Origin of the sequence: Veillonella intestinalis, from assembly GCF_943193155.1 — a bacterium.
In the GTDB taxonomy this organism is placed as follows: domain Bacteria; phylum Bacillota; class Negativicutes; order Veillonellales; family Veillonellaceae; genus Veillonella_A; species Veillonella_A intestinalis.
Window position 1 is genome coordinate 1 of record NZ_CALPDB010000007.1, and the last position, 57,671, is coordinate 57,671.

Here is a 57,671-nt window from a genome sequence, read left to right on the forward strand (position 1 = left end):
TCAGAGTACAAGCTCTGACAGATTCAGTGGCGATAGCTACGAGGGTCCACCTGTTCCCATCTCGAACACAGTAGTTAAGCTCGTAAACGCCGAAAGTACTTGGCTGGAAGCGGCCTGGGAGGATAGGTAGTCGCTGATTAATAAAAGCAAAGGGTCATACCGAAAGGTATGGCCCTTTTGCTTTTACTGATGAGCTACTGAGTAACTCATCAGGTTAGTTTCCAGCCAACATAGTAGGAGTATCTCTAAGTGTTAAAGCACAATAGAAGCAGTCCTGGTATGCAGAGAGCATAATTTATAGGAGCAAAGTGACGCATAAATTATTGCGAATCGCATAGTTCGGGGCGTAAGATTTCTCTTCGAGAAATCCACAGCATCCGAACGGACGTATTTAATATGTACTAAGTGTGACGCACAAATGGGTGTGAATCTTTTAGTTCGCAGCGTAAAATTCTTCGAAGAAGAATTCACAGCTGTCGAACAGATAGGAAAGAATACCGTGTTTTAGAATCTGCTTCCTATCCTCCCAGAAGCTGGGAAAAGTAGTGAACCAGCTTTGAAGGACTGTAAGAACTCCCCAATGTGCTTGATAATATGATATAATTGATACCATCATAAAATATACTTTGAGTAGAGAGAAACGAGGTTTATATGAGCATTAATATTACAATTCGTCGTGGGGAACGACAAGATATTGCAGCCTTATTAGACATATATAATTATGAGGTACTCCATGGTGTAGCAACGCTGGATATACGTCCTAGAACCATTGAAGAGTGGACTGAGTGGTATGAGGCACATAATATCAAAAACCACCCTTTACTTGTAGCTACTGTTGAAAATACGGTAGCTGGATATGCAACTTTATCAGAATATCGGAGTAAAGAAGCTTACTCAAGTACCGTTGAATTGTCTATTTATGTGGGGCCTGATTTTCGGGGAAAGGGAATAGCAAGTCGTTTAATGGCAGATATATTACAACTTGCTAAAGAGGATCCAACGGTGCATTTGGTTGTATCAGTGATTACAGCTGGTAATGAGGCTAGTGTAGCTTTACATAATAAATTTAATTTCACTTTTTGTGGTACTATTCGTGAGGTTGGAGTCAAACAAGGGCGTTATTTAGATATTGAAAATTACATGTTACTAGTTTAAACTAAAATATAAGTATAGTTTAGTGTTAATTGATGGAGGATTACTGATGAAAACATATTCGTTTCATTATGGAGAGCAGATGATTGATTGTACTTTGGATGAAAAGCGTGTTATTGGGGAATTACATATGGCTGAAACGCCAGTTATTGTTGATCCAGAATCTGCTATTCGTGATGCATTAGAAAATCCCATTGATTCTAAACCACTAAAAGAATTAGTAAAACCTAATGAAACAGTTGCTATTATTGCAAATGATACAACGCGAATTGCTAATACGCATGTATTTATGCCCATTATACTAGATTATCTTAATGAGGCAGGTATCCCAGATGAAAATATTAAAATTGTATTTGCTTTAGGGACGCATCGTGATATGACTGAAGCTGAAATGATTAGCGAAGTGGGCATGGAAGCGGCTGGTCGTGTAACAATGATTAACTCTTCCGCTAAAAAAGCTGATGATTTTAAATATGTAGGCACCACTTCTTTTGGCACGGAAGTATATTTAAATCGTCATGTAGTGGATGCAGACCATATTATTTGTACAGGTTCCGTAGTTCATCATTTCTTTGCCGGTTTTGGTGGTGGCCGAAAAGCTATTTTACCAGGGGTAGCATCTTATGAAACAATTCGTCAAAACCACAGTTTGATGCTTGATGAAAACGCGACTATTGGACATTTAGAAGGCAACCCAATTTATGATGATCAAATTGAAGGTGTGGCTATGTGTCCACCAACATTTTTGTTAAATGTTGTATTGAATGGGGAAAAAGAATTCACTGGGGTGTTTGCTGGTCACTATATTACGGCCCACAAAGCAGCTTGTGATTTTGTAAATGCTCAAAACGGGGTAGAAATTGAACGTCAAGCACCTATTGTAATTGCCTCTACAGGGGGTTACCCAAAAGATATTAATATTTATCAATCCCAAAAAACGATGGATAATGCTGTGCGCGCTGTAGCGCCAGGTGGTGTAGTTATTTTATTAGCTGAATGCCGTGAGGGCTCTGGGTCGGCTATTTTTGATGAAACAGTTAATACTTTTGATTCGATTCAAGCTATTGAAGATTCTGTTCGTCAAGATTTTCAAATTGGACGTCATAAGGCCTATGCAGTAACACGTTTGATGAAAAAAGTAGATTTTTATTTACTTTCTAGTTTAGATGATGCATACGCCAAAAAGGCCTTTTTTACACCTGTACATTCTTTGGAAGAAGCCCTTCAGTTGGCTGATGCTAAATTGGGCAGCGATGCTGAAATTTTACTTATGCCTCATGGTTCTTATACAGTTCCAATTGTTAAAAAATAAAATACATTGACATAGGAAAAAGAGAAGTCTTATACAATAGAAATAGCCCCTTAGAGCTAATATAGTTCTAAGGGGCGTTTTTATTTTAGTGTTTAAAGAAAATTAGCACTTGCATTTTTAAATAATTCGATGTATACTGATATAAGTAAATGCATGTGCATGCATTTTGTGAAATATAAAATAAATATAAGTCAGAAATTTAGACTGATAATGATAGAGTCATTTATTAATTAAATCGCCTAAAGGGGGGTGGACATATGGCTTATATACTTAATTGGCTAGCTGATTTACGACGGATTAAAGAAATTTCAGAAACCTTGGAGAAAGAATTAACAGCTCGTTCGTCATTAAATTTAAATGGCTATTATGTGCTTTATTTTTTAGCGCATAGTGAAGAAAAAAAATTGCGTTTAAACTTATTACAAGAGCAAATGGGATTAAGCCAAAGTGCTATGTCTCGTATGATCGTTCGCATGGAAGGGATGAATTGTGGTTCTATTCAACGCGTTAGTTGTGAGTGTGATAAGCGCGGAGTATATATTGCTATTACAGAATGTGGTTTGAAACGATTAGCGGAAGCAGAACCGATTGTGGAAGACGTATTAAAGAGATTTTATGCGTAAGATTGGTAATTCCGATCTAAGCAATGATGAGACGTGATTATTGCTTAGGTCGTTTACATATATTAAATTATTAGTAAAATATATGCATGAGCATTCATTTATAAAAATGTATGAACATGCATGGATATAGTGATTGATAAAGTAGAATTGATGGTGAATCAGTCAGTTTGTGGGAATGATTTGTAATTTAGTTAACTCACAGCTGTTGGTAATAAATAAAGGAGAGTTAATAATGAAACAATTAACAGAGCAAGTACGTTTACGAAATGGTGTGGTATTAAAGAATCGGTTAGCGATTCCGCCAATGACAACACGTATGAGTTATTATGATGATACGGTAACTGGTGATGAAATAGCTTATTATGGAATGCGTACAGGCGATGTAGGATTATTTGTTACAGGCGTAGCACATATTCAACCAAATGGGCGAGGCTGGACTGGTGAATTGGGTGTATATGATGACAAGTTTATTTCCGGTTTAAGTCGCTTGGCAGCTACGATGAAACAGAATGGCACCAAAGCAGTGCTTCAAATTTTTCATGCAGGGCGCATGAGCGATAGCAAAACTTTAGAAGGCGAGCAGCCAGTAGCGCCAAGTGCTATTGCTTCAGCTCGTGAAGGCTCTGAAGTACCACGTGAGTTGACAAATGAGGAAATTGAAGAAATTATTGAAAACTTTAAAGCAGCTACTGTACGCGCTATTAAAGCGGGGTTTGATGGTGTAGAATTGCATGGCGCTAATCATTATTTATTACATCAATTTTTCTCACCGCATTCTAATCGCCGTAACGATCAATGGGGCGGTTCATTAGAAAAACGTTATACCTTTATTGAGCGCGTCGTAGATGGCGTTTTGAGTGTAGTTAAAGAGATGAATGTACCTGACTTTATTGTGGGCTATCGTTTTTCACCACGAGAAGAAACGGATCCAGGTTTTAATTTAGAAGAAACTTTATGGCTAGTAGATAAATTGGCCGATAAAGAATTAGATTACTTACATATTTCGTTAACTCGTTATGATCGAGCTACTAATCTTGAAAAATATGCTGATAAATCTATGTTGCAGTATGTGTATGAAACGATTAATGGCCGTTTGCCATTAGTATCTGTGGGGGATATTCATAACCGTGCTGATTTAGAAGCAGCGCTACAATATTCTGATATTGCAGCGGTTGGTATTGGTGTATTAATTGATCCTAAATGGTTTGCTAAAATACTAGCTGGTCGAGATAATGAAATTCGCCATACCTTGAATTTACAAGACAAAGACTTATTGATGATCTCCAATGGGACATATACGTTTATTGAAATGAAAGCGCCTCATTTGTTAGTAAAATAAGTCTTTGGTGAGCCTTTTTCAGAGTATATAGTTGTTAAGTGGCTGCTGTATAGGAGGGGCAAATTCTCTATTTCATTTTGAAAGGGGGGATGACCTAGTAAATTAAAACTTGAAATATATAAAACTTCATAGTATACTATTTTATAAATTTAACTCATGGGAGTTAAATACTAATCAAGTGTTTTGATTAGTGTGTAGAATGGTAGAAGTTGCATTAGGCAACGCGTAGAGAGGAGTTTTTATATGTTTAAGCGTAGTATGGTAAGTGTAATGGTGGGCCTTTTGGGCTTAGCATTGTTAGTAGGTGGTTGCGGCACTGGTGGTGCTAGCCAAGATGGAAAACTTCGTATTGGTATTTTACAACAAGTGGAACATCCTGCTTTAGATGCTTCAACAGAAGGTTTTAAAGCTGGCTTGGCAGAACGTGGTTATACATCTGACAAGGTTGAACTGGACTTCCAAAATGCTCAAGGTGAGCATTCTAATATGGAAAGTATTACGAGTCGCTTTGTTTCCGATAAGGATAATCTTATTTATGTAGTGGGTACGGCAGCCTCCCAAATTGTAGCGAATGCAACTAAAGAGATTCCTATTGTAGGCGCCGCTATTTATGATTACAAAGGTACTGGTTTAGTTCATTCCGTGGAAAAGCCAGGAACTAATGTAACCGGTACTACAAATTTTAACCCTGTGCCGAAACAGCTCGATTTAATTTTAAAAGTATTACCAGGCACTAAGGAAGTAGGCGTTATTTATTCGTCTAGTGAAGTTAATGCACAGATCCAAGTGGCAGCTTTTAAAGAATATGCAGCCACTAAAGGTATTAAAGTAGCGGAAGAAACCATTACTAGTGTTAATGATATTCCACAGGTAGCTACGAACTTAATTAATAAAGGTGTAAAGGTTATTTATACGCCAACAGATAATTTAATTGCTTCAGCTATGCCTAATTTAGTAGCTGTAGCGGAAGCCGCTAAGGTGCCAGTTTTTGTATCCGATGGCATGTTAATTGAAAAAGGCGGCTTTATGGGATATACTGTTGATTTTTACCAATTAGGTGTTCAAGCAGGCCATATGGCAGCTGATATTTTAGATGGGAAATCTAAACCCGCCGATATGCCTGTTCAAATGCAAGCGACTATGAAACTTGCCACGAACCCTGAGATGGCTAAAAAATTGGGGATTACAATTCCTGATGATTTGCCTCAAGAAGCTAAATAGTTAGCTCTGTTTTACTTAATATTGCACATATGACACCGTAAGGACGATAGAAGGTTAAGATTCCATGAAAATCTAACTTTTGAGCGAACTTACGGTGTTTTTGTATGGCAAAAAGATGATAAAACCTATCATATGGGGTATAATAAATAATAGGAGTTTTCGATATAGTAAATATTGTATTGTAAGATACTGCTTATAAAGATATATAGTATAAAGGAGTTTAATATGATTGATTTTGTAGCGATAGATTTTGAAACCGCTAATAAATATGCTAATAGTGCTTGCTCATTAGCAGTAGTAACAGTAGAAGATGGACAGATTACTAAACGAGGCTATAGCTTGATTAAGCCACCATTTATGCAATTTGATGAAGAATGTATTGCTATTCATCAGATTCAACCGCAAGAAGTGATGGATAAACCTACCTTTGATGCCCTCTGGCCCGCTATTTATGAAAATCATTTAAAAGGTAAATTAGTGATTGCTCATAATGCTAAGTTTGATATTGGTGTACTGCGAGCTACATTAGACCATTATAATATTGAATGGCCTGAATTAGACTTTACATGTACTGTAAAAATTTCAAAACGAGTTTGGCCTGACTTGCAGAATCATAAATTAAATACAATGGCTGCTTACTTAGGTTATGAATTTAAACATCATTATGCCTTAGATGATGCTGAAATTTGTGCACAAGTAGCCATTGCAGCGGCTAAAAAGCGTGGTGTTCATTCTATGGAACAATTGTTAGCTAATATAGGCTTAGCGAAGGAGTCTTTTATTACGGATGATCGCCGTGAAAAAGTAAAAGAAGAAGCAGCTGGCGAACAGATGTCATTCTTCTAAAGGTACTAAGTTTTTTAGGATAGTTATAAAAGATAATAGGAAAACAGGTAATTAGGTACTAGGTAATTAGGTACTAGGTAATTAGGTACTAGGTAATTAGGTACTAGGTAATTAGGTACTAGGTAATTAGGTACTAGGTACTATTTACTATTTACTATCTATTATCTACTAGGTACTAGACATTAGGTAATAGGTAAATAGGACAAGCCTTCTGGTTTAAGGAGCTACTGATGGATAAAAAACAATCACAACAGACATATACGGGACGTGATATATTAGCTCACGTAGATCATACATTACTAGCCCCTACAGCGACGTGGGCACAGATTCAGACCTTGGTAGAGCAAGCATTGGCATTTAAGACGGCCTCCGTGTGTATTCCTCCAGCTTATGTGAAACGTGTAAGAGAGACTTATGGAACGGGTATTACAATTTGTACGGTAATAGGTTTTCCCTTAGGTTATATGACAACAGAGGCAAAAGTGGCAGAAACAAAAGAGGCCCTAGCCAACGGGGCTGATGAAATCGATATGGTAGTTAATCTTGGCACTGTCAAAAATGGCCAGTATGCAGCTGTGGTAGAAGAAATTAAGGCTCTTAAAGACGTATGTGGTGAATCGATTTTAAAGGTTATTATTGAAACTTGCTATTTGACGGAGTGCGAGAAGATTGTTCTTTGCCAGGCTGTGACAGATGGCGGTGCCGATTACATTAAAACATCCACTGGTTTTGGTACAGCTGGAGCGACCTTAGAAGATGTGCTCTTATTTAAGCAATATATAGGACCAAACGTGAAAATAAAAGCAGCAGGTGGCATTCGCTCTATAGAAGATATGCTAGCCTACTTAGCAGCTGGTTGTGAACGTATTGGTGCTAGTGCAGCCGTTGGTTTATTGGAGACACGGCTAGATGAGACTTTATCCTTAAAAAGTATAACTGATCTGTAGAAGTATATTGCATTTGCTGTTACTTATACAAATTAATGGCTGATAGTGTCCTAAATAACTCAAGAAATGAGAGGTAAGCCTATGCATATGAATGAGCTGATTTTAAAAAAACGTAATGGTGGCACTCATAGTGAAGCGGAATTTACATATATGGTAACTGAGCTTGTTAAAGGCACAATTCCTGACTATCAGATGAGTGCTTGGCTTATGGCTGTATATTTTCAAGGCTTAACAGCTGAGGAAACAGCGGATTTAACAATGGCTATGGCTCAATCGGGCGAACAAATTGATTTGTCGAGTATACCAGGAGTTACAGTAGATAAGCATAGTACAGGCGGTGTAGGAGATAAAACAACCTTTATAATAGCCTCCATTGTAGCCGCTTGTGGTGTGCCGGTGGCGAAGATGTCAGGTCGTGGTCTGGGACATACAGGAGGCACCATTGATAAATTAGAAGCAATACCCGATGTGAAGGTAGAACTTTCTAAGGAGGAGTTTTTTCAGATTGTACGCACCGTAGGCGTAGCCGTTACAGGGCAGTCGGGAAACTTAGCGCCAGCTGACAAATTGCTATATGCTTTGCGTGATGTGACTGGCACAGTGGATAGCATTCCTCTTATCGCTTCTTCGGTGATGAGTAAAAAAATAGCAGCAGGCAGTGAAGCCATTTTGCTAGATGTTAAAGTGGGCAGTGGTGCCTTTATGAAAACCTATGAAGACGCCCTAGAATTAGCTGAAATGATGGTAGCCATTGGTACTCATAACCAACGTAAAACAGTGGCCTTAATTACTGATATGGATCGACCTTTGGGTCAAGCTATTGGCAATGCTGTAGAGATTGCCGAAGTTGTGGCTACTTTGCAGGGGCATGGTCCAGCCGATTTGGTCAGTGAATCACTCGAATTAGCAGCTAATATGTTGTATTTAGGGGGCAAGGGGGATTATGAAGCTTGTCATACATTGGCGAGTGATACTTTAAAAAGTGGGCAAGCATTTACTAAGTTTTGTGAAATGGTTGAGGCTCAAGGTGGCGATAGCTCTGTGCTAATGGAGCCAATGTTTAAGGAGGCCGCTTATAAGGAGGCCATATTGGCTCCCGTTTCAGGTTATATTATGCATATGGATGCTGAAACTTGTGGACGGGCTGCGTTACTATTAGGAGCTGGACGTTATACTAAAGCGGATATTCTTGATTATAAAGCAGGTATTTGGATGTTGAAAAAAACAGGCGATAAGGTTGTGGTAGGAGAGCCTATTGCCTATGTGCAGAGCAATACAGCAAGCACCTTAGCAGAGGCTAAAGAGCGATATATTTCAGCCTTAGAATTTGGTACTACGAAGCCAGTTACAAAACCTTTGGTGTGGGCTCGTGTCAGTGAAGAAGGGACGGAATCATATATATGAAAGAATCAGTTATATTAGCGAATTCTTCAGTAGATATAGGCGCTGTTCTATTAAAGGCGGCTCATGAGGCAAAACAGAATTCTTATAGTCCCTACTCAAAGTTTGCTGTTGGCGCTGCTGTACTTTGTAAGGATGGGACTATATTTACCGGGTGCAATATAGAAAATGCATCATTTGGACTTACTAATTGTGCGGAACGAGTAGCGATACAGACTGCTGTGGCAGCGGGGTATAAGGAATTTCAAGGGATTGCTATTGTCGGTGATTCAAAGGGACCGTGTATGCCTTGTGGAGCCTGTCGCCAAGTTTTAGTGGAGTTTAAAATACCTCTAATTTATTGCGAAACAGAGACAGGTGATAGCATTAGCTACACCTTAGAGGACATATTGCCTCATAGTTTTGGCCCTGGGGATTTATAATATTTATAATAAAAGCGAGTTAGTCGTATACACCAGTGTGGTGATTTTACGGCTAACTCGCTTTGTGTTTACAAGGAAAATAAACTTACTAGAATATTTAGTGAAGTAGTATTCCCTAGTATAGTTATTGTATTGTAAGGATTACAAGATTATATGATCCTTAGAAGGCTGGTAAAATAGCCCCTTTGTATTTGTCATCAATGAATTTCTTGATTTCTTCGGATTGAAGCGCTTTCATCAATTTTTGGATTTCAGGACGGCTTTCATCGCCTTTACGAACTGTTATGATGTTAGCATATGGGGAATCTTTATCTTCTAAGAATAAAGCATCTTTAACAGGATTTAAGCCAGCTTCTAGGGCAAAGTTAGTATTGATAACTGCTAAGGCTACATCGTCTAAGCTACGAGGCAATTGTGCGGCTTCTAATTCTACAAATTCAAGATTTTTTGGATTGCTTACAATATCTGTTTTAGTGGCATAAATATTGTTAGGATCTTTTAATTTAATTAAACCTGTTTTTTCAAGTAAAAGAAGGGCACGACCACTATTACTTGGATCATTAGGAATTGCAATTTTAGAACCATTTGGTAATACGGAATCTAAGTTTTTATCTGTAATCGTTTTGGAGTAAATCCCCATTGGTTCGATATGAACTTTACCAGCGGAAACAAGGTCCATTTTGTGTTCGCTGGCAAATTTATCCATATATGGGACATGCTGGAAGAAGTTGGCATCTAATTCTTTATCATTTAAGGCTAAGTTAGGTTTTACATAGTCTGTAAATTCGATGATTTTTAAATCAATGCCTTCTTTTTCTAATAATGGTTTAGCTTGCTCTAAGATTTCACCATGGGGTACTGGAGATGCACCTACCGTAATTGTTACTTTGTTAGATGAACCAGTTGAGCTGCCTGTGTCACTACCACAACCAGCAAGTAATAAGGCGCTACCAAGAATAGCTGTGGCAGCTAGGGATAAAAGTTTTTTCATACTATACCTCCTCAGGTTATACAGTAATTAAGAAACATCAGATGAGTTAATAAAAAAAGATGGCCTCGGACACCGAGCCATCACTGCTTGCGCGTTGTATCTCTCGGTATATACCGCAGGAATTAGCACCATCGAATGGTTGCCGGATTTCATAGGGCCAGTCCCTCCATCACTCTCGATAACGTTTCATATATAATTCTTTGGTAAGTATATCATGAGAGGACAAATTTGTAAAGCAAAAAGAAAACCGACTCTGTGGGGCAGAGTCGGTTCGTATTGGTTCATAGTTTGCTAGTGACAATAGATATGTTAAAATGCTGGCAAAATGGAACCTTGATATTTATCTTCGATGAATTTTTTAGTGTCTGCCGATTGAAGGGCTTTTACTAATTTTTGAATTTCAGGACGATTTTCATCACCAGGACGTACGGCAATTAAGTTAGCGTATGGTGAGTTCTTATCGTCTAGGAATAAGGCATCTTTAAGGGGATTTAATTGGGCCCCTAACGCATAGTTGGCATTAATAACAGCAATATCTACATCGTCTAGACTACGTGGTGTTTGTGCCGCTTCTAATTCAACAATGTCTAAGTTTTTAGGATTAGAAGCTATGTCAATTTTGGTGGAGTAAATATTGCTAGGATCTTTTAGTGTGATAAGTCCAGCTTGTTGTAATAATAGCAAGGCACGACCCGTATTAGTAGGATCATTAGGAATGGCTACTTTAGCGCCATTAGGAATTGACTTTTGTAAATCTTTGTCTTTTATTTTGTTGGAATAAAGACCCATTGGTTCAATATGAACGGCACCAGCAGATGCAAATTTCATATTGTGTTCTTCTTCAAACTTTTTCATATATGGGATATGCTGGTAGAAGTTGGCATCTAGTTCTTTATCATTTAAGGCTAAATTAGGTTTGATGTAATCGCTAAACTCAATAATTTTAAGTTCAACTCCTTCTTTAGCTAATTTGTCTTTTACCTGTTCTAAGATTTCTGCATGTGGTACCGGTGAAGCTCCCACAGTTAAGGTTACTTTTTTGTCAGAACCTGCGGCGGCATTGCCTTGATCATTGCCACAGCCAGCGAGTAATAGAGCGCTACCTAATACAAATGTAGCGGCTACGGATAAAAACTTCTTCATAAATGAAGCCCTCCTTTTTCTCAAATAAAAATATGTATGAAATTTATTATTAATTTTGCATCCCCAATACAAAATTAATATAGCGATAGGGTAATAAAAAAACGATGCCCTCGGGTATTCCGAGTCATCGTTACTACTTTTTATCTCTCGGTATACGCCGCAGGAATTAGCACCATCGAATGGTTGCCGGATTTCATAGGGCCAGTCCCTCCATCACTCTTGATAATATCGCTATTGAATTTCTTTGCTGATTATAGCATGAAGAAAAGACAGTTGTAAAGTAGGAAAATATATAAATTTATGAATTTAGTAGGAATTAAGTTGTTGGTAGTGTTTATTAAGTCTTAGCATATATTTTAGTGTTTATATGAAATTTTATTTTTGAAAGTTTATTTATAAGATTAGAATATAGAACGAAAAAATGCGTTTAATTTTATTTGAAATTCATAATATAAAATTATAATTAATTATAAAAATGATGAAGCGACTGCTTTTTTGCAGTCGCTTTTTTCATTTTTATGATTTTTGAATTAGGTTAATTATTTTAATAAATCAACTTAATGTTGGCTTTTGATACCATTTTTAGGTTGATTAGAACCATTATTAGAACAATAAATATCTGAAAATATGTCATACTAAAAATGAGAACTTTGCTATAGCAGATATATTAAGAAAGGTTGGATTGATGTGGTTGATGTATCGGTTGTAATGAAGCAGATTGGGGTGAAAATCGAATATTTTCGAAAAATAAAAGGGTTGAGTAGATCAGAATTGGCTGAAGCGATTAATATGAGTGTTAATAGTATAGGAAGAATAGAGCGTGGTAATTATAATAAATCCATATCTGTTCATACTATTATTGCGATAGCAGAGGGCCTTGATATAGAGTTCACTAAAGTTTTAGAATTTAGCGATCAAGAAAAAGCAAGGTGGGAGGTGTCAGATTTTAAAAATTTTATAAAATAAGCTAGTTTGTAGTTATTTGGAGGGATTTTCTTGTTTGAAGGAAACAAAATTATATTAATTCTGGCATCTATTGTGGTAGGAGCTTTATTAAATTTAATGCGAGATAAAAAAATATCTCTTAAATTAATTGCTTATAGTTTTGGCAGCTTTTTATGTATTTTTGAATTTATTACAATTTTTACAGATATTTATGATAAAAATTTAATTCCAGAAATTGGCTTAATTGTAGGATTATTAATATTGGGATATATAAAATTTATAGACAAAGAAAAATATTCTTTTATTCATCGATTATTTCAATGGTCTTATTTATCTTTATTTAACTCGTGGTTTTTTAAAATATTATTAAACAATTTAGCCTCTGGCTCTATAACAATAATCATAATTACTATTATTAATTTAATAGTAATTGTATATACTGTACCAATTATAATTAATTCAATTAATTGGAATCGTGGATATTTAATTATTAAATTTAACGAAGTAATGGATGATTTTATTAATGCAGGAATATGTTTATTGAGTAGAATTGATCAAATTATTATACGAATATTACTGCATATATATTTTCTCGGCCTCCCAATATTAGCGCTAAATAATATTGAAAAATTAATTATAAAAAATGGGATAACTGAAACTATTTTAGTACTTTTAAGTATCCCTATTATTTATATAGTTTTATTAGCTAGATATAAAAGAATAAATGAGCGTAAAGTTTTTTAAATATGCTTTTAAATTATAAAATTTAATATTAGTCTTATTTATGGTAGAAAAGGAGTTTTTTATATGGCCACATTATTTAGTAATTTTATTAATATTATTGCTTTGATTATTGGGGGTGGCTAACATTTAAAGTATATTGCTCTTTGGCAAAAAAATATAATATAGTATCATTTTCAGGATTTATAGGGCATATGTGGGGGCATTTAGATTTATTGATTTCCTCAATATTAATTGCTGGATTAATAATGGGTATACCGTTGTATATTGGAGAAAGTTTATTAAAGTGGATAGGAATTTTATAATTTTTGATAGGGAGGGCTAATTATGAACTTATTAACTTATTTTAGACAAAAACAATCTACAAAATTATTTCTTTTTATATTACTTTCTATTTTATTGTTAGTTGGTGGGTGCGGTTATGATGATAATGTAAAAGTCGTACGAAATGGAAACTTTTATGATTATCCTAATATACCTATTGGTGAAGCTTTTGATGATTTTTTTGAAGATAGCAAATGGGAATCTTTTACTAGTGATGATAATCGTATTATTGTAGATTTTAAGGGAAAATGTCTCTATAACGATAAAAAGGCTAATGTTCATATGCAATTTACGTTATATAATAATCAGTCATTTGAAGTTACATACAGTAGTATAAATGATGTTCCAATTAATATTTTAATGCATGGAGGTTTAATTTATAAAGTGATGGACTCTTATGAGAAATAAGTGCATTGTATATTTATATAAAATCTATAGGAGGATAGTATGGAAAAGTTTTGTTCTAATTGTGGAAAATTATTGGATAAAGATGCCAAATTTTGTGGCGCTTGTGGTAAAAGCTTAAAAAGAAATAGTGTAGATGTAGTAATGAACACGATAGACTCTAATGTTGAGAAGTTAGAAAAAAATAGTGCAGAAGTAATAAAAAATAAAGTTATTCCTACACTTGATAAGGTGGGCGCGAAAATACATGAGGACTTTTGGGAGCCAAAATTAAATTCAGAAGAACAAGTATTTATTGAAGATAAAGGCTTTATTGATTCTTTTTTTAAAAAAGATGGGAGATTAAATAGAAAACCTTATATTTTTCGTTTAGTAACAATTCATTTATCTAGATTTGTTTTTATGCTTACACTATGGTATTTACTCTCCGATGATTATGGAAATGTGTCAAGCCCTATTGAATGGTTACTGATTGCGCTGGCTATGTGTTTTGTATATTCTAATTACTGTATAAATGTTAGGAGGCAACAAGATTTAGCAACCTTTGATGAGGATGTAGAAGCGAATAGTGAGGATAATGATAAAGATGATAAATTTTTTCTTTCTAAAGCTATTGTTTTTTTAGAATTTATGGCATTACTAAGTGTCTTTAATGATGGACATACATTACGTGGTACTACAAAATTATATAAAGACCTTGAACCACTTTTTATCATAGGTGCGTATTTTTTCCTATTATATTTATCGACAAAGAGAGGAACTAAAGGAAGAAATCAATATGGACCCGATCCATTAGAACACAAATAATTCTATTGCTTTATATTTTATGATAGAAAGAGGTTCTTTAAATGAAATATATTTGTACACAGTGTAATGCTGAAAATTCAGGTGATAATAAATTCTGTTACAATTGTGGTGCTAGGCTTCAAGAAACAGTTAATTTAGATGATAGTAGTTTAGTAGAGTCTAATGATAATACGCAAGAGGAAATAACAAATAATAATGTCCCCCAATTGGATAATAAAAAAAGAATAATAAAATATATATTAGGGGGATTATTAGTAATATTAGTCGGTTTTTTGGGTGTTCATTTTTTAGGATTTGGAGATACTGCCTATATCACTACTGTACAAACTATGCAATTAACAAAGTCTGAAACTTTAGGAGATAGAGTAACAAGTGTCTTACTTATAGAAGGGGGGAAAAATGCAAGGGTGGAAAATATAAAATGGACTGTTGTTAGGGAGAATAAGAAAGGTAAGATAGTAGAGGCACGCCTAAATAAAACATTGTGGGTTGAGATACAAACATATCAAAGAAAAGATATGATTTATGTAGATCCCGGCGATATAGTATTGCATAATAAAACTTACAATAATAGTAGGATTCTATTCTAAGTATCACTAAAATATTAAAAGATAGGATATACAAATGAAAAAACGTTGTTTATTATTAGGTATAATGATGTTCTTTACAATAGTTCCTAGTTATGCAAGTGATGGAATTACGGCTAATGCATTAATAGGTAAATGGATTGCTATTAAAGACAGTACTACAATGACCATTACCAGTAATGCTATTAATAAAGCACCGTATTATTTACGGGATATAGAAAGGGAAGGTGAATTAACTAAAATTTCTATAATTATAAATGGAAAAAATATTTTAACATTTATATTTGCAAATAATAATCCTAATTTATTTAAATTAATACGTAGCGATTCAACTGAAGGAGAGTATTATTCAAGATAATGGAGATTTAGTAGAGATGGCTGGGCATTCGTTAAAAAAATTAAAAATATTACTGTTGTTATTAGTCACATTAACACTTTCTATTGCTTTATTTGGGTGTGGAAATAATGAAAACTCTTCACAAAATAATCAAGTTATTACAAATACCTCAGAAAATGATAAAGTAAAAAATACAGAAGATTCTGCAGATAAAAATAACCCTTTTAGAGAATTTAAAGATACTAATAATTCACTTAGTCAATATTTTTATTGGACTAATCATGTAGGCATTAATGCTTTTAATGAACAAAGAATAAAAATTTTAGAAGTTTTAAGAAACTCCAACAAGAGTGATGCAAAGATGATCCCTCTTACAAAAGGGAGTAATGGACTTGTTGAAACTGCACCAGGAGGTAATATTGATTATTTGTATTTTGGTCCCATAGAAAATAAACGGCCTAATGGAGAAGGGCTTTTATGGAAATCTACAGGTATTTTAAATACTTCTCAAAAAAATATTTCGAGAGGAGAGTTAGTGTTTATTGGAACATTCATTAAAGGTAAATTGTCAAGCGAATATGTTCTTGCATTTTATCAGGGAAAACTATACTATGAAGGCTCCATAACTAATATAACGCAAATTTCTTCAATACCAAAAGAACATGACGAACCTAATAGTATTAACGAAGGCTTTTACTATATATCACCACAACAATTTTTTTATGCAAAAATATTAGAAGGTTTATCTTTAGAGAACTCGATATCTCTTAATAATCAATATTATTTGATTAATGATTTTGATCCATTTAATCAATATACCGAACAGAGTTTTTTCCAGTCGTTCTTTAGAGGTTATTACTTATCTGATATTGCATTATATGAGAATATAAGTACTGCTTACTATGTTGACGATGGAAAAATTAAACTTAAAGTAGCTCCTAAATTTGATATTGAAAACTTAATGTTAAATAAGATTTCAGACAGACGTATTCTTAAATATGGTGATAATGGAAATTTAGAATACGATATTATTGGTGATATTAGTGGAATCGGTGTTGTTCATGAAGATTTACTAACTGGGAAAAAACCTCATTATAGGCTCAATGGGAAATCGGGAACTATCTATTATCCGAATGGCAAAATTAAATATCAAGGTGAGTTTGATTTTCGATTAGCTCCTCATGGATTCGGAACTTTATACAAAGAAGACGGCACAAAAGATTATACAGGGCAATGGGAGCATGGAAAATATAATCCTTAATAAAAACAAAATATAATAATTGTTAAGGCTAAAATAGGAGGGTATTATGGAATCTATTAGAGGTATATTAATGGTTATTGCGATAATTTGGTTAACATATCGCATATATAGAATTTTAGCTAGTAAATATCAAATTGTATCATTCTCTGGTTTTATAGGGCATATGTGGGGTCATTTGGATTTACTAATATGGTCATTTATAGGCGCATGTGCGGTTGTAGGACTTGTTTTAAATGGTATTGATTCTATATTTGGAACTAACTTGTTAAAATAAAAATTGTTAACTTTTTTTACCACCTAAGGGCTAAGCCCTTAGGTGGTTTTTGTTGTGCTAAAGCTCTTATTTTGATGATATAAGCAAGTTTATTCTTATAATATGTAATGAAAATAAGTATAAGGATTGTATGCTTAACTAGTAATACTAAAGAAGAGTTACTGACTTAACTACTTTATAAGAGTGGTTACAAAATAGTCATGATTAAAAGTATTAGGATTTGGAATAAAAAAAGAACTGTCTAGTAAACTAGACAGTTCTTAATTGTGGCGGAGAGAGAGGGATTTGAACCCTCGGTACGGTATCACCGCACACATGATTTCCAATCATGCTCCTTAAGCCGCTCGGACACCTCTCCATATGGCGCTACTTCATGTAACGTACTTTACTATTATAGAAGAAAGTAAAAATCTTGTCAATCCATAAAAAATAAAAATTTAAATCAGTCAGATGGGGCAAATTTGAATCTTTATAGTCGCATTAGTACACGTCTCATTGTAAAGGTAGGGGATAGTTATTCGATTACCTACGGTGTATGCAATTTGAGAGGGGGAGTATCTTAACAGTATTTGTGTAATTCTTCGCGATAATGTGCTAGTTTAATTTCGTCAGGCGAATAGGTAAATAGCTCGCTAATGGCTATGTCAAAAACCTCAGCTACTTTTAATAGAATATCTAAGGTAACACCTTCTATGCGATAGCCTCGTTCAAGGCGAGAAATGTAACTCGTGCTAATGCCTGTTTTTTCAGAGAGCTCTTTTTGGTACCAACCTTTTTCTTTGCGTAAATGGGCAATTTTACAGCCTAAACAGGTATAAAAAGCTTGCCCTTTTAAGGGTGTATCTACTGAGGCAGTAGGGCAGAGTGGATTTAAGAAGGCTGCTAATGCTAAGGCTGATTTGCTATTTGGTTTAAGTCTAAACGTTTTTACATGACTGGTGTTTTGTTTTTGTAAAGTTATTTCACTTGGTTTTATTGAATGGGTATTTGTTAATTTTGAAATTATGGTTGACACCACATACGCCTCCTCGTTGTGGTAATAGGGATAGATTAAATAAACAACTATATATTACTCCTAATCACATGTATTGTCTAATGTTTTGTGTCAATAAACATGTTGTTAATATGATTAATTAACAAAAAACGCTCATTTTTTCCCTAGCTAAAAGAAAAAATGAGCGTTATATCGTATTAGATTAAGGTATTAGATTAGCGTATTATGGTTTACATACTTTACAAGGTACATAGCCATTATTAATAGCTTCTTGGCGACTATCAAGATATACACGATTGTAGTCACTAATTTTTTGCGCCCCGCGGCAGTCATCGTAGTGGAATTTACTCGTTCGTGCATTCCCCGAATACGCAAACGTTGGTAAAGCCATGGTGAGTAATAAGGTGGCTACCGTAACAGATTTAATAAATATATTCATACCAGTCACAACCTTTCTTTGGTACTACATAAAACTATCATTTACCGCCTAGCGGATAAATGTAAGCAAGGTTTTGAGTTATTATTGTCTCAGTTCGGCTTTTTGTGTATGATATATGTTTATATATTGGTTAGTCTAAATGATACATATTGGGTTTTCGATCTCTAAAGACATTGATTTTGCGGCGAATATCGTCTGTAACACTTAAATCAATCGTGCCAATAGCAACTTCTTCAGAATCGCCTAGATGCAATAGTTCATCGCCCCATGGATCAAGTAATAAAGAATTTCCGGCACATTTTATTTTACCAATATAGCCACAAGTATTGACTGCGCAGAGAAACATTTGGTTTTCAATAGCTCGTGCTGTGTTTAAGATTTCCCAGTGGCGCTGGCGCATAGTAGGCCATTGAGCGGGCACAAAGAACAAGTCGACTCCTTGTAAAGTTGTAGTGCGGATGATTTCAGGAAAACGAATATCATAGCATGTTACACTGGAGCAAGGTATTTCATCTAAGTAGAAGCGGTGAGTTTGTTCGCCCCCTTGAAAAAACTTATCTTCTTTGGCAGGTGTAAAGCTATGAATTTTATCATATTGTGAAATAATAGTGCCTTCGCGATTTACAATATACGAAGTATTATATACTTTATTATCCCGTAAGGTAGCCACCGAGCCACCCACAATATTTACCTCATGTTTTTTAGCTAATTGACTAAGTAAAGTCTGGGTGCGCTCCCCATTTTTATCAGCCTCTTGTGGCAAGTGGTCGGTGGGGTAAAAGCCAGTATTCCAGGTTTCAGGTAAAACTAGAATATCGGGGCTTTCTTTAACGGCCGTTTCCACTAATTCTTCCACATGATAGTAGTTGCGATCTACATCCCCAACGGTTACATCCATTTGTAATAGGGCAATTTTTTTTTTCATTACATACTCCATTCAAAACGACAAGATGGTCGTAAACAAGAAGTTATATACTATATGAATTATAATATAAGTATAGGGGGAGATTTAAAAGGCTGTCAATAGGCATGGGCTGTTTGTTTGTGATATAATATACCTTGTATAATTGTTTTTAAATACAATAAAATAAGTAGGAGGCAATTTATGAAACGTTTCATAGTAGTCTTTGCCTTGCTTGGGAGTTTATTGATGCTCTTAGCAGGTTGTATGTCTGAAACGAAAGACACAACGGCTAGTGCTGCACAAGCACAACCACAGAAAGTAACTAAAACAGTAGCGACGGCAGTACCAAAGGGTATTCCTGTGCTTATGTATCACAAAGTAGGGCCAGAAGAAGATAATGATGCGGTCATTCGTGAGGATTTGTTCAGAGCCCAAATGAAGCTCTTACACGATAAAGGTTTTAATCCTATTACGATGGAACAATTAAATGATTATGTTCGTCATGGTAAGGCGGTGCCAGTTAAACCAGTAGTCTTAACCTTTGATGATGGCTATGAGGATACGTATAGCATTGTCTATCCCGTGTTAAAAGAATATGGCTTTGCAGGCACTGTATTTGTTAATCCAGGCGATGTAGGTACGCGTTTAACTTGGGAACAGATTAAAGAAATGCACGATAATGGCATAACTATTGCTAGTCATGGGTATGACCATGTGCGGATGAATGAATTATCTGATAGTGAGCAATTAGCTAATATTGTAAAAGCACAAATGGCGTTAAAAGAAAAATTAGGCATTGATAATCAATGGTTCTGTTATCCTTATGGTCGTGAAAATGAATATTCTCAAAAAGCAGCTACGGATAATGGTATTTTATTGGCTGTAACCATGAATCCAGGTTGGGTCCATGAAGGCGATAATCCGTATGCTTTGCAACGTATTTGGATTGGTAATGCTGTAGATCTCGCTCATTTTGAAGAACGGATAACAACGGAAGAGTATGCTGATTTATAAGGACAGATAGGAGTTAAGGATGAAACGATTTTTTAGTAAAGGGTGGGTAAAATTTATTCTCGTCATGTTTATTTTTACCATGCTTACCTCGCCCATTGTAGTGCTATTTGGCCCTTTTGATAATCTGAAACGTACCGTTGTGGGCGCTATTATGCGCTCGCGCCATCCTCATTACATTACATGGCTGTTTAATCAGGATGAAATCAATATGATTCTAGGCACGGTAAGTACAGTGCGAAGCCAAGATTTATTTAAGTTTAAAGCTCGTGAAGATACAACGCTTAAAATGCGTAAAATTGAGTCAACTCGTTATGTTGGTTATGTACTAGAAATTCCTGACCCTCGTCGTGTAAAGGTGGCAACGGCTAGAAACATTCAAGAAAAAGGGGAAACCGTAAGTAATATTGCTAAGGATAATGATGCGGTAGCCGCTATTAATGCAGGTGGTTTCCACGATCCTAATGGTACTGGTACTGGTCGTTTGCCGTATGGTTTCATCATGCAAGAAGGGGACTATGTGATTGGTAAAGATGTAGGACCTGATGAAGCGGTAGACTTTGTTGGTTTTACAAAAGATGGCAACTTGATTGCTGGCACATACAATAAAACAGAATTGGCTGAAATGAAAGCGGCTGAAGGTATTACCTTTGGACCACCACTTATTGTAGATGGTAAGAAAATGATTACTGATGGTGATGGTGGCTGGGGTATTGGGCCTCGTACGGCTATTGGTCAGAAAAAAGATGGTACTGTTATTTTTGTCGTTATTGATGGTCGTCAACCTGGTTATTCCACGGGGGCAACGCTTCGTGATGTGCAAGATGTACTATTTGAAGAAGGCTGCTATATTGCTGCGAATTTAGATGGTGGTTCTAGTACGACTTTATATTACAATGGTAAAGTTGTTAATAAACCAGCTGACTTGTTAGGTGAGCGGATGATTCCAACCGCCTTTGTTGTGAAATAGGAGGACCCATGGCATCGTTTGGTAAAGTTTTAAGCGCCTTTGTCTTGGGGCTAGCATTACAAGGCGGAATTTATTATTATTTAGATCAAATTTATTTTGCGCCTACTACTGAGTTTGAAGTGACGGCCAGTGATGGGCAAGAAAAAGACGGTAATTTTCCTGATGTAGGGGAAGGCAATAAATACTATTCACAAGGGCATAAATATATGGCCGTTGTAACGCAAGACTCTGTAAAAGTATATACATCTGGTGAGAAAACACCGATAGATATTGATTTAAAGGGGCGTCAAGTTAGTTATTTTGAGTGGTTGCCGGATCGTGACTTAGCGATTATGGGGTTACATGGTGGTGTTGAAGATAATGTAGTATTGGCTCGTTTTGACCCTGAAAGCCCTGAGCATGAAGTGGATACAACCATGCAAGATTTACCAGCAGATAGTAAAATTGTAGATGCAGCGTTTTCAACGGCGACTAATGTAGTGTATATGAAAATTAAGGTTGCTGAAAATGCATACCGAATTTATCGGACCGATGCGAACTATGACACCCGCCGAGTATACATGCAGGCTTCGAATATAGGCCGAATCGCTGTTTTCTATGATGAGGATATCTTCTTCTACGATAATGTTCGCACTGGCGATGTATTTATGTTTGACGGCACTGAAGGTGGTTGGCGGGTTATTAATCCGGCAGGGCGTTATCGTTTAGTTGGCGTTGATAAAGATAAAGATATTTATATTGCTAAAGTTGATGAAGATGACAAAGTCTTATCTGTATTACAAGGCCGATTAGGCGTTGGCTTTGAAACGGTGGATACTTTTAGTGAGCCACAAGAGTTAAAAGATATTACAGTAGCGTCTATCGAAAAAATGATAAGTGATAAACGTTCTAGTGATAATAAAAAACAATAAATAAGCATAAACAGACTTTTGATTTCAATTATGAGGTTTATGCATAGGTAAGTGAAAAGGTCTGCTGTAGCAGGCCTTTTCTTGACTATATGAACTATGAGGAGGTAATTATGGCTAAGTTTAAAATTAAAAAAGGCTTAAGTGATGCGGAGATGTTTAAAAATGTGGTGGAAGAGGAAACCTTTGAAACAGCGATGTTAAAAGGTGAGGCTGAGAGTAAGCGTCCTGCACCGCTACGAAAGTCCTCTAGTAACAGTCAAGAAGCCTTTTACCGTGAGTTCCTAACTGAGAAGGTAGAGACTCAGATTGGTAAACTTTTACTGGATATTAAGATGGAATATTTTAAAGATGGTGTAGGCGATTTTTCTATACAAGTGAAAAAAGATGGCCGAAATATTATAATCGAAACGGCACCTAAAAAAATTAAATAAGATTAAGAAATATATATTTATGAGTAATCCGTATTGTAAATATGTTGACAAAGAAACTCTTTAGTAGTCTAATAGATATGTGAGATGAATACTAGTTCTATTAAGGGATTAGATAGAAAGTATTCGTTATAAGCGTAATTTGAAGGTGAAATGAATTGTAAGCATCTATAAAATGTGGAAGGTTTTATAGGATGGCAGGTTACAATTTATTTCGAAAGTGAAGGAGAAGGAGTTATGAAAGCGAAAAAAGTAAGAATCATGGAAACCGTCCTCCGCGATGGTCATCAGTCCGTTTTGGCAACACGTATGCGTACTAGCCAAATGTTGCCAGTATTGGAAAAATTGGACTCTGTTGGTTATGAAGCGTTAGAATGTTGGGGCGGTGCTACCTTTGATAGCTGTCTTCGTTTCTTAGACGAAGATCCATGGCAACGTCTTCGCACGTTAAAAGCTCATCTTAAAAACACTCCATTACAGATGTTGTTACGTGGCCAAAACTTATTAGGTTACAAACATTATGCTGATGATGTAGTAGAAGCATTTGTTAAAAAAGCAAAAGAAAACGGTATTGATCGTATCCGTATTTTTGATGCGTTGAACGATCCTCGTAACATGGAAGCTGCTATTAAAGCAGGTAACAAATGTGGCGTTCATGTACAAGGTACAATGGTTTATACTATTAGCCCTGTACATACAAATGAAATGTTCGTAAAAGTGGCTGAAGAATTAAAGGATATGGGCATGAATTCCTTGTGCATTAAGGATATGTCCGGTTTATTAGCGCCATATGATGCAGTATCCTTGATTCAAGACCTTAAAAAACGTCTTGGCGATGACATGATGATTGACTTACATAGCCATTTCACTTGTGGTCTTGCTAGTGCTACTTACTTAAAAGCTGTAGAAGCTGGTGTTGATGTAATCGATACAGCTCTTAGCCCATTCGGTCATGCAACTTCTCAACCTGCAACTGAAAGTATTGTTGAAATGTTCCGTGGTACTGAATATGATACTGGTTTAGATTTAGCATCTCTTCGTGAATTAGCTGAATACTTCCGTGGCGTTCGTAAAGAAATCGCTGATGAATTTGGTATTACGCCAGCTCATGAAGTATTGCCAGAAGTTCGTCATTACCAAATCCCTGGTGGTATGTTGTCTAATACTCAGAATCAACTTCGTGAAATGGGTATGGCAGACAAATTCTTTGATGTAATGAACGAAATGCCTAAAGTACGTGCTGACCTTGGTTACCCTCCATTGGTAACACCTACTAGCCAAATCGTTGGTACTATGGCTATGATGAACGTTAACTTCATGGCTAATGGTATGGAACGTTACCAAATGACTCCTAGCGAAGTTAAAGACTTAGTTCGTGGTAAATATGGTCGTTTACCTGCACCAATTAGCGAAGATATTCGCAAGAAAATTATTGGTGATGAAGAACCTATTACATGCCGTCCAGCAGACCTTATCAAACCTGAATTGGAATTATATCGTCAGAAATTGTCCGAATTAGGTTACCAAGGTTTCACTGATGAAGACGTATTATCCTATGCTATGTTCCCAGAAGTAGCATTACAGTTCTTCGAAAAACACAGCAAACAAGTTATTCTTAAAGAAATCGATCTTCCACGCGAATAATTTGTTATATGTTTAGTCAGTTTTGACTTAAGATATTAATAAAATCAAAGCGTATTATTGGTTCAAAAACCGGCGTTCTTACGAACAATGGTTTTCTCCACCAATAATACGCTTTTTTAGCTAAAGGTAGCATCAAAACTGACTAAGCAAATAAGGGAGGAGGGGGGAGGTGTTCTTACGAACAATGGTTTACTCTGTCGACAACTCTCTTTTTTTTCTAGGCATATCAGACTGACTGAATATAACGGGGGGAGAGAAGAGTTGTAATATATTTCCTCTATTTTATAGTAGGTTAATGTTAGATAGTGTGTTACAATAAGCAATACATAGAGGAGGGATTTTATGAAGCAGTTTATTGTTGATGCCTTTACGGATACTGTATTTCTCGTTCATTTGCACCTAAGCTCAATGTTCCTGAAGATCCAGTTTGTGGCTCTGGTCATTGTCACATAGTACCGTATTGGGCTGAAAAGTTACAAAAAGATTCGGTAGTAGCGTATCAGGCATCTAAACGGGGTGGTACTTTATATTGTTCTATGCAAGGTACTAGAGTAATATTAGCAGGAAAAGCTGCTTTATATGCCATTGCAGAGTTGAAATGTTTATAAGTTGAGAGAGGACCTATGTCATTTGAGAGAGTAAAAACATATTTTGAAAATATTGGTTTGGGGGACCGTGTTAAACTGTTGGAGCATTCAAGTGCTACCGTAGAAGAAGCAGCCATTGCTGTGGGCTGTGAAGCCAAGCAAATTGCTAAAACCATGTCTTTTTTAGTAGAGGAAGAACCTATATTAGTTGTGGTAGCAGGGGATGTAAAAGTAGATAATAAAAAATTTAAAGCAACTTTTCAGAAAAAGGCAAAAATGATTGCTTTTGATGAAGTTGAAGCTTATATTGGACATGCTCCAGGTGGCGTATGCCCATTTGAAGTCAAACCCAATGTTAAAACTTATTTAGATATATCGTTACAGCGTTTTGATATTGTATACCCTGCAGCAGGTAATGACCATAGTGCTGTAAAACTATCTGTGCCAGAATTAGAAACCTATTCTCAATCATTAGGCTGGGTAGATATTGGTAAAGGCGTATAAAATACAGTTAGTTTTTATAGTGTAGAAATAAAAATGGAGTATTGGCGTAGAAAACCATTGTTCGTAAGAACTCTGTGTTTTTGAGCCAATACTCCATTTTGTTGCAGGTAAAAGATTAACTTATTTTACAACCCTAATCATGAATATAGGAATTTCTTCGTACTGCAAATTAGGATCTTTTTGAACTTCGTGACGTACATCTTGAATGACACTAACTTGTTGAACGCCGAGTTCTTTGAATACAGTCATATCCCAAGCGGGCCTAGTTTCTTGACTAATGGCTAAGCTATTTTTAATAGCTGTGCATTCGTCTAACAAAGCGGTATCAATTTGGGCGTGCACTCTGCCTTCATTACGAGTGAACTGTGTTTGTCCGTAGTCGGAATCAAAATTAAGAATCACACCATGAGGTTTTAATACGCGTAGCCATTCTTTATAAGCTGTTTTAGGATCTGGGAGGGTCCAGGTTAAATTGCGACTTAAAACAGCATCAAAGGTTTCATCTTCATATTGTAAATTAGTAGCGTCCATTTTTTCAAAGGTCGCTGTACTATGAAAGTTTTTTGCATTATTTTGAGCATTATGTACCATTTGTTGGGACATATCAATACCAGTAACTCTATGTCCATGGTGACAGAGTAAGAAGGTAAAGAAGCCTGTACCAGTACCTACGTCTAAGATACGTAAAGGGCGAGTTAAAGGGATATGTTCCGCTAATAAATGATGCCAAGCCAGTGCATTGGGACTTTTTAATTCGCGAAGCCGCAATTCATTGAACGCATCGCTACGTGTATCCCAATAAGATTCAATTCGTTTAGATATATTCATAATAGATTCCCCAAGTGTAAGTGAATACGGTATTGTTACTTTAGTAGTATAGATAAATTTTAAGGAGTTTGTAAGCGGGGGTGGGGGTTATTTTTAAATATCTATCCCCCAGGGTGGCTTTTCAAGAACCTAAGAGATAGGTACACTAAAATAAGTAATGTTTCAGTGAGGAGGTGTCGTTATGAGCGTTAATACACATAAGCGGTTTAGTTCGATTGGTCGCTGGCCAATATGGCGAGGTGTATTTGTGGTATGGTTAGTAGCGACACTAACATTTTTGTTGATGCATGCTACACAAGATGATGTGGTAGATATGGTATTTTCACAACAGCAAAGTTTAAGTGCAGCTATGCAGGCTGAAAAAAGAGCGGCCTTAGGTTTAGATGACTCATTGGTAACACAATATGTTCGCTGGTGGGGGCAACTATTTCAAGGTGATTTAGGAAATTCATTAGTAACTGGTGAAGAGGTTAGCAATATTATGAGCAGAAAATTATCTGCTACGTTGGTATTAATGGTTAGCGCTATAGGGAGTACTCTGCTAATAGCTGTACCAGTAGGTTTATGGCTTGCCTGTAAAGCAGGTTCTTGGCAGGATCGTTTCATACGAGGGATTACCGTATTGGGAAATACAATGCCTAATTTTTTTACGGCTCTATTATTATTATATGTAGTAGCATTGCAATGGGATCTATTACCAGTCGTTTCACGAAAAATGGATTGGCAAAGTATTCTGTTGCCTACACTGACTCTATTTTGGTCTATGAGTGCTAAATATATACAACAAACTCGTGCCTTAGCTTTAGAGGAACTTCAGAAACCATATATTCTTGGCTTGCGTAGTCGTGGGCTTAGTTGGTTTATGATTATGAGCCGTTATGTGAGTTTAGCTATTGCTCCGCCTCTTTTAACATTGGTTGCTTTGAGTTGTGGCTCCTTATTAGGAGGCGTAACGATTGTAGAATCTATTTTTATGTGGGACGGCATTGGTAAAATGGCGTTTGATGCTATTACTTCTCGTGACTACCCTGTATTACAAGCTTATGTATTATGGGTATCTTTGTTTTATGTTCTCTTAAACTATGGAGTAGAGCGTTGGCAACAGTATTGGCAAAAACAAGTGCTAGGAGGCCAGCAGTATGAGGAATAATCTAAATAGAGCATCTATGGAGGGTAATCGTTTAGTTTTAAAACAGTATGTTTTTAGCCATTGGTGGTCGTTTCTTTGGCCTGGTCTTATTATTTTTTTAGTGCTTAGTGTAGGCCCATATATTTGCTCTTTTAATCCATATGAACAAAATTTGGACATAGCTTTACAGGGACCTAATAGTTTGCATTGGTTGGGAACGGATCAATATGGCCGAGATGTGTTAGCGCGAGTGTTAGTCGGTGGTCGTTTAACAGTGGGGCTCACCGTATGTATTACTATTATAATTTGTTTAGGAGGAACCCTGTTAGGTCTGTGGAGTGCATGGAAGCAGACTTGGCTGAGTCGCCTAATTGTTAGCTTGACGGATGTAGCTGTATCTTTGCCGGCTTTAGTATTTGCCATTGCCTTAGCCGCGGTACTAGGCGGGGGGATGGAATATGCGGCGTTAGCTTTAATCTGTGTAGGCTGGCCGAAATATGCACGATTAGCCTGTAGTTTGACGTTACAAATTAAAAAGGCTCCTTATATGCAATTAGCTCGCTTACAAGGGCAAAGTGAAGTTGGTATAGTGAGATATCACATTATACCTAATATTATGGTAACCATTATTGTGACGGCTGTGCTGGATTTGGGTGTAGTGCTTATGGAACTGGCGGGACTTTCTTTTTTAGGGCTAGGGGCAGCACCACCACTAGCAGAGTGGGGCAGTCTGTTAAGCTTAAATCGAAGCTTGCTACAGACGGCTCCTTGGCTCATGTGGGCCCCAGGCATAGCAATTATCCTAACTGTAGGGGCGTTTCATTATATGGGCGAACAGTTACGGCATCAGATAATGTACGATAAGCGTTAAGGTAACCTACTTTAAAATAGGAATGCAGGTTAGAGAGTTTTAACCGGTGAGATACTATTCTACGAAGTGTAGTTGTGTGAAAGAGAGTCTGTATATGGTAAAAGAAGTGGAAAGAGTAAAATCACAGTTTTCATTAGGTCGTTTAGTAGGGTTGATTAGTTTATTTATTGTTTTTTTAGGGCTAGTTGGCTGTGGTACAGAGGAACCGAAATATAGTAAAGTGCTTCATTATGGTACAACGGCATATGGCCCTGCTATGGAGAATGCAGGATTGAATCCTCATGTGGCCTATCAGGGATGGAGTGCAGTGCGGTATGGTGTAGGTGAAACGTTGGTACGTTTTACTGAAACGATGGAAGTTGCTCCTTGGTTAGCAGATTCTTGGCAAAGTATAGATGATCATACAGTGCGTTTACATATTCGCGAAGGGGTAACCTTTTCAAATGGGAAACCGCTTACACCAGAAGCTGTAAAACAGAATTTAGAAGCGTTAGTTCGTGATCATGATAGGGCGCCGAAGGATTTGAAAATTGAATCTATAACAGCTGATGATGCGTATATAACGATTCACTCGGTGAATCCTGTAGCTGTATTATTGACCTTTTTAGCGGATCCCTATAGTGCGATTGTTGATTTGAGTGATGGGACACCTGAGGGAATCGTAGTGGGGACGGGTCCTTTTAAAGCTACTAAAGTAAGCGAAAGTGGTATAAGTTTAGTCCGTAACGATCACTACTGGGGTGGCATGCCTAAATTAGAAGGCGTAGAAGTGATACGCATTACCGATGGTGATACGTTGACTATGGCGCTACAAAAGGGTGATATTGAAGCGGCTCAGGGCTTACCCTATAGTTCTTTAAATCTTTTTGCTGATGCCGCGCAATATACCATTAGTTCAGCTGCTACTTCGCGGGTGTATCAGATAGGATTTAATTTTAACAGCTCAGCTATGCAAGATGTACGAGTTCGTCAAGCGATTGCTAGTGCGATTAATAAAGAACAATTTGCCGCTGTATTGTTGAAAGGCAAGGGTATACCGGCCGTAGGACCTTTTCCGAATAATACAAAACTAGGACAAATGCAGGTAGTGGCGCCTATTTACGATGAAAATAAAGCAAAGGTTTTATTAGCAGAAGCAGGGTATAAGGATACTGATGGTGATGGTTATGTGGATAAAGGGGGCGTACCCTTGACGGTACGTTGGTTGACATATACCTCCCGTCAGGAATTACCTCTATTAGCTGAGTCGGCTCAGGCAACGTTAAAACAAATTGGTATTAAGGTGGACGTTAATGCTACAGATGCGTATAGAAGTGTGTTGCAACAAGGGAAGTTTGATGTATTTGCTAAAGCTTTTGTAACAGCACCTACTGGTGATGGTACCTATTATTTTAAGACTAATATTATGTCTGGGGCGGTTGATAATGTGGGACACTATGAAAGTCCTCAAATTGTAGCATTTATGGAACAATTAGACGGCACTGTAAATCCAGAAGCACGACAAAGATTGTTTGAGCAAATGACACAGCAAGTGTTAACTGACAATGCTTTTATTTATGTGGCCCATTTAAAAATGAATTTAGTAATGGCGCATAATGTGATTAATTTTAAAGCGTATCCGACAGATTATTATGAAATTACTAAGGATATAGATCTTAAATGATAAGAGGAGATGAAGCGAGTGAGCACTGAGTCGCCTTGGTTATTAGATTTACAAGACCTTACTGTCACATATAAGCAACAAGTAGTTTTGGCTAATTTGAATTTACAGTTGCGTGCTGGTGAGACAGTAGCGATTGTAGGGCCTTCGGGAAGTGGTAAAACTACCTTATTGCGAACCCTATTAGGTTTACTACCTCGAGATAGTCAGGTGAGTTTTTCGACGGCTTTATTTGACGGGCAACCTTGGCCAGCGTCTGAACAAGATTGGCATATACTTCGGGGAGAGGCTATTGCTTTTGTTCCGCAAGATGCGCAAGCCTCGTTAAGTCCAATAAAAACAATTGAAACTCAGTGCCGTGATGTGGCGAAGGCTCTTTCCATATCTTGGAATGAGGCACAGCAACGGATTGAGCGATTATTAATTCAGTTAGACTTACCAAGCAGTTTGTTAGCGAAGCGACCTAGTGCTTTATCTGGTGGGATGGCACAGCGTGTGGTTATGCTATTGGCGTTATTGTCACAGCCAAAACTTATAGTCGCTGATGAGCCTACTGCGAATTTAGATATGATGCGGCAACAACAAATGGTGGCATTATTGAATGAAGTACAGGCTCTTACAGGAGTGGCGATTATATTTGTTACTCATCAAATGGAATTAGCAAAGCAGATTGGCCATACTTTGTATGAAATGAAAGAGGGACAGCTTAAGCGTGTGCTTTTAGGGGAGTCAAAAAAAGATTTCACTTGGCAGGAACAAAATTCTGGGCAGGAATTAGATAAAAGGCCTTTATTTGCTAAAAGTAACAGTGAAAAGGTTCATCCTTTATTAGCTGTAGACTCTGTAAGTGTGGTGCATGGCACCAATGAGCGGGCATTACAGGATATATCGTTAAGTTTATATCCTGGTGAATGGGCTGCCATAATAGGTCTGAGCGGAGCGGGCAAGAGCACTTTATTTAACACTTTGTTAGGCGAACAACCTATACAGCAAGGAACGATTACATATGAGGGAAAACCCTTGCATTCACTTTCAAAACGGGACTTAGGTCAAATTGTACAGCCTATTTTACAGAATCCGCAAAGCTCATTTAATCCACGACAAACTATTGGCTGGAGTGTAGGTGAAGCTTTGCGCAGGCGAGGGCAAACTATAGATGTAGCAGCTTTATTAGAAGAAGTACAATTACCGGCTAGCTATGGCGCGCGGTATCCTCATGAATTAAGTGGTGGAGAATGTCAGCGCGCGGCCATAGCTAGAGCTTTAAGTAGTAAGCCACAAGTACTATTTTGTGATGAAATGACCTCGGCTTTAGATGAGACGGTACAGGCTGACATTATTGAGTTATTGTGTCAGATTAGAGACCAACAGAAGTTAGCAGGTCTTGTAGTGACTCATGATTTATGGGTAGCGGCAGCTTTGTGTGACAAGGTATATGTGCTAGAAGAAGGCCATATTGTCGAAAGTACAACGATTGCCCAATTATTAGTAAGTCCACAATCTGATACGGCTAAAGAGCTGGTGAAGGCATACAAGATGTTAGGGCATACATAGCAATCATACAATATTAGTTTATAGACATTAAGTTATGAAATATTAAGTCATAAAATATTAAGCGATAAAATATTAAGCCATAAAATGTCATGCTTGCCACATATGTTATAATAAATACATAAAAGCTTGTTTGTATTTATAAGGTGGTGAAAGGATGAGTCAAGAATCACATGAGTTGTTGCATGAGTTAGGGATTGCTCATAATCATGACCATGGTCATACCCATTCTCATACGCAAACTAAGGCGGTTCTGAATCGCCTATCACGAATTATTGGACATTTAGAATCAGTAAAACGTATGGTAGAGAATGAGCGAGATTGCAGTGAAGTATTGGTGCAATTAGCGGCGGTAGGTTCGGCTGTAAAAAGTGTGAGTCGTGTTGTTATGAAAGATCATATTGAACACTGCATAGTTGATGCGGTAAAGAATAATGATACGGAAACGTTAAAGAAATTGAATGAAGCTATTGACCGATTTATTAAATAGCTAGCCTTATAATAGGTAACATAAACATAGCATTTAGACAGAAAAAAGCCCCTTGGCGAATAGCTTATTGAAAGTATACAGTTTCAATAAGTTACCGCAAGGGGCACTTTGTTTATATTAAATATGTAATTTTAAAAAGTATTATTTAATGTGTTTACTGCCACGTTCTGTCATTGGAACATTATCGTGACAAAGAGGGCATTCTTCTGGTTGGTAAGTTGGTACCGTCAAATTTAATAAAGCTTGAACTTTATCGTTTGGAATACCAAAATCAGCTTTGCCACCACTGCGGTTGACAAGTAAGCCAACGCCTACGATTTCACCTTGAGAAGCATTAACTACATCCACTACTTCGCGAACTGAGCCACCAGTAGTTACAATGTCTTCTACAATAAGTACACGTGTGCCTGGTTCGATGCGGAAACCACGGCGAAGAGTCATAACACCTTTTTCGCGCTCTGTAAAAATAGCTCGCGTACCGAGAGCTTTCCCTACTTCATGAGCTAATAGAATGCCACCAGTCATAGGACCAATTACAAGTTCTACATTTTGATCTTTGAAACGTTCTGCTAATTCTTGGCAAAGGCGTTCCGTGTATTTTGGATGTTGTAATACATTAAATTTTTCTACATACATAGGGCTATGAAGACCAGAGGTAAGTAGAAAATGGCCTTCTAAAATAGCTTTCGTGTCGATTAATAATTGTTTTACTTCTTGTTCTGTCATCATGCGTTGATAGCCTCCATTTCTTCAACAATTAAACGAACCGCTTCTTGCGGATTGTCAGCTTTAGTAATAGGTCGTCCGATTACCAATTTAGAAGCGCCGTCTTGGAGGGCACTTTTTGGAGTGGCAATTCGTTTTTGGTCATTCGCTGCGGCAAAGGTAGGACGAATACCTGGGGTTACAATCAGAAAATCTTCCCCACAAGCTTCGCGAATAGCCTTTGCTTCCAAGGGTGAGGCTACTACACCATCCATGCCGGATGCTTTAGCTAATTTGGCGAGACGGAGTACTTGGTCTCGAATTGGCAATTGACCACCGATGGCTGTCCAAGCCTCATCATCAAAACTGGTGAGTACGGTAACAGCTAATAGTTTTGGTCGTTCCACTTGAAGTGATTCGGCAGCTTCCGTTGCGGCTTTGGCTGCGGCTGCCATCATAACGGGACCACCTTGAGCATGTAGGGTGATTAGTTTAGCACCTAAATGTGTAAGCGATGTTACGCCTTGGGCTACGGTGTTGGGAATATCGTGTAACTTTAGGTCAAGAAATACGGATTTTCCTTGTTCTTGAAGATACGTTACCGTCTGTGCACCTGCTGCATAAAATAACTCCATACCAACTTTGTAATAGGAAACACTATCGCCTAATGTAGTTACTAGCTCTGTAACTTGCTCCATTGTTGCTACGTCTAAGGCAACTATTAGTCTGTCATCTGCCATGGTGAGCCTCCTTAATCGTATCCATATATAGATATATTCAAATAATTTTTACATAAAAAATAGGTAAAGTCAATTAAAACTTATACTGCTAGCGATAAAATAGATTTGTAGTTTGTAGACAAGCGATTGTATTCTTTAATCTATTTTATTATACCGTGGAATGCTTAGTATTGGCTATGAAATAGGCTATTTTTATTTGTCTCCTATTAAGGGTAGGGCGCTTAGTTAGGGTGACTTGAAATTTTGATGAAATATAGGTATCATAAATATATAGAGATTTCTTGATATAAAATTGAAAATTAATTTTATCAAGAGCCTATCTATTGATACGATTGTTAGTGAAGAATGGAGTGAATGTAATGGCAGTTGGTAATCGAGTGTATTTGCAACGACCTATGGTGAGCGAGGAATTATTGAATGAGTTTAAAGGGATTCCTGCCGCTAATGTAGCAGATTGTATGGGGCGTTTGAGTGCACTTCATCCACGTGTTTCCTTGAAGTCTGCCCCTAAACAACCTGTTACAGTAGGGCGTGCATTAACTGTGAAAACTCGTGGTGGCGATAATTTGATGATTCATAAAGCATTAAATATAGCTGAACCTGGCGATGTGATTATGGTATCTAATGATGGTGGTTCTGAATACCGTGCATTGATGGGTGAAATCATGTTTGGGTATGCTACATATAAACAATTAGCCGGTGTAGTTATTGATGGCCCTATTCGTGATAGTGATGCTGTGGCTACGATGGCATTGCCTGTATATGCTAATGGTACGAATCCTGCAGGGCCATATAAAAATGGTACTGGCGAAATCAATACACCTATTGCTTGTGGCGGTATTTCCGTAAATCCTGGTGATATCATTGTGATGGACCAAGATGGTGTTATTGTTGTACCATGGCAAGATGCAGCTGAAATAATTGAGAGTGCTAAGAAATTACAAGCTGAAGATGCTGAAAAAGTACATGAAGCATTAATTGGCGAAGCCGATCGTCAATGGATTGAAGACCAGTTGAAAGAACAAGGGACTGAGATAATTGATGGACAATATTAAATAATCAAGTCGATAGAATATTAGTGGTATATACATAGATAAGCGTGCCTGTAGTTATTTGTCCTGGCGATGCAAGCATCAAGGGACTTCATAACTACAGGCACGCTTTCTATTTTTTACACAAATAAATTTCTATCAACTTGATTATTTAGTGTTTAGGAGGGTGGGTAGAGGGACTTCATAACTATGTAATCTTTTTATTTAAGCACAGTACACATTAGTGAAAATGTAACTATTTAATATTGTAAAGATAGGGGCAGCGTGGGACTTCATAACTACAGGCACGCTTTTTATTTTTTACACAAATAAATTTCTATCAACTTAATTATTTAATGTTTAGAAGAGCGAGTAGAGGGTAAAGGGACTTCATAACTATACAATCTTTTTATTTAAGCACAGTACACATTAGTGAAAATGTAATTATTTACACTAAATTTTGTGGTGTACCGGCTTCCCATTGTTTTATGTTTTCAATAACAATGTCGGCTCTTGTTTCAAGGGCTTCTTTGCTAGCAAAGGCGACATGAGGTGTTAAGACAGTATTTTTTGCATGACAGAGTGGATGGTCAGCTGGAATTGGTGGTTCCATTTCAAAAACATCGATACCAGCACCAGCTAAACGGCCTTCGTTTAAAGCAGCGGCTAAAGCTTCGCTATCTACTACTGGACCACGAGCTGTGTTAATAAGAACTGCAGATGACTTCATGAGTTTGATTGTTTCTGCATCCACTAAGCCTTTGGTGTCTTCTGTAAGTGGTGTATGTAAAGATACGAAGTCAGCTTGACGGAACAACTCTTCTTTGGAAACAAAGGTAACACCTTTAGCTATTAAATCAGGTTTTTCACTGCGATTATATGCAATAACACGACAGCCAAAGGCAAGGGCAATTTCGGCTACACGTTTACCAATAGCACCAGTGCCAACAACGCCAAATGTTTTACCGAATAATTCAAAACCAACAAGTCCTGTTTTGGTGCCTTCATGACGACTTTGGTGGTCACATGGAACGATGTTGCGACATACAGAGATGGCTAGGCCAAAGGCTAATTCAGCAACTGCATTGGTGGAGTAGCCCGCTGCATTACATACAGTAATATTACGTTCACGACAAGTAGCCAAATCAACATGATCCACACCTGTAAAGGCAATCGAAATCATTTTTAAATTTGGACATTGGCGAATAATATCACCAGATAATTTTTGATTGGCTAAGATTAGGACATCAGCTTCTTTTACACGGTCCAATAATTTAGCCTGATCTAATTCTTGAGTTTCAGGATAGAAAAACTCATGACCCGCTGCTTTAAGTGGTGCTGATACGGCTTCAATTTTTTCTGCTGATACGCCTAATGGCTCCATTACGATAATTTTCATGGTGTCACCTCGTTAATTTAGATTCAAAGATAGATTATACATTGTCTTTATTATACGCCAAATATCGAAGGTGTTCAATGAAGTTGATACCAGACTTAAGAATTTATTATTGCAAAGTTTATACAGGTTCTTGGCTTAGAAATTCTCTTTTGGTGGAAGAGAATCTATTTATATCAATGCCTTGTCTAGGCTTAGGGCTAGGGAATTTATATAAAGGCTATATTGCTATTTTATAAAAAAAGAGTAAAATATAAGAAGATTTTACATACTGTTTAAGCAATTATTACAGATTTTAAGTTAGTATAATGTATTTAAAGTTATGAGGGATATTGTGAGAAAAGTTAATATTGTTACATTTTTGTTTCTGTTAGCAGCAATACCGCTTGCTATATGCTTACCTAAGTGGGCTTTTTGGGAAAATCATTGGGTAGAAAATATGCAGGCTGTAGTTTTACTAGGTGCTTGTCTGTTTAATTTTGTTTGGGCTATAAAGAGTGAAGACTCAATCAGTTATTTGAAATCAATATATATAAGTGAGGCTATTTTATTTTTAGTTGCCTTTGGCCGTGAAATTAGTTGGGGCCGTATATTTTATCCAGTCGGTATGGGATCGGAAGGACCTGAATTTTTAAGTATCAAAGAAGTGTGGTTTGGGCCTTATTTACCTTGGGTATTAGGTCTTGCCGGACTTATATTACTTTATAATTTATGGCGAAGTCGTACTTTGATACGATCTATATTTAGTCAGTATAAGAGCGATCATACGATTCGTCTGTATTTAGTTCTTTTTATATTGGGATTAGTTTTAAGTGAAACGGTTTTTGAAAAGAATTTAATTACGCCTTTAGAACCGTATCATCAAGGTTTTGAGGAAGTGTTTGAGCTGATTGCTTATTGGTCAGCATTTGCCATATCGTATCGTTTGAAACAGCTATTCATGCATTTGCCAAGATAGTTGGCACAGTAATTTGGCTATTTAGTAAACAAAGCCAAAGTATAATATGTAATATATAAAAAAGCAGCTTATAGATAAAAATATAAATAGAAGATAAAAGTATAAATAGAAGGTAGAAGTCTAAATAGAAGAGAGAAGAAAAAATAAAGATAAAAAATAAAACGAAAGATATATGTCTAGTGGTGCAGGAATTTAATGTAAAATTCTATAGAGTTTTACATTAAATTCCTTATTTTTTTAAGACCATAACTATTAGTAAATGCATAGTAAATATGCACAAAGTTTATCTAATTCCTATTTGAAAATAGGACATTTAAGATGATATACTACAAAGAGACATCACTCACAACCATGAATCGCATGGTCGAGGTCCATTCCGGCAGATGTCGGGGTATTTGAATACATAACTAGTATTATATTGTGTGAGGTGCAAAATTATGAGTTTCGAAAGTCGATTCCAACACATTGATCGTCGTGTCCCAATTGCTGAAGATAACATTGCGATTGTACATGATTTGGAAAAATGTAAAAACTGTACATTATGTCGTCGTGCTTGTGCAGACGTGATGGGTGTACTTGACTACTATGATTTAGAATCTACAGGGGATAATCCTATCTGTGTTCATTGTGGTCAATGTGCCGCTGCGTGTCCATTCGATTCCATGAATGAACGTAGTGAATTAGATCAAGTAAAAGCAGCGATTGCTGATCCAGATAAAATTGTTGTTATTCAAACAGCACCAGCTGTACGCGTTGGTATTGGTGAAGAATTTGGTTATGAACCAGGTTCCTTCTTAGAAGGTAAAATGATTGGTGCCCTTCGTGCCTTAGGTGCGGACTATGTAGTTGACACTAATTTTGGTGCTGACTTAACTATCATGGAAGAAGCTAGCGAATTAATTGAACGTGTTATTAATGGTCATGGCGAATTGCCACAGTTCACTAGTTGCTGTCCAGCATGGGTAAAATTTGCTGAAACATATTATCCAGAATATTTACCTAATATTTCTACAACTCGTAGCTGTATTGCTATGGAAGCAGCTATGTTAAAAACATATTTTGCTGAAAAAATGAAATTGGATCCAGAAAAAATTGTATCCGTAAGTGTAGCACCATGTACAGCTAAGAAATTTGAAATTCGTCGTCCAGAACAGAACAAATCTGCTGAATACTGGGGCAAAGAAGATCTTCGCGATACTGATTATTGCATTACTACTCGTGAGTTTGCAAAATGGATTCGTGAGTCTGGTATTGATTTCACACAAGTAGAAGAATCTACTATGGATAAATATATTGGTGCTGAAACTGGTGGTAGTGTTATTTTCTGTAACACTGGTGGCGTAATGGAAGCGGCTATGCGTAGTGCTTACAAATTCATCACTGGTAATGAACCATCTCCAGAACCTTTCACTAACTTACAAGATGTTCGTGGTATGGAAGGTGTTAAAGAAGCTGACGTTGAAATCGCTGGTAAAACATTAAAAGTTGCCGTAGTTCATGGTGGTAAAAATATCCGCGATTTCTTAGATAATATGAAAGCAACTGGCAAGAAATATGATTTCATTGAAATGATGGCTTGCCGTGGTGGTTGTATTGGTGGTGGCGGTCAGCCACGCGTTAAAATGCCAGTAGCTGATAAAGTAAAATCAGCTCGTATTGAAGGTATTTATAAAGCTGATTCTGAAATGAAACTTCGTTCCAGCTATGAAAATCCAGAAATTAAGGCAATTTACGAAGAATTCTTAGGTAAACCATTAGGGGAACGTTCCGAAGAATTGTTACATACTCATTACACTGATCGCAGTGCTGATTTAGGTGTTCGTAAAGATGTAACACCTGAAACTTGTCCAACATCTCCTAAATTTAAAAAGCCTGAATAAAACTAGGCTATTATATATTGAGATGAGACTAGTTTTACTATAGCTTAACTATAAGACAAATAGGGCATTGGAGGCTGGTGCTAAGCATTAGCTTCAATGCCCTTTTTATATACTAAGTAAAAAGCAGAGGGTAGATTATTATTTTATAGCTATGCTTGCTGGTACAACTACAGTTGACAGATATGTTTTATTTGAAGTATCATAATATATATCCAAAAGGTGATATTTAATATGCCTTTATTAATAATTGTATAGTATCATCCAGAGCAGCTGAGGGAACTGGCCCATTGATGCTGCGGCAACCTGCTTTATAATTGGGGTTATGAAGCAAGGTGCTAAGTCCAACGGGAAACCGACAGATGATAAGACATAGGTCGTCATTTGTTGACGACTTTTTTTATTTATGGGCCACTAGGAGAGGAGACTGAGAGTATGAGTAATACAAAACAAGTAATCGGTAAAGGACCATTTCGTTATGATGTAGTAGGTAGCTTTTTGCGACCTGATGCAGTAAAAGAAGCTCGTCAAGCCGTCGAAGCAGGCAAGATAAATGCAGTAGAATTACGTAAAGTAGAAGATGATTCAATTCGCGATTTGATTAATAAAGAAGTAGAAGTAGGCTTACGAGCTGTAACTGATGGTGAGTTCCGTCGAGCTTACTGGCATTTGGACTTTTTAGAACAATTAGTGGGTGTTGAGCGAATTAAAGCAGAACAGTGGTCTGTGGCTTTCAAAGGGCATCAGCCAAAGGCGGCTACGCTTAAAATCGTAGGTGACATTGATTTCCCTGAGGATCATCCATTTATAAAAGACTTTCAGTTTGTGAAAGAATGTGCAGGGGATAGCGCTGTTGCTAAATTTACGATTCCTTCACCATCTATGCTTCATTTGATTTGTTGTGTCCGTGAAGAACATTATGAAGCATTACCACAATATGCGCAAGAAGAAGCCTTATTTGAGGCTATTGCTAAAGCATATCGCAAGGCAATTCAAGCTTTTTATGCAGCTGGTTGTCGTTATTTGCAATTAGATGATACTTCTTGGGGTGAATTTTGTGATGAAACTAAGCGTAAAGAATATGCAGCTCGTGGCTTAGATTTGCAATATATTGCTAAAAAATATGTGGAAGTTATTAATTATGCATTAGAAGGAAAACCAGATGATTTAGCCGTGACTATGCATATTTGTCGTGGTAATTTTAGATCGACTTGGTTCTCGTCTGGTGGTTATGAACCAATTGCAGAGACCTTGTTTGGTCATTGTCATATTGATGGCTTCTTCTTGGAGTATGACTCTGATAGAGCGGGTGGTTTTGCACCATTGCGGTTTATTAAAAATCAAAAAGTGGTACTAGGTTTAGTGACTTCTAAATTCCCTGAGTTAGAAAAAGAAGAAGATTTATTAGCCCGTATTGAAGAAGCATCGCTATATGTACCAAAAGAACAATTAGCCTTAAGTCCACAGTGTGGCTTTGCCTCCACGGAGGAAGGCAATAATCTAACTGAAGCAGAGCAATTTGCGAAGTTAGCCCTTATTAAACGTGTGGCAGAAAAGGCTTGGGGGCCTTATGAAGATTGATGAAACAAATAAAGGTCGGGAAGCCTTTCGCTATGCTTTCCCCCTAACAGTACCGATTTGTGCTAGTTTCCTTTTTTTAGGAATTTCTTATGGCTTGTATGCAGTAGGACAGGGCTTGCCTTGGTATTTGCCATTTCTTATGAGTGCTACTATTTTTGCAGGATCTATGGAGTTTGTCACTGTAGCCTTGTTGGCTGCGCCATTTGATCCTTTAGGGGCATTCGTATTAGCTTTTATGGTCAATGGGCGTCATATTTTTTATGGCCTTACTATGTTGACTCGTTATGGCCCCTTAGATTGGAAGAAATATCCGTTGATTTATGGTTTATGTGATGAAACATTTGCTATTAATGCGACCATTAATTTACCGAGTCAAATTGATCGAGGGTGGTTTTATTTACATGTAACTTGGCTAAACTATATATATTGGGTAGGCGGTGTTGCCCTTGGCGCTATAGGGAGTCATTTTATTAAATTCAATATGCAAGGGATTGAATTTATTTTAACGGCCTTATTTACAGTCATATTTTTAGACATGTTATTAACAGCTAAAAAATATCAGTCTGGTTTGATTGGTTTCTTCGTGGCACTTGGCATGCTGTATTTGTTAGGTCCTAATTTATTTATTTTGCCAGCCATGGCATTGATGGTCATTATATTCTGTGGACTCTTTTGGTTTAATAGTAAGGGTGAAAAGGAGGCGCGTAATATATGACTGGTTGGGAAATTGTACTTACGATTGGTGCTGTTGTTTTAGGCACTATGGCAACGCGGTTTACCCCATTTCTTATTTTTTCAAAAGCGGGTAAGCCACCTGCTATTATTGCTTATTTAGGCACTGTGTTGCCAGCCGCTGTTATGGGTTTATTGGTAGTATATTCTTTAAAAGACATGACAGTGTGGACCTATCCCCATGGCTTACCTGAAATCATTGCTATTGTAAGTATTATCTTGGTACATTTATTAAAGCGCAATATGTTATTGAGTATTGCTACGGGGACTGTTGTATATATGGTTCTTATTCAGCAGGTATTTGTGAAGTGAGCAAAAATTGCTAACTATAATAATGGGAAAGATGATTATTTACCATTATTTTGAAGTTTTAATAAAAAATAGTGCTAAGCATGCAAAACAGCTATAGCCCGATTCCTCTAGTAATTACGGAGTGAATCGGGCTTTTTGCTCGTAAATAAATAGTAAAAATAGTGTAAAAATAAAAGTCGTATGTTAACAATGCATAGCAAATATGTTGTAAAAACATTCTTCTTGTTGTATTATGATTGTGACGAAGTTACGAAAACGATTTCGTAAATCGATACACAACAAATATTGTGTAAGTTAAGGAGTGAGTGATGGTCTATTTGACCACACTAAAGGGGATCTAATAGTTCGTGTATGGAGTAGCTAAGTGCTTACCTCTTTTATGCGCAAGATAGGAAAGGAGGCTGCTATATGGGTAAAATAACGATTGCCGATGTAGCTGAACGCACAGGTTTTTCAAAGACAACAATTTCTAGATACTTAAATGGTAAATATGAATATATGTCAGCGGCCACACGGGAACGAATTAGTGAAGTAATTAAGGAAATCGAGTATAAGCCAAATAAAATGGCTCGTAGCTTACGTTTACAACAAAGTCATATGATTGGGGTTATAGTGTCTGATATTTCGAGTCCCTTCTCAGCCATTCTATATTCTGGTATTGCTGATTGGTGTGAAGAACATGGATTTACCGTACTCTTAGCTGATGCGGCTGATGATCCACAGAAAGAACGGCGATATATTCAATCTATGATTGCCCAAGGTGTAGATGGTATAGTTATTAATGCAACGGGTGCTGAAGTGGAATACTTAAATGAAGTAAACCGTTCAGTTATGCCGATTGTATTAGCTGACCGACCAGTGGCAGGTTGTGATTGTGATTTAGTATCATCAGATACGGAGCATATTACAGAGGCTAGTTTAGACTTATTATTAAGCAAAGGGTATGAGCGAATTTTATTTGCTACTCGGCGAGTCGGTACCAATGGTATTCGTCGTTTACGCTTTGATGAATTTGTGAAACAGTATGAAGCCAAAACAGGGCGATCAGCACTTACCTTAGAGTATGATAAAACAACAAAGGATATACTTACCAATACGGTGATGACAGAACTAGCAGCAGCACGACAAGCGAAGGAACGATTTGCTGTATTTGCTGGTAACGGGGTAGTGCTTAGTGATATTGCTAAGATTACACGTCAACAACAGCTAACTATTCCTCAAGACTTAGGAGTATATAGTTATGATAACTGGACCTGGATGGATGTCATTGGACCTGGTATTTCCGTTGTTGAATTACCGACTTATGAAATAGGCCAAGAATGTGCTCGCTTATTAGTTGGTCGCATTAAGGAATCTTTGAATGAGGCCGCTAGTGAAGTATTGGAACGCCAAAAAGTAATTTTACCATGCTCCATTGTTGAACGCCAGTCACTATAAGTGGTGTAGTTAATTAAGGTAATAATGAGCTCGTTTCAATGAACTCTAATATAGAATTATTACAAAGGATAAGTTAGGTATTTATTTTAAGAGTATATAAAAGGAGTGACACACATGGATACACGTTATAGTGTAAACCCGCGCGACATTAAACGTTATACAACTGAGGAGTTGCGCAATGAATTTTTGATTCAAGACATTTTTAAGGCTGATGAAGTAACGGCTGTATATAGCCACGTTGACCGCATGGTAACGCTTGGTTGTATGCCAGTTAATGAAGTGGTTAACCTTGAAAAAGGTATGGACATTTGGCATACATTTGGTACACACTTCTTCTTAGAACGCCGTGAAATTGGTATTTTTAATGTTGGTGGCGATGGTAAAATCGTAGCTGATGGCGAAGAATTTAACCTTACATATACCGATTGCGTATATATTACTAAAGGAACTAAAGAAGTAATGTTCCAGAGCGTTGATCCAGCAAAACCGGCTAAATTCTACATGGTGTCTGCCCCAGCACATACGTCTCATAAAACAACCTTTATTCCAATGGCAAAAGCTAACAAACGTCCTATGGGGGCCATGGAAACAGCTAATGATCGTGTGATTAATCAGTTTATTCATCCAGATGTATTAGAAACTTGCCAGTTATCTATGGGGTTAACTCAGTTAAAACCAGGTAGTGTTTGGAATTCTATGCCGCCACATACACATGAGCGTCGTATGGAAATTTACTTCTACTTTGAAGTACCACAAGATAATGTTGTATTCCATATGATGGGTGAAGCACAGGAAACACGCCATATCGTAATGCACAATGAAGAAGCTGTAATTAGTCCTTCTTGGAGCTTACATGCTGGTGCTGGTACATCCAACTATACCTTCATCTGGGCTATGGGTGGCGAAAACCAAGCGTTTGATGATATGGATCATATTGCAATTACGGATATGAAATAGTAGCTACTGAAGATATATACGAAGTAGTTAATAAAAATACTGATGTTAAAAATATATTTTTTTAACACTTTTAGAAATCGATACACATACGAATTTTGCTCGGTTTATTTGTATCTGAAACTTAAATCTATTACTTAAATTTATAAAATTGGAGGTTCTCATGAACGGCTTAGAACAATTCCGCTTAGATGGAAAAGTAGCACTCGTAACAGGGGCTGTATATGGCATTGGTTTTGCGATTGCGCAAGCACTCGCTGGAGCAGGTGCTAAGATTGCTTTCAACTGTTTAGATGAAGCAACACGTGATAAAGCAGTAGCTGATTACAAAGAAGTAGGCATTGATGCAGTAGGCTACGTAGCAGACGTAACTAAAGAAGAAGAAATCATTCCTATGATTAAAGATATTGAAGAAAAACTTGGTGGCATAGATATTCTTGTAAATAATGCGGGAATTATTAAACGTATTCCAATGACTGAAATGGCAGCCGATGAATTCCGTCAAGTAATTGATATCGACTTAGTAGGTCCATTCATTATGGCTAAAGCTGTTATCCCTGGAATGATTAAAAAAGGTCATGGTAAAATTATTAACATTTGCTCCATGATGAGTGAATTAGGCCGTGAAACAGTATCTGCTTATGCAGCGGCTAAGGGTGGCTTAAAAATGTTAACTCGTAATATTGCTTCTGAATATGGCGAATATAACATCCAATGTAATGGTCTTGGACCTGGCTACATTGCTACGCCACAGACAGCACCACTTCGTACCGAAGGTCATCCATTCAATAGCTTTATTATTGCTAAAACACCAGCTGCTCGTTGGGGTACACCTGAAGATTTACAAGGTCCAGCTGTATTCTTAGCATCTGAAGCATCTGACTTTATTAATGGCCATGTATTATATGTAGATGGTGGGATTTTAGCTTACATCGGTAAACAACCATAATTTATTCGGGAGGGCCTCCCCGTGAGGCCTGCCCCCTATATTGGAGGAAATCAGCATGAATATCATGAAGGCAGTATCACGTGTTCCCGGCGGGCTTATGCTCGTTCCTTTACTACTCGGTGCTTTGTTACATACGTTAGCACCTGGCACTGGTAAATATTTTGGTTCATTTACAAATGGTTTAATTAGCGGCACCGTTCCTATTTTATCGGTATGGTTTTTCTGTATGGGTGCTAGCATTGATTTAAAAGCAACAGGTACCGTTTTGAAAAAATCGGGTACATTAGTAGTAACAAAGATTTTAGTAGCATGGATCGTTGGGCATATATGTGTTATGTTTATGCCTAGTGGTATGATTGAAACAGGATTTTTTGCAGGACTCTCCACCTTAGCTATTGTTACAGCTATGGACATGACTAATGGTGGTTTATATGCTTCCTTGATGGCACAGTATGGCTCCAAGGAAGACGCAGGGGCATTTGTATTGATGTCTATTGAGTCTGGCCCATTAGTAACCATGATGATTCTTGGTACAACTGGGGCGGCTACCTTTGAGCCACATCTATTTGTAGGCGCTGTATTACCATTCTTAATCGGCTTTGCACTAGGTAACATTGACAAAGAATGCAAAACCTTCTTTAGCCAAGGCACTATGCTTATGATTCCCTTCTTCGGCTTTGCCTTAGGTAATACAATTGACCTTATGATGGTTGCACATACAGGCTTATTAGGTATTTTATTAGGGCTTGCCGTAATTGTTATCACTGGTATTCCACTTATTTTAGCAGACAAATATATTGCAGGTGGTAATGGTGGTGCTGGTCTAGCTGCTTCTAGTACAGCTGGGGCTGCGGTAACAAACCCAATCATTATTGCTGGAATGATTCCCGCCTTTGCACCAATTGCGCCAGCCGCTACTGCATTAGTAGCTACGGCCGTAGTTGTTACATCAATTTTAGTACCAATTGTAACAGCTTTTTGGTGTAAACGTTTCAGCGATGAAGGTAAAACTAAAGCCGCTCGCATTGTGGTAAATGGGTAATATAATTAAAGCTTCAGCAGCACACCTTGCGCCTCCGTCGGCTCAGGGTGTTGCTTGCTATAATGAGGAGGAATAAAAATGGCACGTGTTCTTACAATTGGTGAGCCTATGGGGTTAATGGTAGCCACAGAACCTAAAGCATTAAAAGATGTGACAACATTTCGTCGCTATGTATGTGGGGCAGAAGTTAATTTTGCCGTTGGTATGAGCCGTTTAGGTCATGAAACAGCGTATATCAGTCGTGTAGGGAATGATCCATTTGGTCAACATATTTTAGATTTTTTGGCAGAACAACATATTGGTACAGACTATGTAACATTGGATGATGTGAATCGGACAGGAATGCAGTTAAAAGCTAAAACTTTAGAAGGGGATCCAGAAGTGGTTAACTTCCGTCGTTTTACAGCATTCTCCTATATGGAACCATCCGTTGTGGATACGGTACAATGGGGAAAATACGATCATTTGCATGTGACTGGCATTCCACCAGCGTTGTCTGAAAGTTGCCGTGAAACGTCCATTGCTATGATGAAAGCCGCTAAATCTCATGGTGTGCAAGTGTCCTTTGATACTAATCTTCGTCCCGCTCTTTGGCCATCTGAAGACGTAATGCGTGAAAATATTAATTACTTGGCGTCCTTAGCTGATATTGTATTACCAGGCTTTGGCGAAGGAAAAATCTTAACAGGTTTTGACACACCAGAAGACATTGCTGAATTTTATTTGAAACAAGGTGCGAAAGCAGTTATTGTGAAATTAGGGACTAAAGGTGCTTATGTGAAGACTGCTGAAGAAGTATTCTATGCGCCTGCATATATTGTTGAAAACGTAGTTGACACAGTTGGGGCTGGTGATGGCTTTGCCGTAGGTACCGTTAGTGGTCGTTTAGAAGGTCTTAGCTGGGCGGAAGCAGTTCGTCGTGGCGCTGCCATTGGGGCCCTTCAAGTACAAGTGGAAGGCGATAATGAGGGGTTACCAACACCTGATCAATTAGTAGCGTATCAAAAGAGCGCTAAATTAAGCGAATAATTGATAGTCAAGCTAAGTAGTGTTAATTAAGTGAATCATTAGTAGGTAGTAATAGCCTGATGAGTAAGCGAATATTTAATAGGCACGAAAAGTAATGACGGATAGTTCTGAAATGTATATAATAGAGTAGGAAACAGAGCTAAAGATAAGATTGGGAGGACCCGTATGGATAAATTACAAATTATTGAAACAGTTAAAAAAATTGGTGTAGTTGCCGTTATTCGTGGTAATACGCCAGAAGAGGCTGCTCAAATTTCAGAAGCCTGCATTGCTGGAGGAGTAACGGCTATTGAAGTAGCCTTTACAACACCACGTGCTCATGAAGCCATTTTAACATTATCTGAAAAATACAAAGATAATGCTGATGTAGTCATTGGTGCGGGTACAGTTTTAGACTCTGAAACAGCACGTTTGGCTATTTTAAATGGGGCAGCTTTTATTGTATCCCCAGCTTTTGATGAAGATACTATCAAATTATGTAATCGCTATCGTGTGGCTTGTATGCCTGGCACAACTACGATTCAAGGTGTTATTCAAGCCCTTGAATTGGGAGCCGATATTGTAAAAGTATTCCCTGGTGAAGTAGTAGGTAGCAAGTTTATTAAAGCCGTAAAAGGGCCATTACCACAGGCTCAAATGATGCCAACTGGTGGTGTTAGCATCGATAATGTAGCTGAATGGTTTAAAGCAGGCGCTGTGGCTGTTGGAGCTGGTGGTGCTTTGACTGGTGGCGGAAAATCTTTAGCAGAGATTGCAGAAACGGCTAAGAAATTTGTTGCCGCTGTAGCAGAAGCGCGTAAATAAGTAGCGTATATATGGAAGGCAAGAAAGTATGCTTTCTTATTTTGTTAATAAGTGTGTGAAATAAGATGATATACAATAAATAGTAAATAGATAAATAGTAAAAATCAAAAATTAAAAATTAAAAATTAAAAGAGAGCTATCAAGAATTGATAGCTCTCTTTTGTGTTTCGTTATATATTATATTCTTGTTTGATTTGTTTTAGTAAAGCTTCGCAACTAGGGGCAATGTCATTATAAGTTTCATCAAAATTGCCTGTATACCAAGGATCTTTTACATCACGGGTCTCGCCAATAAAGGAGAGCATTTTATGAATTTTATGCTCTGTATCAGGTCCGAGTAGTCGTTCGAGGTTACGGCGGTTATTTTCATCCATAATGATAATATAGTCGGCTGAAGCATAATCGGCTTTCGTAATTTGGCGCGCTTGGCGTGGTGTGAACGGAATATTCATATCACGCAATTTAGTTTTAGTGCCAGGATGAGTGTCATTACCAATTTCTTCACGACTTGTTGCGGTAGAGTCAATCTTAAATTGTTCTGTTAGGGCTGATTTATTTACTAATTCTTTAAAAATAAATTCTGCCATGGTAGATCGACAAATATTGCCGTGACAAACAAACTGAACATGAATGGGCCGTTTGGTAGCGGTCATAATAAACTCCTCTTTATACAAACTGTAAAATCAGACTAAATACACGTAAAATGCCTTGTTGTAAGGGAATAAGTACAAGGCTTAAAAATGGTGTATATGCTAGCAGAATTAAGGCTAAGAAACCAAAGCGCTGCCACTGCCAGTATTTCATTTGCCAAGCAGGGGATAGAAAATTAGACACAATATGAGCACCATCTAAAGGGGGAATAGGAATTAAATTGAATAAAGCGAAGTTTATATTAATAATAACCATTAGGGAGATAACCGTGTAAAGGCCTTGTGAAATTTCTATATTGTGATTATTGATAAAGAATAAAACAAAGGCAGAGAGAAAGGCGACTACAATATTAGCTAATGGCCCTGCTGCTGAAACGAGTATATCGTCTCTTTTTTTATTTTTGAAATTTGCAGGATTAATCATTACGGGTTTTGCCCAACCAAAATGTAAAAGTAAAAGCATTAACATGCCGATAAAATCAAGATGGGCTAAGGGATTCATAGTTAAACGCCCCATGCGACGAGGCGTATCATCCCCTAATATATCTGCCACTTTAGCATGTGCATATTCGTGCATCGCCATGGCAATAATAATGGCTGGTAAGGTAGCCACAATAGTCAATACATTAAAATTAGACATAAACATCTCCTTTTTGATAAGTGTATATGTAATAGTATACCGTAAATTATCGATATACGCAAAGTGGTAGCCATATCGTCAATGGCATCAAAGAGTTAATTTATTAGATAGAAAATAAAACTACTTTGGCGAAACTAGTTGTTGAAGGCGTCAAAAAATGAACTGTCAGTGGATTATTTACTAATGGTATGATACTCACACTACTGGTATGAGTGAATACATTGTTTTTAAAGGGAGGTCTTCTTATAATGAATAGTGAGCTCAATGTATAGTGTTAGAAACGGTAAGGGAGGTTTTTGTTTTATGGGAACAGGGCGACAAGTGGTCATTCCACGGCCTTTATTACAACGTTTATATACGGAACAGCAGTTATCTACATGGGCAATTGCTAAAGAGCTACATTGTAGTCAGGATACTGTAGTACGACGTTTACATGAATATGAAATTCCAATTCGGACAAGACGTAAGTTATTGCCTGTGAAGGAATTAATCCATCTGTACGTGGATGAAGGGCTAGGGGTAAAAGAACTGGCTAGACGCTACCAATGTTCACATACAACCGTGGCCCAGCGTTTACGAGATTTAGGTGTATTAGTATCAAAACAAGTAGCATATATAAAGCCAACGGCTAGTAAACAACAACAGATACTAGCTTTTTACAGAAATGGGCAAAGTGCTTCGTGGATTGCTAGGCGATTACAGCTTTCACGGTGGACGGTGCTCACCACTTTACGACAAGCGGGGATTGCTATCCGTCATAGTAATAAGCGAATTTATGTAAATACGAAAGAGTTAGTATATCTTTATACACAGCGACATATGTCGACAATAATGTTAGCTAGCTTATATAATCTTAAGCCTTCAACCGTAGCTGAACGCTTAAAAGAGGCGGGGATTCACTTGCGAGGCAATCAATTAAAACTCAATACATTTGATGTTTGCTTGCGTTATCAGCAGGGGCATAGTCCTTTGCAGATTGCTGAAGAACTAGGTTGCTCCTATTCAGCTGTGCGGCGGCGCCTTGATCAGTGGAGTGGTTATAAAGGGGCACGGAAAGAAAGTTAAACGGGCATAGAAAGAAAGTTAAAAAGGCATGGAAACAAAGTTAAAGGAAAGTTGCATTATAAGGGCTGAATTCGTTATACTAGAAGGCAAGAAAGTAGCACGTTATAATATATTATTAGTGTAGAATGGAGAGTATGATGGATATTATTGTTGCGTTATTGCCGTTTTTTACGGCTGGTTTGGTAGCGGCTCTTATTTCGCGTTTTACAGGGATTGCCTTGTCTTTTGTGATGGCTCCTACTTTGTTATATTGGGGCGCGAAACCACTAGAGTTAGTTGCCTTTATGCTAACCTTTGCTGTATATAATGGGTTTACTTCTGAAACACAAGATTTTCGTCTTAATATTAAAAATCTTGTATTATTTAAGGGCTGGCGTATAGCGATTCCTATAGTGGGATCATTAGTATTAGCCTTTATTGCACCACCGGTATCAATTGCTTTTTTCATTTTGTGTTTTATTGCTGAATTAGCTATGAATATGTATCAACGCTTGCCACAGGGAGAACGGCCTGTGCTTAGTCAGGTGTTAGTAAGTACAGTTATTGCTACTATTTGGTGTTTGGTTGGTGTATTTGCTGTAGCGTACATACCAGAAGCGTACTACTTTATTTTGGTGGGGTTAGCTATGTTAGGGCTTACTGGTTTTGCTTGGTATGCAGCTAAACATCGTGACGCATTTCGGGGGACTTGGACACAAATTTGGAACTTCTTGACCTTGTTCTTAGGTTTGTTTGGTCTTGATAGCTCTTTTTATGCATGCGCATTAAATCGTAATTTTACGAGTAAGCAAGATGTGATGATTCCAGTTATTACCTTTGTTGCTGCGTTCATTGGCATTATGGCAATTTTTGCAACAGAATTTATTTTCTCTATGCCTGCTTTAGTAGCCGCTGTAGGCGCTGCGATTGGTATGCGCTTTGCAGGGATGTATGAGTTTAGTCGTCGAGGGACCTTCTCGTATACCGCTATTGCCGTGACTATTTTAGCCGTAGTGAGCCTTTTCTTAGTATCACCGACACCAGTGGGCTTGGTAGATCTGGAAGCATTGTTTAAGTAAGGGCTTGTTGTTATTGGGGATTTTGTTAGTGTTAATCATAGAAATAAAGTTAATAAAATAGGGATATAAAAAGGGTTATCATGCTATATATTGCATGATAACCCTTTTTTGTTAGTTTATTTATTTGAAAAACTTACCAGCTAAGTTGCTAAGCCCTTCTTTTAGATCTTCGTTGCCACTTAATTCACCATAGGCATCTTTAAGACTTTCAAGAAGCGTTTGTAATTGGGCGGTATCAAGATTTTTTATATCCTCAATGCTGTTAACATTAAGTCCTTCGATATTATTTACTACCGACATGAATTTACTTTCATCAACTTTGAAGTAAGCACTAATCATTTCAACTAATTTTTCTTTAATCATAGAAATACCTCCTTTTTATGATTATATTATACAATAAAATGAATTTTGAGACAAAAGCATATATATGGCACATATACTTAAATTGTATCTATTGAAAGATTTTAGATGTCACAGATAGTCAAAAGAAGAAATAAAGTTTAAATATGGAAATAAGATGAAGAATGTGGTATTATTTAGATAAGATATATTTGTGCGGATTTTAAAATAATAAATATAGGTAAATAATTTAAGTCGATATATACAAATTGATAAAAACTAACTAATTATGGGGTTATTAAGGTTAGCGTTGTAAGGTATGTATGGGGTGAGTTGTATGGATATGGCAATGTCATTCAGACCGTCAGGGTTAGACTTATTAAAAAATTATGAAGAAACTATGTTGCAGAGTTTGATTACTACGTTTGGGCTTGATTATTTACGAGAATGTCATTTAAGTAATGATGATGTAGAACCTCCAATTTCTAATGAAGCTTATGAGCGTGTTATGGATGAGGTTATGGCAGAAGAGCCACAAGAGTCATATGTGGAGTCTATTGTAACGGGAATACAAGATAAGTTTACGAATATGGCAACATTTATTCTGCCAAAGAAAAATTTAGTGAATTTTTCAAACCAAGTTAAGCGGAAAATCGAGAAGGCTAAAGAAACTATAAAAGAAGTAGAAATGGAAGAATTTTCATTGGATGATATAGTACAAGACTCGATTTTAAATAATATGGAAACTACGTATAACAATTATCAGGGGAGTTTAAAAAATCAAGTTCATTTATCCCATCTTACAGATCATAAATATTGGGTAGGTGCTGGTAAAAATGTTTTGAATAAAGGTATTCAAATGGCTCTTCGACAAGGAGTAGGTTTCTTTTTAGCTGAAATATGGTTTGGCATTCGTGAAAAATGTTTTAACGAGTGGTCAACCGTAAAAAGTATAAAAGAGTTTAGTCGTAAAATGGAGCAGGGTATTAAATTTGGTTTTACTAATGCCAAAAGTAATTTTCCTGTATTTTGGAAATATGTTAAAGAAGAAGCATTAGAAGGAACTTGGTTTAATATTGTTGTTATGCTGATTAATTCATTTCGACATTCGATTCGTGTAATATTACAAGCTTTATTTCAGATGCGAAAAGTAGTGATGGAAAAAAGTAAGGTTATTTTTTCAAAAGAAGATATTCCATTAGCTGATCGAACTGATGCTATTCTAAAATGTTTTATTGTAAGTAGTAGTGTGGTTTTTGGTAGTTTGATTATTACTTCGTTAGGTTCTATTGTGGCAGAGTTACCAGTAGGGGATGCATTGACTGAATTTTTAGGAGCTTTAATCGCTGGTATGATGATGACTACAGGCTTTTTCTTGCTGGAGCGGTATAATGTGGCCGAACGAATTGAAGAATTTTTTGAAAGTTCAGAGGTTGCAGAGTTACGGGAGTTAACAACTGAATATAAGAGACTAACTGATTCTATTGAGGCATTAGTAGAACCGCTTACGAAGTGTGATTGGGGTCGTTGTAAGGCAGGATATGTAGATTATGACTGTAGTTGTTTAGAGTATAATCATGAAGATTATAGGGAAAATTTAGATAGTCAGTTACAGGCAACTTGTCAAATTTCAGATAGTTTAGGAGTAGCGGAGGAACAGCAAGTAAAATCAACGCATGATGTGGATGATTTTATGAGTTAGGAGGGGTCTTATGTTTCATTATGGTGAAAAGAAGCAAGCCCTTCGTCTGTTACAAAAAGTACAACAAGATTATACGGTAATTTATTCAGATGCTTTAAAAAGTGCGGAAACATTTCATAATCATAAAATAGTAGCTGTTAAAGTTCTTGAAGAATGTGAGTTGTTTCTGAGTACAATAGCAAATAAACCTAAAAAGTTATTACAAGAAATGGGAGATATTCAATTAAAGTCACAGGCATTTTCAGAAGAAGTAGCTCAGCTAGAAAAATTAACGAAACATCAATTAGGTGAGCGTTTAGCTAAGTTTGGGATGGTGAGTGGGGTTGGTGTTGGACTAGTAAGTTTAGGTCCGTCTATGGCTGTAGCAATGTCAACGACATTCGGTTCTATATCGGCTGGTTCTACTTTACTAGCAGCTACAGGTTCAGGATTAGCTAATATGTCTGTTGTAGTTGGTGGATTTGGTTCTATTGCTGCAGGTGGTTCTTTTATAGGAAGTCGTTTTATATTATCTATGCTTGGACCGATTGGTTGGGGGATTAGTATTATTTCACTGTTAGTAGGTGTTGCTAAGTGGTACAAAAAGAATAAAGATGTGTCAGCTGAAGCAATTAAGCAAGCTGATAATATTCAAGGTAATATTACATCATTGAAACAGTGTGGATATCAGGTCGAAGAAGCTCGAATGTTGTTAGATCATACGGCAAATAAGATTGTTATGTTGCGCATTTATATGAGAAAACATAATTTTTTAAAAGATTATGCATTATATACGGTTGAAGAAAAACAACAATTAGGTAGTTTTATTAATCTTTGTCAGGGGTTAAGTGAACTGTTAGCTAAAAAAATAGAAAGTACAGTTGCTACAAATAAATAGAGCTATATAAAGAAAAGCAGCAATCTACAAGATTGCTGCTTTTGTGTTTAGATTTACATATGAATTTGCATGTTTTTGTATTATTGATATTTTACTTATCCAACTGCCACAAATTTAAGTCAGCCTCTTTATCATAGCCACGATGAATATCTTCAGGCAATAAGGTTAGTATCATTTCAGCTGTAACGCTAATAATTGCACTTGTTAAATGACCACCATGGGAATGACCTTCTTGATCTGCAATAGTAATGTGGAGGTGGGAATAATGGTCATCATTTAGCAAATCGATAGTACCTGTAATGGAGGTAATTTCAAAATCACCGGTTAAACGATGATGATAATATTTCTTTTCCGCAGCGCGATAGGTTTCAAGAACAATGTCATTGGTAGCACCTAGTCCTTGAATCATGGCAGTGGTCACGTTTTCTTGGCGGGCAATTTTTTCAATAGATTCTACCAGCTCTTCGCCTGGATTTAATCGGAACGCAATATGAGTATTGCCAAGACGTTTGTATTGCATAGTTAAGACTCCTTTTAGGTATATTTGATAAATTGAACATGCATATCATTTTGAAAAATGATTAGAACATTAAAATATAACTGACTCATATTATAGGGTAAAACATATGATTAAGACTTGATTTGTGAGATTAATATAAAAATAAATTGTAGATTTAGAAAATCAATTTGTGCTTTGCTGGTGAACGAGCGTATAATCGAAGTATAATTAAGGATTTTTGGAGTATAGGCGTATTTTTTGTTAATAAAAAAACTCGACTCATAAGAGTCGAGTAAAGTTCAGATAAAAGGCTCACACCGAGCCGCCCGAAGGCATTGTAGATAAATCTTTATTTGAACTCGTAGTGTAATACTAGTGTGGTCTAATCCACTAGTTACATCTATATAGTAATCGTAATTGATTATTTTGTCAATTGTAAAATTATAAGATTCTTGTGGAAATAGACTTTATAACTATTGATGAGAGATTTAATATTATGAAATAGGGTAAAACATACTGAGGAGGTAAATTATGAAGGTATCTAGTAAAGAGGATTTGAAGCAAGTAAAAGATTATTTTGTAGGCCTAGACATAGGGACAAGTTCCGTAGGATGGGCTGTTACTAATGAATTATATGAGGTGTTACGGGCAAAAGGGCACAGAATGTGGGGAAGCCGATTATTTGAAGAAGGTCAGACTGCTGCCGAACGGAGAAATTATAGAGCAGGGCGTCGTCGTTTAGATAGACGAAATGATAGGCTTGCAATTTTAGAAGAATTATTTGCTTCAGAAATATATAAAGTGGATCCAGCATTTTATCAGCGGTTACATGAAAGTCAATACCATCACGAGGATAAAAATACGGATGGACAGTATTTTTTATTTAATGATGTAGATTATACGGATAAAACTTATCATAAGGAGTATCCAACTATATATCATTTGCGCAGTTCATTAATGAAAGAGCCTGCAAAAGATATTCGATTACTCTTTTTAGCAGTTCATCATATTATAAAATATCGTGGGAATTTTTTACTTGAAGGTGAACCGATAAAAACCTCAGGTGGTGTAATGGATATTTTACATCAAGTATTAAGCTGTATGGAGTTTTCACGCTTACATGATCAAATTGATGAACAAGTATTTGTTGACTTATTGACTAGTACAGGGCGTACCTGTAGTGATATTGCAAAATTAGTGAGTGATAGTATAGCTGATAAAGGTCTTAAAAAGCAAGCTAAGGCATTCACATCATTAGTCTTAGGATTAAAAGGGAATTTAGATGAATTATTTAATGAACCTGAATATAAAGAATTGGATGCCGATGTAAGAAGTGTAGAGTTTTCTGGGAAAGATTATTGGGAAGAGCGAGAAAAATATGAAAGCATCTTAGGGGAAAGTATTTTAGCGTTAGATGGTTGTAAAGCGTTGTATGATAGTCGTTTGTTATCAACGATAAAGCCAGATGGGAAGTATTTATCAGAAGCTAAGGTTGAAGTATTTAATGAGCATCAGGAACACTTAGTAAAGCTGAAAAAGTTGTTAAAAGGTGAAAAAGCCCTTTATAATAGTGTTTTTCGTGATGATACAAAAGATAGTGCTAATTATATAGCTTATATAGGTAAGAGCCAAAGTGGTAAAAATTGTTCGAGAGAGGATTTTTATAAATTTTTGAAAAAAGTACTTGAAGTTTTGCCGGAGAGTATTTTAAAAAGTGAAATATTGCAATTAATTGATTTAGATGTATTTTTACCCCTGCTACGTGTCCGTGAAAATGGAGTAATACATTATCAAATCCATGAAGAAGAATTGGAACAAATATTAGCAGTTGCTAGTAAAAAGTATGAATTTCTAAATAGTTGTGATGAATCTGGATTTACTGTAGCTAAGAAAATTTTAAAATTGCTAACATTTAGAATTCCTTATTTTGTAGGACCATTAAATCCAGCACATAAAGACAGTAATGGATTTGCTTGGGTAGTACGTAAAGAAGCCGGCAAAGTATATCCGTGGGATTTTGAGAAGAAGGTGGATATAAATGCGTCGGCACAGGCATTTATAGAAAATTTGACGAATAAGTGCACGTATTTGATTGGTGAAGATGTATTACCTAAATATTCATTAGCATATTCTAAATTTATGTTACTCAATGAACTTAATAATTTAAAATACAATGGGCACCCTTTATCCTATGAAGTTAAAATGGCGTTTATTACAGAATGTTTTCAAGCAGAACATAAAAAAATGACGGAAAAAGCAATTAAGAGCTTTTTGAAGTTGAAAGGTTTCACTGATGGTACAGGGGAATTAACAGGTTTGGACATTGACATAAAGAGTGATTTGAAGTCATATAGAGATATGGTGAGAATTTTAGGTGAAGGCTTTGATGAGCAATTAGCTGAACGAATTATTCGCTATGTTACATTATTTGGTGATGCAAAAAAAATACTAGCTGATGTATTGAAAAAAGAGTTTAAGGATACAATCAGTGAAGTACAAGTAAAACAAATACAAAAATTAAAGTATAAAGAATGGGGACGGTTGTCAGAAGCATTTTTGAAGAAAATTGTCGGTGTAGCTGGAGATGGCCCAGAATGCAATATTTTGACTTGTATGGAAACACAGTCACTGACTTTAATGGAAGTATTGAGTTCTCATAATTCGTATTTAGCAGCTATTGAGGAATTTAATGCTAAGCGCACTGAAGTGGTTGAACGGGGGAGTTATGATTTAGTTGATGAATTATATATATCACCAGCAGTAAAACGTTCCGTGTGGCAAACTTTACGGATTTTAGAGGAAATTACACAACTCCGCAGAGGGATACCAAAGAAAATTTTTGTTGAAGTAGCTCGAACAAATCGTGCGGAGAAGAAACGAACAAACTCTAGACAGGCTAAATTATTATATCTTTATAAAAATATTAAAGATGAAGCTCGTAATTGGTCTAAGGAAATCAAAGAAACTGAAGCCGGAAAATTTCAATCTAAAAAATTATATTTATATTATACGCAACAGGGACGTTGTATGTATTCGGGAGAGCCTATTGATTTAGGTGATCTATTTACATCTAAATATGATATAGACCATATCTATCCTCAAAGTGTTACAAAAGATAATAGTTGGGACAATTTAGTGCTAGTTAAATCTATACTAAATCGTGAAAAGACGGATAATTATCCTATTGAAATCGAAACACAGAAAAAGTGTGAGGGATTGTGGAACCGCTTATTAAAATACAACTTAATTAGTGAGAAAAAGTATGAACGGTTAATCCGCACAACTCCATTGACTG

At 36.8% G+C, this 57,671-nt stretch carries 59 protein-coding genes, 1 tRNA gene, 1 rRNA gene and 3 riboswitches (1 of these 64 running past the window's edge); of the genes, 47 read left to right on the forward strand and 14 right to left on the reverse strand.

Annotation, left to right across the window (positions count from 1 at the left end; translation table 11 throughout):
• The first annotated feature begins 22 nt into the window (after positions 1–22).
• The 10 genes from rrf (at position 23) to NFR44_RS08860 (ending at position 9,263) form a co-directional block, all read left to right on the forward strand.
• Positions 23–139 (forward strand): 5S ribosomal RNA (gene rrf / locus NFR44_RS08815).
• A gap of 512 nt (positions 140–651) precedes the next feature.
• Positions 652–1,155 carry a GNAT family N-acetyltransferase gene (locus NFR44_RS08820; protein ID WP_251444002.1) on the forward strand — a complete coding sequence of 168 codons (504 nt, stop codon included), beginning with the start codon at positions 652–654 and terminating at the stop codon, positions 1,153–1,155.
• 46 nt (positions 1,156–1,201) lie between these two features.
• Positions 1,202–2,464 carry a nickel-dependent lactate racemase family protein gene (locus tag NFR44_RS08825; RefSeq protein WP_251444005.1) on the forward strand — a complete coding sequence of 421 codons (1,263 nt, stop codon included), beginning with the start codon at positions 1,202–1,204 and terminating at the stop codon, positions 2,462–2,464.
• Between the two features lie 257 nt (positions 2,465–2,721).
• The gene (locus NFR44_RS08830) at positions 2,722–3,087 is read left to right on the forward strand and encodes a MarR family winged helix-turn-helix transcriptional regulator (RefSeq protein ID WP_251444008.1); all 366 of its coding nucleotides are present in this window, start codon (positions 2,722–2,724) and stop codon (positions 3,085–3,087) included.
• A 232-nt stretch (positions 3,088–3,319) separates the two neighbouring features.
• Entirely contained in the window at positions 3,320–4,426 is a 1,107-nt protein-coding gene (locus tag NFR44_RS08835) for an NADH-dependent flavin oxidoreductase (protein WP_251444011.1), read from the forward strand.
• A gap of 243 nt (positions 4,427–4,669) precedes the next feature.
• Entirely contained in the window at positions 4,670–5,647 is a 978-nt protein-coding gene (locus tag NFR44_RS08840) for an ABC transporter substrate-binding protein (protein ID WP_251444014.1), read from the forward strand.
• A gap of 225 nt (positions 5,648–5,872) precedes the next feature.
• Positions 5,873–6,493, forward strand: coding sequence for a 3'-5' exonuclease (locus NFR44_RS08845; RefSeq protein ID WP_251444017.1), 621 nt, complete (start codon positions 5,873–5,875; stop codon positions 6,491–6,493).
• Positions 6,494–6,723: 230 nt separating this feature from the next.
• Positions 6,724–7,440, forward strand: coding sequence for a deoxyribose-phosphate aldolase (gene deoC, locus NFR44_RS08850; RefSeq protein ID WP_251444020.1), 717 nt, complete (start codon positions 6,724–6,726; stop codon positions 7,438–7,440).
• Between the two features lie 66 nt (positions 7,441–7,506).
• Complete coding sequence (locus NFR44_RS08855) at positions 7,507–8,844, forward strand: thymidine phosphorylase (protein WP_251444022.1); 1,338 nt, start codon at positions 7,507–7,509, stop codon at positions 8,842–8,844.
• Complete coding sequence (locus tag NFR44_RS08860) at positions 8,841–9,263, forward strand: cytidine deaminase (protein WP_251444024.1); 423 nt, start codon at positions 8,841–8,843, stop codon at positions 9,261–9,263. Before NFR44_RS08855 ends, NFR44_RS08860 begins: the two co-directional genes overlap by 4 nt.
• Before the next feature lie 160 nt (positions 9,264–9,423).
• Here the strand turns inward: NFR44_RS08860 and NFR44_RS08865 are convergent, their stop codons facing one another.
• Together NFR44_RS08865 and NFR44_RS08870 are read right to left on the reverse strand one after the other, a co-directional pair.
• Positions 9,424–10,254: a MetQ/NlpA family ABC transporter substrate-binding protein gene (locus NFR44_RS08865; RefSeq protein ID WP_251444027.1), complete on the reverse strand. Its 831-nt coding sequence runs from the start codon at positions 10,252–10,254 to the stop codon at positions 9,424–9,426.
• 91 nt (positions 10,255–10,345) lie between these two features.
• Positions 10,346–10,439, reverse strand: a riboswitch (SAM riboswitch).
• Between the two features lie 124 nt (positions 10,440–10,563).
• Entirely contained in the window at positions 10,564–11,397 is an 834-nt protein-coding gene (locus NFR44_RS08870) for a MetQ/NlpA family ABC transporter substrate-binding protein (RefSeq protein ID WP_251444030.1), read from the reverse strand.
• 137 nt (positions 11,398–11,534) lie between these two features.
• Positions 11,535–11,626, reverse strand: a riboswitch (SAM riboswitch).
• A 458-nt stretch (positions 11,627–12,084) separates the two neighbouring features.
• On the opposite strand from NFR44_RS08870, the gene NFR44_RS08875 reads away from it, so the two are divergent.
• The 8 genes from NFR44_RS08875 to NFR44_RS08910 all read left to right on the forward strand — a co-directional run bounded on the left by NFR44_RS08875 (position 12,085) and on the right by NFR44_RS08910 (position 17,078).
• Positions 12,085–12,363: a helix-turn-helix domain-containing protein gene (locus NFR44_RS08875; protein ID WP_251444033.1), complete on the forward strand. Its 279-nt coding sequence runs from the start codon at positions 12,085–12,087 to the stop codon at positions 12,361–12,363.
• 30 nt (positions 12,364–12,393) lie between these two features.
• The gene (locus tag NFR44_RS08880) at positions 12,394–13,086 is read left to right on the forward strand and encodes a hypothetical protein (protein ID WP_251444037.1); all 693 of its coding nucleotides are present in this window, start codon (positions 12,394–12,396) and stop codon (positions 13,084–13,086) included.
• 324 nt (positions 13,087–13,410) lie between these two features.
• On the forward strand, positions 13,411–13,815 hold the full coding sequence (locus NFR44_RS08885; RefSeq protein ID WP_251444041.1) for a hypothetical protein: 405 nt from the start codon (positions 13,411–13,413) through the stop codon (positions 13,813–13,815).
• Between the two features lie 39 nt (positions 13,816–13,854).
• Complete coding sequence (locus NFR44_RS08890; protein ID WP_251444043.1) at positions 13,855–14,619, forward strand: zinc-ribbon domain-containing protein; 765 nt, start codon at positions 13,855–13,857, stop codon at positions 14,617–14,619.
• Between the two features lie 41 nt (positions 14,620–14,660).
• A complete protein-coding gene (locus tag NFR44_RS08895; protein ID WP_251444046.1) occupies positions 14,661–15,209 on the forward strand; it encodes a zinc-ribbon domain-containing protein in 549 nt (182 codons plus the stop codon).
• A 34-nt stretch (positions 15,210–15,243) separates the two neighbouring features.
• A complete protein-coding gene (locus tag NFR44_RS08900; RefSeq protein WP_251444049.1) occupies positions 15,244–15,564 on the forward strand; it encodes a hypothetical protein in 321 nt (106 codons plus the stop codon).
• A gap of 16 nt (positions 15,565–15,580) precedes the next feature.
• Positions 15,581–16,804 carry a hypothetical protein gene (locus NFR44_RS08905; RefSeq protein ID WP_251444052.1) on the forward strand — a complete coding sequence of 408 codons (1,224 nt, stop codon included), beginning with the start codon at positions 15,581–15,583 and terminating at the stop codon, positions 16,802–16,804.
• A 46-nt stretch (positions 16,805–16,850) separates the two neighbouring features.
• Positions 16,851–17,078, forward strand: coding sequence for a hypothetical protein (locus tag NFR44_RS08910; RefSeq protein WP_251444055.1), 228 nt, complete (start codon positions 16,851–16,853; stop codon positions 17,076–17,078).
• A gap of 267 nt (positions 17,079–17,345) precedes the next feature.
• On the opposite strand, the gene NFR44_RS08915 is transcribed toward NFR44_RS08910, so the two are convergent.
• From NFR44_RS08915 to NFR44_RS08930, 4 genes are all read right to left on the reverse strand, one after another.
• Positions 17,346–17,436 (reverse strand) — tRNA-Ser (locus NFR44_RS08915).
• A gap of 201 nt (positions 17,437–17,637) precedes the next feature.
• Complete coding sequence (locus NFR44_RS08920) at positions 17,638–18,093, reverse strand: helix-turn-helix domain-containing protein (protein ID WP_251444058.1); 456 nt, start codon at positions 18,091–18,093, stop codon at positions 17,638–17,640.
• 202 nt (positions 18,094–18,295) lie between these two features.
• Positions 18,296–18,511, reverse strand: coding sequence for an Ada metal-binding domain-containing protein (locus NFR44_RS08925; protein ID WP_251444061.1), 216 nt, complete (start codon positions 18,509–18,511; stop codon positions 18,296–18,298).
• A gap of 130 nt (positions 18,512–18,641) precedes the next feature.
• Positions 18,642–19,436 carry a carbon-nitrogen family hydrolase gene (locus NFR44_RS08930; protein ID WP_251444065.1) on the reverse strand — a complete coding sequence of 265 codons (795 nt, stop codon included), beginning with the start codon at positions 19,434–19,436 and terminating at the stop codon, positions 18,642–18,644.
• A gap of 180 nt (positions 19,437–19,616) precedes the next feature.
• Between NFR44_RS08930 and NFR44_RS08935 the strand changes: the two genes are divergently transcribed.
• The 7 genes from NFR44_RS08935 to NFR44_RS08965 all read left to right on the forward strand — a co-directional run bounded on the left by NFR44_RS08935 (position 19,617) and on the right by NFR44_RS08965 (position 25,470).
• Positions 19,617–20,429 carry a polysaccharide deacetylase family protein gene (locus NFR44_RS08935; RefSeq protein ID WP_251444069.1) on the forward strand — a complete coding sequence of 271 codons (813 nt, stop codon included), beginning with the start codon at positions 19,617–19,619 and terminating at the stop codon, positions 20,427–20,429.
• Between the two features lie 19 nt (positions 20,430–20,448).
• Positions 20,449–21,396, forward strand: a complete 948-nt coding sequence (locus tag NFR44_RS08940; RefSeq protein ID WP_251444072.1) for a phosphodiester glycosidase family protein — start codon at positions 20,449–20,451, stop codon at positions 21,394–21,396.
• 8 nt (positions 21,397–21,404) lie between these two features.
• A complete protein-coding gene (locus NFR44_RS08945) occupies positions 21,405–22,307 on the forward strand; it encodes a hypothetical protein (RefSeq protein ID WP_251444075.1) in 903 nt (300 codons plus the stop codon).
• Positions 22,308–22,417: 110 nt separating this feature from the next.
• The gene (locus tag NFR44_RS08950; RefSeq protein WP_251444078.1) at positions 22,418–22,738 is read left to right on the forward strand and encodes a hypothetical protein; all 321 of its coding nucleotides are present in this window, start codon (positions 22,418–22,420) and stop codon (positions 22,736–22,738) included.
• A 234-nt stretch (positions 22,739–22,972) separates the two neighbouring features.
• Positions 22,973–24,379, forward strand: a complete 1,407-nt coding sequence (locus tag NFR44_RS08955) for a pyruvate carboxylase subunit B (protein WP_251444081.1) — start codon at positions 22,973–22,975, stop codon at positions 24,377–24,379.
• A 380-nt stretch (positions 24,380–24,759) separates the two neighbouring features.
• Complete coding sequence (locus tag NFR44_RS08960; RefSeq protein WP_251444191.1) at positions 24,760–24,987, forward strand: PhzF family phenazine biosynthesis protein; 228 nt, start codon at positions 24,760–24,762, stop codon at positions 24,985–24,987.
• Positions 24,988–25,002: 15 nt separating this feature from the next.
• Positions 25,003–25,470 (forward strand): YbaK/EbsC family protein, encoded by a 468-nt coding sequence (locus tag NFR44_RS08965; protein ID WP_251444084.1) that lies wholly within the window; start codon positions 25,003–25,005, stop codon positions 25,468–25,470.
• Positions 25,471–25,590: 120 nt separating this feature from the next.
• Here the strand turns inward: NFR44_RS08965 and NFR44_RS08970 are convergent, their stop codons facing one another.
• Complete coding sequence (locus NFR44_RS08970) at positions 25,591–26,298, reverse strand: class I SAM-dependent methyltransferase (protein WP_251444087.1); 708 nt, start codon at positions 26,296–26,298, stop codon at positions 25,591–25,593.
• 181 nt (positions 26,299–26,479) lie between these two features.
• Here NFR44_RS08970 and NFR44_RS08975 point away from each other — a divergent pair, with 181 nt between their 5' ends.
• The 5 genes from NFR44_RS08975 (at position 26,480) to NFR44_RS08995 (ending at position 31,999) form a co-directional block, all read left to right on the forward strand.
• Positions 26,480–27,448, forward strand: a complete 969-nt coding sequence (locus NFR44_RS08975; RefSeq protein WP_251444090.1) for an ABC transporter permease — start codon at positions 26,480–26,482, stop codon at positions 27,446–27,448.
• Positions 27,438–28,298, forward strand: coding sequence for an ABC transporter permease (locus tag NFR44_RS08980; RefSeq protein WP_251444093.1), 861 nt, complete (start codon positions 27,438–27,440; stop codon positions 28,296–28,298). The genes NFR44_RS08975 and NFR44_RS08980 overlap by 11 nt, the downstream gene beginning before the upstream one ends.
• 94 nt (positions 28,299–28,392) lie before the next feature.
• A complete protein-coding gene (locus NFR44_RS08985) occupies positions 28,393–29,961 on the forward strand; it encodes an ABC transporter substrate-binding protein (protein WP_251444096.1) in 1,569 nt (522 codons plus the stop codon).
• Positions 29,962–29,979: 18 nt separating this feature from the next.
• Positions 29,980–31,512, forward strand: coding sequence for an ABC transporter ATP-binding protein (locus NFR44_RS08990; RefSeq protein ID WP_251444099.1), 1,533 nt, complete (start codon positions 29,980–29,982; stop codon positions 31,510–31,512).
• 154 nt (positions 31,513–31,666) lie between these two features.
• A complete protein-coding gene (locus NFR44_RS08995; protein ID WP_251444103.1) occupies positions 31,667–31,999 on the forward strand; it encodes a metal-sensing transcriptional repressor in 333 nt (110 codons plus the stop codon).
• Positions 32,000–32,140: 141 nt separating this feature from the next.
• Here the strand turns inward: NFR44_RS08995 and pyrE are convergent, their stop codons facing one another.
• Both pyrE and pyrF read right to left on the reverse strand, forming a co-directional pair.
• The gene (pyrE, locus tag NFR44_RS09000; protein ID WP_251444106.1) at positions 32,141–32,728 is read right to left on the reverse strand and encodes an orotate phosphoribosyltransferase; all 588 of its coding nucleotides are present in this window, start codon (positions 32,726–32,728) and stop codon (positions 32,141–32,143) included.
• A complete protein-coding gene (gene pyrF / locus NFR44_RS09005) occupies positions 32,725–33,444 on the reverse strand; it encodes an orotidine-5'-phosphate decarboxylase (RefSeq protein ID WP_251444109.1) in 720 nt (239 codons plus the stop codon). Before pyrF ends, pyrE begins: the two co-directional genes overlap by 4 nt.
• Positions 33,445–33,803: 359 nt before the next feature.
• Between pyrF and NFR44_RS09010 the strand changes: the two genes are divergently transcribed.
• Positions 33,804–34,499, forward strand: a complete 696-nt coding sequence (locus NFR44_RS09010) for an RraA family protein (protein WP_251444112.1) — start codon at positions 33,804–33,806, stop codon at positions 34,497–34,499.
• A gap of 424 nt (positions 34,500–34,923) precedes the next feature.
• On the opposite strand, the gene NFR44_RS09015 is transcribed toward NFR44_RS09010, so the two are convergent.
• Positions 34,924–35,874: a 2-hydroxyacid dehydrogenase gene (locus NFR44_RS09015; RefSeq protein ID WP_251444115.1), complete on the reverse strand. Its 951-nt coding sequence runs from the start codon at positions 35,872–35,874 to the stop codon at positions 34,924–34,926.
• A 331-nt stretch (positions 35,875–36,205) separates the two neighbouring features.
• Here NFR44_RS09015 and NFR44_RS09020 point away from each other — a divergent pair, with 331 nt between their 5' ends.
• From NFR44_RS09020 to NFR44_RS09070, 11 genes are all read left to right on the forward strand, one after another.
• Positions 36,206–36,829, forward strand: coding sequence for a hypothetical protein (locus tag NFR44_RS09020; RefSeq protein WP_251444118.1), 624 nt, complete (start codon positions 36,206–36,208; stop codon positions 36,827–36,829).
• 437 nt (positions 36,830–37,266) lie between these two features.
• The gene (locus NFR44_RS09025; protein WP_251444120.1) at positions 37,267–38,709 is read left to right on the forward strand and encodes a [FeFe] hydrogenase, group A; all 1,443 of its coding nucleotides are present in this window, start codon (positions 37,267–37,269) and stop codon (positions 38,707–38,709) included.
• 254 nt (positions 38,710–38,963) lie between these two features.
• Positions 38,964–39,075: riboswitch (SAM riboswitch) on the forward strand.
• A 66-nt stretch (positions 39,076–39,141) separates the two neighbouring features.
• On the forward strand, positions 39,142–40,287 hold the full coding sequence (locus NFR44_RS09030) for a 5-methyltetrahydropteroyltriglutamate--homocysteine S-methyltransferase (protein WP_251444123.1): 1,146 nt from the start codon (positions 39,142–39,144) through the stop codon (positions 40,285–40,287).
• Entirely contained in the window at positions 40,277–41,002 is a 726-nt protein-coding gene (locus NFR44_RS09035) for an AzlC family ABC transporter permease (protein ID WP_251444126.1), read from the forward strand. Before NFR44_RS09030 ends, NFR44_RS09035 begins: the two co-directional genes overlap by 11 nt.
• Positions 40,999–41,331: a branched-chain amino acid transporter permease gene (locus NFR44_RS09040; RefSeq protein WP_251444129.1), complete on the forward strand. Its 333-nt coding sequence runs from the start codon at positions 40,999–41,001 to the stop codon at positions 41,329–41,331. The genes NFR44_RS09035 and NFR44_RS09040 overlap by 4 nt, the downstream gene beginning before the upstream one ends.
• Before the next feature lie 408 nt (positions 41,332–41,739).
• Positions 41,740–42,768 (forward strand): LacI family DNA-binding transcriptional regulator, encoded by a 1,029-nt coding sequence (locus tag NFR44_RS09045; protein WP_251444132.1) that lies wholly within the window; start codon positions 41,740–41,742, stop codon positions 42,766–42,768.
• A gap of 114 nt (positions 42,769–42,882) precedes the next feature.
• Positions 42,883–43,725: a 5-dehydro-4-deoxy-D-glucuronate isomerase gene (gene kduI / locus NFR44_RS09050; RefSeq protein WP_251444135.1), complete on the forward strand. Its 843-nt coding sequence runs from the start codon at positions 42,883–42,885 to the stop codon at positions 43,723–43,725.
• A 160-nt stretch (positions 43,726–43,885) separates the two neighbouring features.
• Positions 43,886–44,671: a gluconate 5-dehydrogenase gene (locus tag NFR44_RS09055; RefSeq protein WP_251444138.1), complete on the forward strand. Its 786-nt coding sequence runs from the start codon at positions 43,886–43,888 to the stop codon at positions 44,669–44,671.
• 55 nt (positions 44,672–44,726) lie between these two features.
• Positions 44,727–45,713 carry a 2-keto-3-deoxygluconate transporter gene (kdgT, locus tag NFR44_RS09060; protein WP_251444141.1) on the forward strand — a complete coding sequence of 329 codons (987 nt, stop codon included), beginning with the start codon at positions 44,727–44,729 and terminating at the stop codon, positions 45,711–45,713.
• Positions 45,714–45,791: 78 nt separating this feature from the next.
• The gene (locus tag NFR44_RS09065) at positions 45,792–46,742 is read left to right on the forward strand and encodes a sugar kinase (protein ID WP_251444144.1); all 951 of its coding nucleotides are present in this window, start codon (positions 45,792–45,794) and stop codon (positions 46,740–46,742) included.
• Between the two features lie 165 nt (positions 46,743–46,907).
• Positions 46,908–47,546 carry a bifunctional 2-keto-4-hydroxyglutarate aldolase/2-keto-3-deoxy-6-phosphogluconate aldolase gene (locus NFR44_RS09070; RefSeq protein WP_251444146.1) on the forward strand — a complete coding sequence of 213 codons (639 nt, stop codon included), beginning with the start codon at positions 46,908–46,910 and terminating at the stop codon, positions 47,544–47,546.
• A gap of 170 nt (positions 47,547–47,716) precedes the next feature.
• Here NFR44_RS09070 and NFR44_RS09075 read toward each other — a convergent pair whose 3' ends face one another.
• Both NFR44_RS09075 and NFR44_RS09080 read right to left on the reverse strand, forming a co-directional pair.
• A complete protein-coding gene (locus NFR44_RS09075; protein ID WP_251444149.1) occupies positions 47,717–48,199 on the reverse strand; it encodes a low molecular weight protein-tyrosine-phosphatase in 483 nt (160 codons plus the stop codon).
• Between the two features lie 13 nt (positions 48,200–48,212).
• Positions 48,213–48,836 carry a site-2 protease family protein gene (locus NFR44_RS09080; protein WP_251444152.1) on the reverse strand — a complete coding sequence of 208 codons (624 nt, stop codon included), beginning with the start codon at positions 48,834–48,836 and terminating at the stop codon, positions 48,213–48,215.
• A 303-nt stretch (positions 48,837–49,139) separates the two neighbouring features.
• Here NFR44_RS09080 and NFR44_RS09085 point away from each other — a divergent pair, with 303 nt between their 5' ends.
• A complete protein-coding gene (locus NFR44_RS09085) occupies positions 49,140–49,901 on the forward strand; it encodes a helix-turn-helix domain-containing protein (protein WP_251444155.1) in 762 nt (253 codons plus the stop codon).
• A gap of 137 nt (positions 49,902–50,038) precedes the next feature.
• Entirely contained in the window at positions 50,039–50,959 is a 921-nt protein-coding gene (locus NFR44_RS09090) for a hypothetical protein (protein ID WP_308795489.1), read from the forward strand.
• Between the two features lie 120 nt (positions 50,960–51,079).
• Here NFR44_RS09090 and NFR44_RS09095 read toward each other — a convergent pair whose 3' ends face one another.
• Positions 51,080–51,322 carry a hypothetical protein gene (locus tag NFR44_RS09095; RefSeq protein ID WP_251444161.1) on the reverse strand — a complete coding sequence of 81 codons (243 nt, stop codon included), beginning with the start codon at positions 51,320–51,322 and terminating at the stop codon, positions 51,080–51,082.
• Between the two features lie 313 nt (positions 51,323–51,635).
• Between NFR44_RS09095 and NFR44_RS09100 the strand changes: the two genes are divergently transcribed.
• Both NFR44_RS09100 and NFR44_RS09105 read left to right on the forward strand, forming a co-directional pair.
• Positions 51,636–53,000 carry a cation diffusion facilitator family transporter gene (locus NFR44_RS09100; RefSeq protein ID WP_251444164.1) on the forward strand — a complete coding sequence of 455 codons (1,365 nt, stop codon included), beginning with the start codon at positions 51,636–51,638 and terminating at the stop codon, positions 52,998–53,000.
• Between the two features lie 10 nt (positions 53,001–53,010).
• A complete protein-coding gene (locus NFR44_RS09105; protein ID WP_251444168.1) occupies positions 53,011–53,877 on the forward strand; it encodes a hypothetical protein in 867 nt (288 codons plus the stop codon).
• Positions 53,878–53,968: 91 nt separating this feature from the next.
• Here the strand turns inward: NFR44_RS09105 and NFR44_RS09110 are convergent, their stop codons facing one another.
• Positions 53,969–54,397, reverse strand: a complete 429-nt coding sequence (locus tag NFR44_RS09110) for a PPC domain-containing DNA-binding protein (RefSeq protein ID WP_251444171.1) — start codon at positions 54,395–54,397, stop codon at positions 53,969–53,971.
• 510 nt (positions 54,398–54,907) lie between these two features.
• On the opposite strand from NFR44_RS09110, the gene cas9 reads away from it, so the two are divergent.
• Positions 54,908–57,671 carry the 5' portion of a type II CRISPR RNA-guided endonuclease Cas9 gene (gene cas9, locus NFR44_RS09115; protein ID WP_251444173.1) on the forward strand. 1,268 nt of this gene lie beyond the right edge of the window, so only the first 2,764 of its 4,032 coding nucleotides appear in the window; the start codon lies at positions 54,908–54,910; the stop codon falls past the right edge of the window.

What these genes read in the sequence shown, in the direction of transcription:
- NFR44_RS08820 (WP_251444002.1), top strand. Translation starts at nt 652, where the DNA reads ATGAGCATTAATATTACAATTCGTCGTGGGGAACGACAAGATATTGCA.
- NFR44_RS08825 (WP_251444005.1), top strand. Translation starts at nt 1,202, where the DNA reads ATGAAAACATATTCGTTTCATTATGGAGAGCAGATGATTGATTGTACT.
- NFR44_RS08830 (WP_251444008.1), top strand. Translation starts at nt 2,722, where the DNA reads ATGGCTTATATACTTAATTGGCTAGCTGATTTACGACGGATTAAAGAA.
- NFR44_RS08835 (WP_251444011.1), top strand. Translation starts at nt 3,320, where the DNA reads ATGAAACAATTAACAGAGCAAGTACGTTTACGAAATGGTGTGGTATTA.
- NFR44_RS08840 (WP_251444014.1), top strand. Translation starts at nt 4,670, where the DNA reads ATGTTTAAGCGTAGTATGGTAAGTGTAATGGTGGGCCTTTTGGGCTTA.
- NFR44_RS08845 (WP_251444017.1), top strand. Translation starts at nt 5,873, where the DNA reads ATGATTGATTTTGTAGCGATAGATTTTGAAACCGCTAATAAATATGCT.
- deoC (WP_251444020.1), top strand. Translation starts at nt 6,724, where the DNA reads ATGGATAAAAAACAATCACAACAGACATATACGGGACGTGATATATTA.
- NFR44_RS08855 (WP_251444022.1), top strand. Translation starts at nt 7,507, where the DNA reads ATGAGAGGTAAGCCTATGCATATGAATGAGCTGATTTTAAAAAAACGT.
- NFR44_RS08860 (WP_251444024.1), top strand. Translation starts at nt 8,841, where the DNA reads ATGAAAGAATCAGTTATATTAGCGAATTCTTCAGTAGATATAGGCGCT.
- NFR44_RS08865 (WP_251444027.1), bottom strand. Translation starts at nt 10,254, where the DNA reads ATGAAAAAACTTTTATCCCTAGCTGCCACAGCTATTCTTGGTAGCGCC.
- NFR44_RS08870 (WP_251444030.1), bottom strand. Translation starts at nt 11,397, where the DNA reads ATGAAGAAGTTTTTATCCGTAGCCGCTACATTTGTATTAGGTAGCGCT.
- NFR44_RS08885 (WP_251444041.1), top strand. Translation starts at nt 13,411, where the DNA reads ATGAACTTATTAACTTATTTTAGACAAAAACAATCTACAAAATTATTT.
- NFR44_RS08890 (WP_251444043.1), top strand. Translation starts at nt 13,855, where the DNA reads ATGGAAAAGTTTTGTTCTAATTGTGGAAAATTATTGGATAAAGATGCC.
- NFR44_RS08895 (WP_251444046.1), top strand. Translation starts at nt 14,661, where the DNA reads ATGAAATATATTTGTACACAGTGTAATGCTGAAAATTCAGGTGATAAT.
- NFR44_RS08900 (WP_251444049.1), top strand. Translation starts at nt 15,244, where the DNA reads ATGAAAAAACGTTGTTTATTATTAGGTATAATGATGTTCTTTACAATA.
- NFR44_RS08905 (WP_251444052.1), top strand. Translation starts at nt 15,581, where the DNA reads ATGGCTGGGCATTCGTTAAAAAAATTAAAAATATTACTGTTGTTATTA.
- NFR44_RS08910 (WP_251444055.1), top strand. Translation starts at nt 16,851, where the DNA reads ATGGAATCTATTAGAGGTATATTAATGGTTATTGCGATAATTTGGTTA.
- NFR44_RS08925 (WP_251444061.1), bottom strand. Translation starts at nt 18,511, where the DNA reads ATGAATATATTTATTAAATCTGTTACGGTAGCCACCTTATTACTCACC.
- NFR44_RS08930 (WP_251444065.1), bottom strand. Translation starts at nt 19,436, where the DNA reads ATGAAAAAAAAAATTGCCCTATTACAAATGGATGTAACCGTTGGGGAT.
- NFR44_RS08935 (WP_251444069.1), top strand. Translation starts at nt 19,617, where the DNA reads ATGAAACGTTTCATAGTAGTCTTTGCCTTGCTTGGGAGTTTATTGATG.
- NFR44_RS08940 (WP_251444072.1), top strand. Translation starts at nt 20,449, where the DNA reads ATGAAACGATTTTTTAGTAAAGGGTGGGTAAAATTTATTCTCGTCATG.
- NFR44_RS08945 (WP_251444075.1), top strand. Translation starts at nt 21,405, where the DNA reads ATGGCATCGTTTGGTAAAGTTTTAAGCGCCTTTGTCTTGGGGCTAGCA.
- NFR44_RS08950 (WP_251444078.1), top strand. Translation starts at nt 22,418, where the DNA reads ATGGCTAAGTTTAAAATTAAAAAAGGCTTAAGTGATGCGGAGATGTTT.
- NFR44_RS08955 (WP_251444081.1), top strand. Translation starts at nt 22,973, where the DNA reads ATGAAAGCGAAAAAAGTAAGAATCATGGAAACCGTCCTCCGCGATGGT.
- NFR44_RS08965 (WP_251444084.1), top strand. Translation starts at nt 25,003, where the DNA reads ATGTCATTTGAGAGAGTAAAAACATATTTTGAAAATATTGGTTTGGGG.
- NFR44_RS08970 (WP_251444087.1), bottom strand. Translation starts at nt 26,298, where the DNA reads ATGAATATATCTAAACGAATTGAATCTTATTGGGATACACGTAGCGAT.
- NFR44_RS08975 (WP_251444090.1), top strand. Translation starts at nt 26,480, where the DNA reads ATGAGCGTTAATACACATAAGCGGTTTAGTTCGATTGGTCGCTGGCCA.
- NFR44_RS08980 (WP_251444093.1), top strand. Translation starts at nt 27,438, where the DNA reads ATGAGGAATAATCTAAATAGAGCATCTATGGAGGGTAATCGTTTAGTT.
- NFR44_RS08985 (WP_251444096.1), top strand. Translation starts at nt 28,393, where the DNA reads ATGGTAAAAGAAGTGGAAAGAGTAAAATCACAGTTTTCATTAGGTCGT.
- NFR44_RS08995 (WP_251444103.1), top strand. Translation starts at nt 31,667, where the DNA reads ATGAGTCAAGAATCACATGAGTTGTTGCATGAGTTAGGGATTGCTCAT.
- pyrE (WP_251444106.1), bottom strand. Translation starts at nt 32,728, where the DNA reads ATGATGACAGAACAAGAAGTAAAACAATTATTAATCGACACGAAAGCT.
- pyrF (WP_251444109.1), bottom strand. Translation starts at nt 33,444, where the DNA reads ATGGCAGATGACAGACTAATAGTTGCCTTAGACGTAGCAACAATGGAG.
- NFR44_RS09010 (WP_251444112.1), top strand. Translation starts at nt 33,804, where the DNA reads ATGGCAGTTGGTAATCGAGTGTATTTGCAACGACCTATGGTGAGCGAG.
- NFR44_RS09015 (WP_251444115.1), bottom strand. Translation starts at nt 35,874, where the DNA reads ATGAAAATTATCGTAATGGAGCCATTAGGCGTATCAGCAGAAAAAATT.
- NFR44_RS09025 (WP_251444120.1), top strand. Translation starts at nt 37,267, where the DNA reads ATGAGTTTCGAAAGTCGATTCCAACACATTGATCGTCGTGTCCCAATT.
- NFR44_RS09030 (WP_251444123.1), top strand. Translation starts at nt 39,142, where the DNA reads ATGAGTAATACAAAACAAGTAATCGGTAAAGGACCATTTCGTTATGAT.
- NFR44_RS09035 (WP_251444126.1), top strand. Translation starts at nt 40,277, where the DNA reads ATGAAGATTGATGAAACAAATAAAGGTCGGGAAGCCTTTCGCTATGCT.
- NFR44_RS09040 (WP_251444129.1), top strand. Translation starts at nt 40,999, where the DNA reads ATGACTGGTTGGGAAATTGTACTTACGATTGGTGCTGTTGTTTTAGGC.
- NFR44_RS09045 (WP_251444132.1), top strand. Translation starts at nt 41,740, where the DNA reads ATGGGTAAAATAACGATTGCCGATGTAGCTGAACGCACAGGTTTTTCA.
- kduI (WP_251444135.1), top strand. Translation starts at nt 42,883, where the DNA reads ATGGATACACGTTATAGTGTAAACCCGCGCGACATTAAACGTTATACA.
- NFR44_RS09055 (WP_251444138.1), top strand. Translation starts at nt 43,886, where the DNA reads ATGAACGGCTTAGAACAATTCCGCTTAGATGGAAAAGTAGCACTCGTA.
- kdgT (WP_251444141.1), top strand. Translation starts at nt 44,727, where the DNA reads ATGAATATCATGAAGGCAGTATCACGTGTTCCCGGCGGGCTTATGCTC.
- NFR44_RS09065 (WP_251444144.1), top strand. Translation starts at nt 45,792, where the DNA reads ATGGCACGTGTTCTTACAATTGGTGAGCCTATGGGGTTAATGGTAGCC.
- NFR44_RS09070 (WP_251444146.1), top strand. Translation starts at nt 46,908, where the DNA reads ATGGATAAATTACAAATTATTGAAACAGTTAAAAAAATTGGTGTAGTT.
- NFR44_RS09075 (WP_251444149.1), bottom strand. Translation starts at nt 48,199, where the DNA reads ATGACCGCTACCAAACGGCCCATTCATGTTCAGTTTGTTTGTCACGGC.
- NFR44_RS09080 (WP_251444152.1), bottom strand. Translation starts at nt 48,836, where the DNA reads ATGTCTAATTTTAATGTATTGACTATTGTGGCTACCTTACCAGCCATT.
- NFR44_RS09085 (WP_251444155.1), top strand. Translation starts at nt 49,140, where the DNA reads ATGGGAACAGGGCGACAAGTGGTCATTCCACGGCCTTTATTACAACGT.
- NFR44_RS09090 (WP_308795489.1), top strand. Translation starts at nt 50,039, where the DNA reads ATGGATATTATTGTTGCGTTATTGCCGTTTTTTACGGCTGGTTTGGTA.
- NFR44_RS09095 (WP_251444161.1), bottom strand. Translation starts at nt 51,322, where the DNA reads ATGATTAAAGAAAAATTAGTTGAAATGATTAGTGCTTACTTCAAAGTT.
- NFR44_RS09100 (WP_251444164.1), top strand. Translation starts at nt 51,636, where the DNA reads ATGGATATGGCAATGTCATTCAGACCGTCAGGGTTAGACTTATTAAAA.
- NFR44_RS09105 (WP_251444168.1), top strand. Translation starts at nt 53,011, where the DNA reads ATGTTTCATTATGGTGAAAAGAAGCAAGCCCTTCGTCTGTTACAAAAA.
- NFR44_RS09110 (WP_251444171.1), bottom strand. Translation starts at nt 54,397, where the DNA reads ATGCAATACAAACGTCTTGGCAATACTCATATTGCGTTCCGATTAAAT.